This window comes from Clostridioides mangenotii TR (assembly GCF_000498755.1).
Classification (GTDB): Bacteria; Bacillota; Clostridia; order Peptostreptococcales; family Peptostreptococcaceae; genus Metaclostridioides; species Metaclostridioides mangenotii_A.
Window position 1 is genome coordinate 1 of record NZ_AXUS01000013.1, and the last position, 57,671, is coordinate 57,671.

Sequence of the window (57,671 nt, forward strand, 5' to 3'; positions counted from 1 at the left end):
TTTAAAATATTTAAATACATCTTATAAATTTAATAATCTTTTAAATTCTATATTAAATATAGTTGACTACAGCACCGTTTAAATCACAGCTTAAATCCTTTACATCCCATTTGGAATCGGACTTAGATAAATAAGAATTCATATTGTTTTTGAAGTTTTTATCTTCGAGGATAAGAGACATAATTGTTGACCCTGACCCGCTTATAAATACCCCTAAAGCGCCTATATCATTTGCATAATCTATAATGCTATCGTATCCCTTTATTAGAGTACCTCTGTATTTTTGATGAAGCTTATCTTGGCAGGCAATTTTTAACAGTTCAAAATTTTTGTTTAACAAAGCTGATATAAGCATCGAAACCCTGCCCACATTGAATACTGCATCCACATGAGAAACCTCTGTTGGAAGTACATTTCTTGCTTGTTCAGTAGAGAGTTTAAACTCTGGTATAAATGCACAAAATTTTAACTCTTGTGGAACTATTACTACATCGTAATGAAGTTCATCACCATCTGATATACATACCATCATATTTCCAAATATAGCAGGAGCTACATTGTCTGGGTGACCTTCAATTTCACATGCTATTTTTAAAAGTTCATCTTTGCTCAAATTTGAGCCAGATAGTGCGTCTGCTGCCATTACTCCTGCAACTATACAAGTAGCACTGCTACCAAGACCTCTGCAAATAGGGATGTTATCTTCTATTATAATTTTTACACCGTTTGGAACTTTAGCAGGTTTTACGTTATCAAAGAAGTATTTCATCGATGAATAGACTAGATTGTTTTCATTTTTATATTTATAATCACAGCCTTCTATAATAAGACCTTTATCTATTTCTTCAAAATAAAATTTATTGTATAAATTAAGTGCGATACCTAGGCAGTCAAATCCTGGGCCTACATTTGCAGTTGTTGCTGGAACGATTATTTCTATCATAATTTTCACCTATGCCTTTAAGAATTTTTTGATTTCCGATTTTAATTTATCTTTATCAGAAATACTATTGTGAAGTATTTCTGCATCTTTTAGCTTTAATATTGAGTCTGGAATCTCTAAATTAGATACATCTCTTAACTTGTCTACTATTTCAAAATCGTCTAAGTTAGATTCTTTGTATCCTAGAGAATTTAAAACGTCTTCAGAGAACTTATATGGGTTTGCTGTACTTACAATTACAGTCTTTGTATCGTCTGAAGTTTTTTGTATATATTTTTCATAGCAGTTGTAAGCAACGGCAGTGTGAGTATCTATAAGGTAATCGAAATTATCAAATACCTTTTTTATAGTTATTCTAACGGATTCTTCATCTGAGTATTCTGCTGAGAATGAATCTAAATTATTTTTCATATTTTCATCGATATCGTAAACTCCTTTTGAGTTTAGCTTATCCATTAAATTTATTACGGTAGATTGATCTCTATCGCAAAGTTCAAATAATAGTCTTTCAAGATTGCTAGATATTAAAATATCCATTGAAGGGGAAGAGGTCAGTTTTAAACTCCTATTTTTGTTGTAATTTCCTGTTGCAAAAAAGTCGTACAATACATTGTTTTCATTAGAGGCGCAAATAAGTTTATTTATTGGTAACCCCATTCGCTTAGCGTAGTATCCTGCAAGTATATTACCGAAATTTCCTGTTGGTACTACAAAATTGATTTTATCATTAAGGCTTATTTGGTCAGTAGAGACCAAGTTCATATATGAATAAAAATAGTAAACTACTTGAGGTAATAATCTACCTATATTTATTGAATTAGCAGAAGAGAGTAAATATCCACTATTTAAAAGCTCTTCCTCAAATTCTTTATCTGAAAATATATTTTTAACTCCAGACTGTGCATCATCAAAGTTGCCTTTTATACCGACTACACGTGTATTTTTACCTTTTTGAGTTTTCATTTGAAGTTTTTGTACTGCGCTGACACCATCTTCTGGAAAAAATACAACGATTTTTGTATTTTCTACATCCATAAAACCTTCAAGTGCAGCTTTTCCAGTATCTCCCGAAGTTGCAGTTAGAATTACAACCTCTTTATTTAATCCACTTTTTTGTATAGCAGTCTTTAGAAGATGTGGCATTAAAGTCAACGCCATATCTTTAAAAGCAAGTGTAGGTCCATGGTAAAGTTCTAAAAAGTAAGAACCATTAACTTTGTTTAGATTCACGGCATTTTCATATTTAAATTTATTACTATAAGCATTGTTTATAGATTCTTTAATTTCATCATCTTTAAAATCTGTTAAAAATACTTTTAAGATTTCAAATGCAATTTGAGAGTAGGTTTTGCCTACATAATTTTTAAGTTTATCGGTTATATTTGGAAAATGGGTTGGAACATAAAGCCCGCCATCATTTGAAATTCCTTTTATTATTGCTTGTGAAGATGTTAAAATATCTGTATTTCCTCGAGTACTTATAAAGTCCATATTTTCTCCTCCATATTTTCCATTTTTACTTAAATCAATATAAATTTATATTTTTTATTAATTTTAAATATTTAAATATCTGTTTTTTATTAGCTAAAAGTTCTTATTACTTGAAAATTTTCAATAAAAAAAGATTCCCGTCCCTAAAAAGGGACGAGAATCATATTCCCGCGGTTCCACCCAAATTGATTTATATAAAATCCACTTGTACTATAACGTAAGTTAGACGTCTATTCTTACTAAGATCTATTGATAACTTCAGATAGAAGCTCATAGGTAGTTTTCAATCCCTCGAGTTAAGGAAACTTTTCAGTCGGTGGGTTTCCATCTCTGTTAACTGATTTAGATTTACTCTTCCTAATCATTGCCTTTTATTATTTATAATATTATTAATTATTCTATGAAAAAAACCAACGATGTCAAGCTAAATTTTGAAAAAAATAAATAATTTTATTTTTAAAAATATTTAAATAATATTGTTTAGATACTGTTTTATATAAAAAGTCAACTATTAAGATAGTAAAAAAAAGTAAAACCACTTAAATATGTTAAACAAACACAAAATAAATACAATTATATTAAAGTATATTATTCATTAAATAGAAACCACTAGTCTATATATCACTTCAAATTTTTGAAGTTTAGTTCAAATAAAAATTAAATTTAAAAAAATTCATAAAGAAAATTTAATTGTTAAATTACTGATAATTAAAGCTTATTAATTTGTTAAATTATAATTGTTTTGGGTATAATAAATAGTACAATAAATTAGTTACAATATATTAACCTATTTTTTATTAAAAAATTAACTATAATATAAATGGGGCATAAAACAGATCATATTTAGAAATTATACAATATATAAAATTTAATAAATGAGAATCTTTTCAAGTAGAGTTCATATTCAATTCATATGACAAGCTTACAATACTATAAAAGGAGGCGATGTAATGGCAATACTACTAATATCAGCTGGATTGATATTATTCATGTATGGACTATCAGTATTATCATATATATCAGATTCAAACGCTTTGGATAACTTATCAAACGAAAACTAATAAAATATATCGACATTGATAATAAATTGAAATTAAGTATTAGTATATAAGCTGTAAATATAGAAGTTTTGTATTTACAGTTTTATTATGTATAAAATAATATTTTACTTAGCATGTGAGTTTCTATATACTTAAATTATAAAAAGTAAAAATTTAAAAATAAAATATGAAGGAAAGAGGGAAGTATATGAAAGATTTAATTGTAATAGGTGCCGGCCCAGCAGGATTAACTTCAGCGCTTTATGCGGTTAGAGCAGGATTAACTGTAGCTGTTTTTGAAAAGAGTGTTTATGGAGGACAAGTTACTGGTACTGCTGAAGTCGAAAACTATCCATCAATTCAAAAAATCTCTGGATTTGAATTTGCTAACAATATATATAATCAATCTATAGCTCAAGGAGTTGAAATCAACTTTGAAGAAGTAGAAAAAATAGAAGACAAAGGAAACTATAAAGTAGTTAAGACTGCTTCAGGAGAGCATGAAGCAAAAACTGTGATAATAGCAAATGGAGTTGAAAGACGTAAATTAGGATGTAAAGGTGAAAAAGAATTCACTGGAAGAGGTGTAACATACTGTGCAACTTGTGATGGAGCTTTCTTTAAAAATCAAGATGTAGCAATTGTAGGCGGAGGAAATACCGCACTTGAAGATGCACTTTTCCTATCTAATAACTGTTCAAAAGTCTTCTTAATACATAGAAGAGACTCATTTAGAGGTGATAAGATACTTATAGATGCAGTGCTAAAAAGAGAAAATATAGAGATAATCTACGAAAGTGGAGTAGAGGAAATAACAGGAGATACAAATGTTAAAGAAGTAAAAATCAAAAACCTTATAGACGAATCAATAAGTACTATTACTGTAAGCGGGATATTTGTTGCAATAGGGCTTGAGCCAAAGAACCAAATGTTTAGCAACATTTTAGAATTAGACAAAGCTGGTTATATAGTAGCCGATGAGACTTGTACTACTAAAGTAGATGGTGTATATGTAGCAGGAGACAACAGAACAAAGTTTTTACGTCAAATAATAACAGCAGCAGCAGACGGGGCAATAGCAGCTGTACAAGCAGCAAACTACGTAAATACAGGAAAATAAATTCAAAACATAATAAATGACATACTCGTTAGAATATCTATAGAATAAAATAAAAATGAGGCATTGTCTGGAAATGAATTGACGTCCAGTATGCCTCATTTTTATTTTGTTGTATAATCGTTTATAGTTATTTAACACTTTTTTCACTACCAGCTACCTCTACCGCCACCACCAAATCCTCCACCAGAGAAGCCTCCTCCAGAAGATCCGCCATTGCCAAATCCACCGTGCGAACTACCCTGTTTAACGATTGGTACTGTTGTAGTGCGTAGAGAACTCATAGAACGATTGAAAGAACTTATCCATAAAACACTAGAGAAAGTGTCGTAATTAGATCCATGATACCATGTTGGTTTAGGGATTGATAATTGTTCAAATTTCTTTGCCCATACATTAGATACTCCCAACACGTATGCGTATGGTAGTACATGATAGAAGTAGGTTGGATCTTCCTTAACTAGTAACTCTAGACGATCCTTCTCAGAATATTTGATAAAATCTTTAAATCCTAGAATTTCCTCTAACCATGCGTGACCCTTCGAACTGCGTTTTGTTGGTGAAACAAATATGACAATACATAAAAAAATTACAAACAAAGAAATCGCAGTACTGGTATAGGATAATTCAACAAATCCTAAGAAATAATATATCAAAATAAAGAGATTCATTAATCCAAGTGAAATATATAATAATGCTTTTTTGCCTGTTTTCATTTTATATCTGTATTTCCCGACAAATAGCCAAGGAACAAATATAATGATAAAAAATATTGAAATTAAAGCAGCCATAAATAAAGCGGATGATACTATTAGATAGGTATGATAGTTATTTAAAAAAGAAGTAATAGCTATTACACTCAGAGACAGTATAAATGCTAGAAACTTTAATAATCCTGAAGTTCCGGCAAATATGCGATTTGCTTGTAGATTGAATTTACCTTCAATCTTAGCAGCAGTTGCCTGAAATTCTTCTCCAATATTTTTTTTCTTTAGATCTTCAAAGCTTACACTATCTTTATAAAAAATTTTATTAAATAACATCTGCTCGTATTGTTCTAATTGGTTATCTGCATCCTTTATTTTTTCTAATTCAAATGAATTTTTTCCTTTTTCGTGAATATTTAGATATCCTTTTGTAGCCCATTCTATTACAAGAGATGTAGTATCCTCATTATTTACAGTACCGTCTATTACATAACCGATTTCGGCACTGTTTAAACCTTTCGGAGGCTCAAATGATACAATCGGTATTACTTTATTGTTTTTCTCCTTTGTAATATAGAAGAATAGAAGAAGAGCTCCTAAAGCACCTAATATTATCATAGCAACGGTAGTGCTGTCACTAGATTCTGGATAATTAAAGTATCCATCTTCTAGATTCACTTTTGTTGTAATTCCTTCATTAGGACTTAAGGATTTATTATAAGCACCGTAGATTGTATTGCCTTCTACGCGGTAAGTTACATTATTATTACCTGTATTTTCATTCCCATATTTGCCACTGGTAAAATTGATCTTACTAGTATCAAATTTCTTTGGCATCTGAATTGTAAATGAAACATTGTATATATGAGCATCTATATTTGTTGGGATTATATTCATATACAACATTTGTAATCCGTCTAAATCTAAATCCCTTGTGTAGATGTCATAAGTTAATACATAAGATTCCTTACCAGTAAATTCGTGGTCTGGATTTCCAGCTTTTATTACAACGCTATCCTGACCATAATCAACACTATATTCATGGCCTTCTACATTAATATTCTTGACAGGGAACACATAGTTCTTTTCACCATCACCAAAATCCATTTTATATTGGATAGGTATTTCGCTATATAAGCCATGGCTAGGCACGAAGAAATTCATATTGATACTCTCTTTTACATGAATGACCCCATCCCCTTCTACATCCATTACAACATCATACGAATCCATTTGAAAGCTCTCATATGCAAATACATTACTAGTTGTAGTGATAAATATTAAAAATAGACATAATAAACTTATTAATATATGATTTTTAAACCTTTTCATATACCCTCCTTAAAAAAGATATAGGTAATCCTATATCTTTTAAAATGATATCTTAATATTGTCGCGATGTGACTCTTCAATTTCAAATAACGGTTGCTTCTTAAATTTAAATATTGAAGCTATTGTATTTGAAGGGAATGATTCACATTTTGTATTAAATTCTCTTACAATTGCATTGTAGTATTTACGAGCATTTGCGATCTCGCCTTCCATAGTTTTTAAATCATTCTGCATAGTTATAAAATTTGTATTTGCTTTCAAATCAGGATATGATTCGCTTAATGCAAATAGATGAGATAGTGTAGACTGCAATGATTTTTCATTTGAAATCTTATCATCGATTGATGTAGCATTCATTGCAAAATTTCTCGCTTGTATTACTTTTTCTAATGTTTCAGATTCGTGTTTGGCATATCCTTTTACCGTTTCTACCAAATTAGGAATTAAATCATAACGTTTCTTTAAATACACATCCATAGTCGAAAAGGCTTCATCTAATCGATTTTTAAGTTTTATAAATCCATTGTAAGACGCAATAAGCCAAAGAACGATAACAGCAATTAAAACAATAATTATTATTAGCATAACATCCTCCTTTCTTTCTCTTATTATAGTATATCTTAATTATATATAACTTATATCGTTTTTATACTGTTAGAGTCCTAAATAATAAAAAAACCAACTAAAAAATAGATTAGTTGGCTTTTTATACGATAACTGTATTTATTTGTTAGACTAACTATTTAGACTGTCTTGATCTATTGTATCTAAGTCTATCGTGTTCATTTAAAAGTTTTTTTCTAAGTCTTATAGAGTCTGGAGTTATTTCGACAAGTTCATCAGATTCTATAAATTCAAGTGCTTCCTCTAAAGTAAATATCTTAGGAGGAGATAATTTTATCGCATCATCCGAACCAGAAGCACGGACGTTACTCATCTTCTTATTTTTACATGGGTTTACTACCATGTCGTCTTTTCTTGAGTTCATAGCTATTATCATACCTTCGTATACTTCAACACCTGGATCAATAAACATTGTACCTCTGTCGCTTAAAGCACTTAGAGAATATCCCATTGTTACGCCAGGTCCTTGTGCTATTAGAACACCATTGTTTCTTGATGGTATTTCACCTTTAAACTCTTCATATTGTTCAAATGATCTAACTAAAGTACCTTCACCATGAGTAGAGTTTATAAATTGACTTCTATACCCTAAAAGTCCACGAGTAGGAGCTAAGAATTCTACTTTTACATAGTCTCCTTCAGATGCCATAGACACCATCATTCCTTTTCTAAGACTTATCTCATTTATTACAGTTCCAGAGTATGAGTCTGGGCAGTTAACTATAACTCTTTCAATTGGTTCTAATAGTTTTCCGTTTTCATCTTTGTGCATTAAAACCTCTGGTTTAGATACTCCAACTTCATATCCTTCACGTCTCATATTTTCTAGAAGTATTGATAAGTGAAGCTCTCCACGTCCAGAAACCTTAAATCCGTCGGTAGTATCTAGAGGATCTACTCTAAGTCCTACGTTTACTTCTAATTCTTTCTCAAGTCTATCTCTTAATTGTCTAGTAGTGACTAGTTTACCGCTTTTACCAACAAAAGGAGAGTCGTTTACTAAGAAGTTCATAGAAAGAGTAGGCTCTTCAATTTTAATCATTTCCATTGGAAGTGGAATGTTTAGATCGCAAATAGTTTCTCCGATTGATATATCAGGTATACCAGCTATAACAGCAATTTCACCACTGCAAGCTTCATCTACTTCTACTTGATTTAATCCTTCATAAACTGATAATTTAGAGATTTTTCCTTTTGATACGACATCATTGTCTTTACATATAGAAACAGTTGAACCATTTTTAAGAGTTCCTTTTGTAATTCTACCTATACCAAGTCTTCCGATGTAGTCATCATAAGCTAGTGCCGATACTTGGAATTGTAGAGGTTCTTCATTGTAGTCTGGGTAAGCATCAACATGTTTAGTAATTGTTTTAAATAGAGGAGAAAGGTCAGTACTATCTTCATCCATTTCTTTTTTTGCGATACCTTGTTTAGCTATTCCGTATATTATAGGGAATTCGCATTGTTCGTCAGTTGCGTTTAATTCAACAAATAAGTCGAAAACTTCATCTACAACTTCTTCTGCTCTCTGATCTTTTTTATCTATTTTATTTATAAATAGAATTGGCTTTAATCCGCATTCTAATGATTTTTGAAGTACGAATCTAGTTTGAGGCATAGGCCCTTCGCTAGCATCTACTAGAAGTATAACTGTATCAACAGTTTTCATAACACGTTCAACTTCAGAAGAGAAGTCACTGTGACCAGGAGTATCTACTATGTTTATTTTATAATCGTTGTAATTTATTGCGCAGTTCTTTGAATAAATAGTAATTCCTCTTTCTTGTTCAATATCATTACTATCCATTACACGCTCTCTAACAGTTTCGTTATCTCTAAAAACTCCACCTTGAGATAAAAACGCATCAACTAAGGTAGATTTACCTGCGTCAACGTGGGCAATTACCGCGATATTTATGATTTTATGCTTTAATAACATTTATGTTGCTCCCTTCAAATTAAATAACTTATTAATTATAGCACAGTAAGTTCCCGTGTACAAGAAAACATATTGTATATAGTATAAAAATGTTTTTAAATGTCGAAAAATATTGTATATATTGGAATTACTGCTATTTAATATTACATTTTGTTAAAATTGATAAAACTATATTATAATACCTAAAAAAGTAGGGAATAATATGAAACAATCAGTTACTTATAAAGAAATAGAATGCAAGAGTGCAGTAAACAATTAAAAAGACAGATTCCATATGGTTGGGATTTAAATATATACAGAGGATGTATACATGGCTGTAAGTACTGCTTTGCACGGCAAATTATAATTTAGCGAATAACTCTCTTTGTGACTCTTCCGTAGTATGCGTATAAGTATTTAATGTTATGCTTATATTTGTATGTCCTGATCTTTTCTGAACATCTTTAGGTGAACTCCATTTAGTATTAACATACTAGTGTGAGTGTGACGGGGCATGTGAAAATAGTGCTCATAACCGAGCTTGTTTTTAACTGCATTACCTAACTTACCATTCGCTTATTTATTGGTAAATGATAAAGGAGAGACTATACATCCATCAAGGTGTACTATTTTTGGAGAAGAAGAAAAAGAATTAAAAAAAATATAATGAAATTATAGAAGAGTCTTATACTAAGGCTCTTATTAATATTTAATACCGGAGGTATTTTTGGAAGATTTCGTTGCACAATGTAAACATTGGGGCAGTATTATTGTAGTGTATGTTTTATTTAAAAATACGTAAGATGAAAAAAAGAAAGTTAGGGCAATATATAAACAGAGTGTTAGACATTTACGAAAACAACAAAACAATTCGCCGAATGTATACATGCTCTTAGTTTGGGAGTTGAAAATTTAGACGAAGAAAATAACCGTATCGAAAGAAGTTTGATACTTTTATTGGTATTAAGGAGGAAGAAATTAATGAAAATAGCAATTACAGTAGGGCATAGTATATTAAAAAAAGGTTTGTGTACAAGTGCTGATGGACTAATCAACGAATACCAATACTGTAAAACAATAGCGCCTATCTTAGCAGATATATTAATAAAAGAAGGACATGCATTAGATGTAATAATCTGTCCTGAAAGACAATTTATTAGTAAAAATCAAGAGAGAACATATAAATTACCTCGTATAAATGGCAAGAAGTACGACCTAGTAATAGAGTTACACCTTAATAGCTATAATAGTAGTGCTAAAGGTACAGAGGTACTATACTGTTCAAATATAGGCAAGATGTATGCACAAAGAGTAGTAAATAAGTTAGGTACAGTATTTACTAGTAGAGGTGTAAAAGATAGTCCGGATCTATATATGTTAAATAGTACAGATTGCCCTGCAATCATTATTGAAACATTCTTCTGTGATAATAAAGAAGACTATGCGATAGCTACAAAATTGGGTTATGGGGAAGTTGCTAAACTAATAGCAGAAGGTATTTTAAATAAATCGATAGAGAGTGAAAAAAGTAATAACGAAGCTAAGCCACGAACATATGAAAATGCAATAATATATAGTGGAGATAAAGACAAGGCTTTAGCAATAATAATGAAGGAATTTTTACCAAACTCTACAATAGTAGATATAGCAGACTACAAAAGTTATATGTATAGAAATATCTACGTTATAGGTGATGGTGCTAGCAAAGGATTAGAGAAGTTCCCAGACAATGTGACTAAGTTTGTTGGTAATGACTTTAAAGATACGTATGGATTGGTTGTTGAGTGGTTAGAAGATAAGAAATTAAAGTAAATAGGTATAAGGGTAGCTTCGCTTCTACCCTTATACTATATGCATTAATTAATCATTATCATAGTTTTATTAATCTCTGCGACATCTACAACATCTTGAACAACAACCACATCTGTTACATATGCGCCTTCTTGAAAACCTTCTTCTACAACGTGAACATCTTATACAAGAAATGAAAAATCTATCCATATAAACACCCTCCTTTAATATAAAAGTATAATAGAGTAAAACACCCTTGTATAAAAATACATATCTTTGACCATTACTACTCATAGTTGATTTGTAGGGATGTATTCGATAAGGAATTTATCAAATATAAATGGTAAAATTAACTTAAATAGTTGTGACAAAAGGGTAATTCACTCATTCACTTAAAAACATAATTCATATAATACAGTGGATTATATTCTTGTCCACTGATATATAATATGAAATTTTTATCGAAAAAGTGAAAAATATATATAAGTTTGTTGAAGTTATTGAATCGTATAAGCATTTTTCTTACATTACTAGCTCTTTTATTATGCAAAATAACCTACCATGTCCATACTAAATAGGTATTAAAGCTATTTTTATTAATGATTTTTTATTTTAAATTTAAAAATGCATCAAAAATGTATATAAACAAACAATAAATATAACTTAATTAAAAATATCATGTAATGAGAGGTAAAATAATGTTTAATCCTGAAAGAGTTATATTTGAAAAAGGAGCAATAGATACATATGTTGGAAAAAATATATATAACAAAATAAAAGATAATCCAGATATTGAAATTATAAATGCAAGCTCAAATAAAATTAAAAGTCACATTCCAGGAGAAAATTTATATGAACAATACAGATTTGGGAAAGAAACTTTAGTAGTTGGTGAACGTAAAAGTTTAAAATTTCAAACATGTAAACCCTCAGCAAACTATCAATTGCCGCTAGTTAGCGGATGTATGGGAAGATGTGAGTATTGTTACTTAAATACACAATTAGGGGACAAGCCTTTTGTAAAAGTCTTTGTAAATATCGATGATGTTTTAAAGAAAGCAAAACAATATATAGATGAAAGATCACCGGCTATAACTATATTTGAAGGTGCTGCAACATCAGATCCCGTACCGCTTGAGCCTTATACTAATTCACTAAAGCAAACTATAGAATTTTTTGGGAAAGAAGAAAAAGGAAGATTTAGATTTGTTACTAAATATAACGATATAAATACTCTATTAGATGCAAAACATAATAATCATACTGAAATTAGATTTAGTATAAACACACCTAGGATAATAGATACTTATGAACATCATACTGCATCTGCTAATAAAAGAATTGAAGCAGCTGTGAAGGTTGCTAAAGCTGGATATAAAGTAGGTTTTATAATAGCACCTGTGTTTCTTTATGAAAATTGGCAAAGTGACTATATTAATTTGATTAAAAGTATAAAAGAAAAACTACCTAAAGATTTTGATCAAGAAATTATATTTGAGGTTATATCACACAGATATACAACCAAAGCTAAAAATAGAATACTTCAAATATTCCCAGATACCACAATACCTATGGAAGATGGAGATAGAAAGTTTAAATATGGTCAATTCGGATATGGAAAATATGTTTATACAAAAGATGAATTGGCTGAAATGAAAGCGTTTTTCCTTTTAGAAATTAAAAATATATTTCCTAATGGAATTATAAAATATGTAATCTAATAATTACTAGTTTAATATAAATTTTCAAGTAAAACTATATATGAATCTAACAAAGAGAGACTATAGTTATGAACACAGAATTTAGAATACACATTATAGTATTCTATAGTTTGATTTGTCAATTTTAAATATACGTTTTTATAATATGTAATTAAAATTTAAAAATCAGATAAATAAAGTCATTAGAACATCTAAACAAGCTATTTATAAAAGTTGTTGATAGAAATTTCATAAATAGCTTGATTAAAGATACCCATAGGGGGTATAATTAGATAAAGGTTATCATTTAGAAAGGAGTGGATGTTATGAGTTCAAATAATATAACAGAAACATATAAAATAACAGGGATGACATGTGCAGCATGTGCAAAGGCTGTAGAAAGAACTGTACGCAAGCTCGAGGGAGTATCCGATCAAAGTGTAAATATAGCTACAGAGAAATTAAAGATCGAATACAATAAAGAAAAAGTTGGGTTTGATGATATAAAAAAAGCTATAGAAAAAGCTGGTTATGGAGTTATAGAAGAAGAAACTAACAAGAAAATCGATATGAAAATAGGAGGAATGACTTGTGCAGCTTGTTCTAAGGCTGTTGAAAGAGTAGTCAAAAAGCTAGATGGTGTAGACAGCGTAAATGTAAACATAGCTACTGAAAAAGCAAGTATAAACTACGATCCATCAAAAGTTAGACTTTCTCAAATTAAAGCTGCTATAACTAAAGCTGGATACGATCCAATTGATGAAGTTAAAAATAATATAGCTCAAGACGAGGATAAGATAAGAAAAGAAAAAGAAATGAAATCATTATTCAATAAGTTTATAGTAGCAATTGTATTTGCTATTCCTCTGTTTTATATAGCTATGGGACCTATGGTTATGAAGCCTATAGGGCCTTGGCCAGTTCCAGAGATAATAAATCCAATGACAAATACATTAAATTACGCGTTAGTTCAATTAGTACTAGTAATCCCTATAATGATTGCAGGATATAAATTTTATATAAATGGATTTAAATCGCTTATAAATTTAAGCCCAAATATGGATACGCTAGTTGCAATAGGGACATCAGCAGCATTTTTATACAGTCTTTTTACTACTTATCAAATAGCTAATAATCGTGTATTAGAAATGCACCATCATCAACTTTATTTCGAAAGTGCAGGTATAATTATCGCACTTATACTTCTTGGTAAGTACTTAGAATCTAGATCTAAAGGCAGAACATCAGAAGCAATTAAAAAACTTATGGGACTTCAGCCAAAGACTGCAATAGTATTAATAGATGGTAAAGAAGTTGAGACTTTGATTGAAGAAGTTGAAGTTGGAGATATAATACTTGTAAAACCAGGCAGTAAGATACCCGTTGATGGTATAGTTTTAGATGGATATACATCTGTAGATGAGTCAATGCTTACAGGAGAGAGTTTACCTGTAGAGAAAAAAGTTGGAGATGCAGTAACTGGTGCAAGTATAAATAAAAATGGTACTATCCAATTTGAAGCTAAAAAGGTTGGAAGCGATACGGCTCTTGCTCAAATAATTCAATTAGTTGAGGATGCTCAAGGAGAAAAAGCGCCAATAGCTAAATTAGCAGATGTAGTATCTGGATATTTTGTACCTACAGTAATAGCTATAGCTTTAGTATCTTCAATTCTTTGGTATTTTGTTGGAGGAAAAGATATAGTATTCGCCTTAACAATTTTTATATCGATTTTAGTAATAGCTTGCCCATGTGCACTTGGCCTTGCAACACCTACTGCAATAATGGTCGGTACAGGAAAAGGTGCAGAAAATGGAATTCTTATAAAAGGTGGGGAAGCTCTAGAGTCTACTCACAAAATACAAACTGTAGTGTTTGATAAGACAGGAACTATAACAGAGGGAAAACCAAAAGTTACCGATGTTGTAGTAAACAATGTAGATGAAGATTATTTAATACAATTAGCATCAAGTGCAGAAAAAGGTTCTGAACATCCCCTTGGAGAAGCCATAGTTAAATACGGTGAAGATAAGGGATTAGACGTTCTTAAAGTAGATGATTTCAAAGCTTTACCTGGATTTGGTATACAAGTAAAAATAGATAATAAAGTAGTTGTTCTTGGAAATAAAAAGCTTATGTTGAATGAAAATGTAGACTTTGAAGGTCTATCAGAAAGATCTGATGAACTTGCATCCCAAGGTAAGACACCTATGTATATCGCTGTAGATGGGAAGCTTGCAGGAATTATAGCAGTTGCTGATGTTGTAAAAGAGAGTAGTAAAAAAGCTATCGAAAAACTGCACAGTATGGGAATACAAGTAGCAATGCTTACAGGAGATAATGTTAAAACAGCAAATGCTATAGCAAAACAAGTAGGTATAGATGTGGTTTTAGCAGAGGTATTGCCAGAAGATAAATCTAAAGAGGTTGAAAATCTACAATTACAAGGAAAATTTGTTGCAATGGTTGGAGATGGAATAAATGATGCACCAGCTCTTGCAAAAGCTGATATAGGTATTGCAATAGGAAGTGGTACTGATGTAGCTATTGAATCAGCAGATATAGTTCTTATGAAGAGCGACTTAATGGATGTACCAGCAGCTATCAGACTAAGTGATGAGACTATAAAAAATATTAAACAAAACTTATTCTGGGCATTTGGTTACAATACTATTGGTATACCAGTAGCAGCGGGACTTCTTTATATGTTTGGAGGACCTCTTCTTAATCCAATGATTGCAGCAGCAGCTATGAGTTTGAGTTCAGTATCAGTTGTTACAAATGCACTTAGACTTAAAAATAGAGAAATATACTAAAAATAGTGAATAAAATTTAAAAAATTACAAATAAAAGTGGGGCTGTCGCAAAAGTATAGAATAAGTACTTTTGTGACAGCCCTTGTATTTTGCAGATTTCTTTATTAAAAGATTGTTTTATTTTCATATAAAGTTCATAAAAATAGTGTACAATGGAACTGATTTATATTTTTTATAGAAAGGAATGATACTATGAATTCATCCATACTTGTAATAGAAGATGATTCCAGTATCCAAGAGCTGATAGTAGAGTTTCTGACAGCTGAAGGGTATGAAGTAGACTTTGCGAATGATGGTCTTGAAGGAATTCAAAAATTTAAAAAGGGAAATTACAATTTAATAATTTTAGATATAATGATGCCAAATTTAGATGGATATAGTGTTTGTAAAATGATAAGGCAGACATCAAGTGTCCCTATAATATTCTTAACAGCTTTAACTCAGGAGACAGATCAATTAAAAGGGTTTGAATTAGAGTGTGACGATTACATTACCAAACCGTTTTCATTTAACCTCTTGGTTAAGAGAGTTGAAGCCGTTTTAAGAAGAAGCAATAAAATAATGAACGAGAAATTTTTAGTATTTGAAAAATTAAAGTTAGATTTAAATACCTATGAGGCGGAAGTAGATGGAAATGCTGTGGAACTTACTTTAAAGGAGTTTAATATTTTAAAAGATTTAATAGAAAAATACCCTCAAGTTATAACTAGAGAAGGTCTGCTCGACAGCATATGGGGTTACGACTATTATGGTGATACGAGAATAGTTGATGCTCACATTAAAAATATAAGAAAAAAAATATTATTACCGTACATCAAAACAGTAAAAGGAATAGGATACACACTTGAGAAGGATATTTGATAAATGGGAAAAGATGAGCATTAAATACAAGTTATTTTCTATAACTACAAGTTTGCTATTGGGACTAGCACTTGCAATATATTTAATACTTTATTTTATGTTACCATCTTATTATCATGAATATAAAATAGACTCATTAGAAGGTCAGTTACAGTATTTGACTAAGACATCATCTAGTGACGACATAGGTGTTTTAGAAGAAAAATTATACTATATGGCAAAAGATCAGAACTTGGCGATATTATTAAAAGACCATAATGGTAGAGTTGTCTACGGAAAAAATGAAGTGGTACTACTTAAATACAGTAGATATATGTCTAGTAATATAAATGATGAATACAGGGTAACAATGCCGATTAGTACTTCAGATTCAGTAGACGCTTATACACTAGAAATAATAATGCCTCTACAGCCTATAGATGAAGCAAGTGAAGTAATTAGAAAGCTTATGCCGTATATAATTGCAGTAGCTATAATAATCGCTGTTATAGGAGCCTTTATTTACTCAAATGTAATTACAAAGCCTCTGATAGATATTATTGAGATTGAAAGAAAGCAGGAAAATAAACGTAAAGATTTTGTAGCTACAATATCACATGAATTAAAAACTCCAATAACCATAATAAGTGGTCAGATAGAAGGTATGATTTATAATGTTGGAAAATATAGCGATAGGGATACGTATCTTAAAAAATCCTACGACTGTACACAAGAGCTTAAAGATCTAGTAGATGAAATGATAGAAATTTCAAAGATGGAAATTCTAGACCAAGATCTGAGCCTTGGAAATGAAAATAGGCAGATGATAAATATGAGCAAACTACTTCAAGATTTAGTAAAAAGACAATTGTTCCTTATTGAAGAGAAAAATATAGAGACAGTTTTAGCTATACAAGATGAAGTAACAGTTCTTGTCAATACTGAAAGAATTTCAAGAGCAATAAACAATATAATAAACAATGCTATAAAATATACTCCGGACAGTGAAAAGATATTTGTTAAATTGTATAAGAAAAATAACGCAAGAGCAATATTAGAAGTAGAAAACACAGGTGTCACTATAGAGAAAAAATACCTAGAAGAAATATTTACACCGTTTTATAGAATTGAAAAATCTAGATCTAGAAAGACTGGTGGAAGTGGATTAGGACTTTATATTGTAAGTCAAATTCTTAAGGGTCACGGTTTTGACTACTGTATGAAAAACAAAGAAAATTCGGTTGTTTTTAGGATTGAATTTAAAATTTAATATGTTTCAATACATTTTCATATTAAAATCACAATAAATTCACATACTAGATGTATTATATACTCAAGTAAGAGAAATATTGCTAACTTAAAACCATAATAATAATACCCTAAGTATAGTGATAGTTATCCCTCACATCCTCAATAAATAACTATCACTATGCAAAAGAATTAGCTGTATCACAATGATTTATAAATTATAAGTCGTCGTGATACAGCTAATTCTTTTTTGAAATTAATAAATTTTTGTAAATAAAGATAATAATCTTGGACACCATATTATTAAGAAATAAATTTCTTTATAGGAGGTGTTATAAATGGACAAAATGAAAAAGAGTATGAAAAACATGCAAAAAGATCTAAAAAAAGGTATGAAAAAGACAACAAATGCAGTTAAGGATACAGCAGAAGACTTAATGGACACAGCAGAAGATGCAATGAGAACTATGGAAATGAAAAAAGATAATATGATGTCTAACAAGAGAAAGTAAAAAATATAGTTTACTATAGATTAGGAGATGTCAAAAATGGCAAAAATGAATAAAAATAAAAATAAAATGAAAAGTTCTGATAAAAGAGATCTAGAAGAAAAACTAGTACTAGAATCAAGGGATCCCGCAGAATTATTAATGACTAATGTTGAAGATGCAAAGAAAATGATGAATGCAAAACAAGACGCTAAACTTACAAATTTAGACAAAAAACGTATAGTCAACGATACTATGGGAGAAATGAAGTAGTTTTAAAGGTAAATTAATTCTTCAGTAGCAAAAAGTTGATAAAGAGTTAAATTAAAGAATAGGAAATAAGAAAACTGTTATCTGGAATACGAGATAACAGTTTTCTCGTTTTATGAAAATAGATGTTTTATCCATGGATGTATGTTAGAAATAATAATTTTTGTATATTAAAGTTTTAAAATATTATAGAATGAATACATAATTTACTTGAATTAAGATGTTATATGTTATATATTAAGTATAACAATGACGATATTGGAGGAGTGATAGTGTGTTAATAATAAATGGCGTATCTAAATCATTTGAAAACAATAAAAAAGTTTTAAATGACATAACTTTTGATATAAATTCTGGAGAAATATTTGGATTTATTGGTCATAATGGAGCTGGAAAGACCACACTAATAAAATCTATAGTTGGTATTCATGATTTTGATGAAGGTGAAATACTTATAGATAAAAAATCTATAAAAAGTGATCCAGTTTCTTGTAAGAAGAAATTTGCATATATTCCAGATAATCCTGATCTGTATGAATACCTTACAGGAATACAGTATTTAAATTTCATAGGAGATATATTTAAAGTCCCTCAAGACGAACGACAGGAGCTTATTAAATACTATGCAGAGAGATTCGATTTAGAAAAAGATATTGGAAGCACAATCGCTTCTTATTCACATGGTATGAAACAAAAGCTCGCTATCATTTCAGCTTTAATACACAAACCGAAACTCCTAATTTTAGATGAACCATTTGTTGGACTTGATCCAAAGGCTGCATTTACATTAAAAGATATTATGAAAGAATTTTGTGAATTAGGGGGAAGCATATTTTTTCAACACATGTATTAGAAGTAGCTGAAAAAATTTGCGATAGAATAGCCATAATTAAAGGTGGAAGGATAATTGCGTATGGTACTACTGAAAAAGTCAAAGGCAATAGTTCTCTTGAAAATGTATTTATGGAATTAATTGATAAAGATTAATTTGAATACTATATTTTGATTGATATGTATGCTCTAGAAGTTAAAAACTTTTAGAGCATTTATTTTAAATTAAAACATTTTCTTATCTAAAAGCCTATCTAACATTCCTATCTAGAACAATATTTTTATACAATATAAAATTAAAAAGTTAAATAATAATACAAAATTCACTTAAAAATATTCTGAAATTTCGGAACAATGGAAATGATAAGTAAGTTTTATATAGAATTTTATAAAATCATGTATGTCATACAATGTATAAAGAAAAATATTGCATAAAAATATATTTCTAGCTTAATATATAATTAACAAAATTAATTTAGATTTAACAAACTTAACTAAATCATAACAAACAACAAAGCTAAAATTGTAATACAAGTTTAGACTAAACTATTTAAACATATCATAGATAGGTCTTCTAAGAATTCTCAAGACTTTCATGGGATTCTTTCTTCACCTACAAATCACAATTAGAAGCATAGTAATTGAATACTATGGATTCATGACTTAAGACATTTAATATTATAAAAATGTGCGCACATTCAATATTCTAATACCTATCAATTTATTAAAAGCAAAATATTTTCATTTTTAATTTCTAAGTCTTAAGTTAATTATTTAGTGCTTAGATTCAAAAATTACAGACTAGTCTTATTTAAAGCTGAAAGATTTACTCGAGTTAAAAATTATAAGTTTTAAAGATATTTATTTGATTTTTAAACTGAGAGGTTGTTTGTGTTAGCTAGAGTGCTAAATAGTTCTCTGTCATACATTTGCAACTATACGAGGGGGCAAATAACATGAGTTTTAGCTTTACAGAAGTATTTTTAAGCCAGTTTATATTGATGTTCATTGCAATTGTTACTGGTTTGATGTTTGGAAAGATTAAGTTTGGTAAGTTTAGCTTTGGTATATCTGGTGCATTATTTACAGGGCTTGTTATCGGTTGGGGAGCATTTAAATATGCGTCTTCAATTGAAGCAGGTAAATCTGGATATGATGCAGCTCAAAATTTGATATCTTCAGGAGTAATTTCCAGTAATTTTTTCGATATATTTTTGATTGTATTCGTTTGTGCAGTTGGTTTATTAGCTGCAAAAGACATTGGGATAGTTTTAAGAAAATACGGTTTAAAGTTTGTTGCGCTCGGTTTACTTATAACCTTTATGAGTGCAGCGGCTACTTACACATTAACTCTATTTAGTAAAGATTCCAACCCATACGAGATTTCTGGTGTATACACAGGAGCTTTGACAAGTTCACCTGGGCTTGCAGCGGCAATCGAAACTGCTAGAGGGCATGCAACAGAAAAATCTGAAAGTTATGATACTATGGGTGATTCAGAAAAAATTAAATTTTTAGAAATGGCAGGAGTTAAAGATATCCCAAAAGACGTACAAAGTTTTAAAATAACTGATGATGTAAAGAATCAATTCATAACTAATGCTGAAGGAAGTATAGGTGCTGGTCATGCAATAGGGTATCCATTTGGAGTTCTTATAGTAATACTAGCGGTAAATTTCTTCCCAAATATATTTAAGATTGATGTAGAAAAAGAGAAATTACAGTACCGTGAAGAGCTAAGTGACGCAAGAAAACAAAGTAGTCACGTTAAAGTGATAAAAGAGACGAAGTTTGATATAGCTGGATTTATATTAGCTTGTATGTTTGGATATATCATTGGAAATATAAATATTTACTTGCCGTTTATAGGGTATTTTAGTTTGGGATCAACAGGCGGTGTACTAATAGGGGCATTGATTTTAGGATATATAGGCAAAATCGGAAGTATTAGCTTTAGAATGGATTCTAATACACTAGGAATACTTAGGGATATTGCACTTGCATTTTTCTTAGCGATTGTCGGGCTTAAATACGGTTATCAAGCAGTAGATGCTTTAGTTGGAACTGGGGCTTACCTTGGTGTTGCATCAGTAATTATAGGAGTTATAGGTATGCTTATTGGATTTGGAGTTGGAAAGTATGTTTTGAAAATAAATTGGCCTATGTTGTCAGGAGCTATATGTGGTGGAATGACATCTACTCCGGGACTTGGAGCTGCTGTTGAAGCTCTAGGTAGTGATGAACCAGCAGCAGGGTATGGGGCTACTTACCCATTTGCGCTTTTAGGTATGGTTATATTTACAATAATACTTCATAAGTTGCCAATGTAGTATTTGTACTAATCACACAGACATTATTTAAACTAAAAAGTTAAAATTTGTATTTGGTGGGTGAAAATTTATGGATAGTAGATTAAGATGTAAATATTTAGAGAATAAAGTGATGACTGCAGAAAAAGCAGCAGAGTTTTTTGAAGACAACATGGTTGTTGGTACTAGCGGATTTACCCCTGCAGGATATCCAAAAGCAGTACCGTTAGCAATCGAAAAACGCGCACAAAATGGAGATAAAATAGGGCTCACTATAATAACTGGAGCCTCAGTAGGACCAGAACTGGACGCAGCTCTTTCTGAGTCTGGGGTTATGAAGAGAAGGTACCCTTATCAGACAAACTCGACTTGTAGAAATTTAATAAACGATGATAAGGTAGCGTATTCAGATTTACATTTAAGCAATGCACCTCAGTGGGTCAAAGCTGGATTCTTAGGGAATGTAGATATAGCTCTTATTGAGGCAGTTGCAATAACCGAAGAAGGAAATATAATTCCATCTACTTCAATAGGTAACAGCAATGTGTTTGTAGAGTGTGCAGATAAAGTTATCGTAGAGATTAACACCTCACAGCCAGTTGATCTCGAAGGAATACACGATGTTTATAACGTAGTACTTCCTCCAAATAGAGAAGCTATTCCACTGACTAAAGTTGATGATAGAATCGGCACAACGTATATACCATGTAATAAGGAAAAGATAGTGGGTATTGTATTTACCGATATAAAAGATAAAACCAGACCAATTGATAGTATAGATGAGACCTCTAAAAAAATGGCTGATAACTTAATTAAATTTCTAGAAAATGAAGTTAAGGAAAATAGATTACCAAAAAATCTATTGCCTCTTCAGTCTGGCGTAGGAAGTGTCGCAAATGCAGTTTTAGGAGGATTAGTAGATTCTGATTTTGAAGATTTGGTTATTTATTCAGAGGTTATACAGGATAGCGCAATAGATCTAATAGAGAAGGGCAAGGTAAAGTTTGCATCAGGAACATCTCTAACAATATCTCCAGAAAGATTAGATGATTTTTATAGAAAGTTTTGCACTTACAAAGATAAGCTTATTCTGAGACCGCAAGAAATAAGCAATAATCCTGAAATAGCTAGAAGAATCGGAGTTATAGCTATAAATACTGCAATAGAAGTAGATATTTACGGAAATGTAAACTCTACAAATATTATGGGAAGTAGAATGATGAATGGGATAGGTGGTTCAGGAGATTTTGCTAGAAATGGATATTTATCAATATTCACTACAGAGTCTATAGCTAAAAAGGGGGATATTTCAAGTATAGTGCCCATGGTATCCCATCAAGACCACAGTGAACACGATGTAATGGTCGTAGTTACAGAGCGTGGTGTTGCAGATTTAAGAGGATTGTCGCCTAAGGAAAGGGCAGTTAAGATAATTGAAAACTGTGCACATCCTGATTATAAAGAGGAACTCTGTGATTACTTCTACAAAGCTTGCGAGGGAAAATATAAACATACACCTCATGTATTATCCAAGGCTCTTTCATGGCATGAAAGGTTTATGCAAACTGGAAGTATGAAGGAAAATAAATTAATAAATGAATCTACGGAAATGAATTCACAGAATGAAATGAAATCCAAGGATGAAAGAGAGATAGAGGGAGCAGAAGCACATTAGTTCCAAAGGTTAAAAAAATAACAAAGAAGTGATATACAATAGCCTGCCATATGATTTTAGAAATTGTATGGCGGGCATATAATAGGAGGATTCCACATGAATAAAAGTAAAGATACAATCCAAAATTGTTTTACACAGTGGGAAGAAAACAAAGTAAAAACAAGCTTAGAAAAATTCCCAGAAAGAAAAAAGGAATTTGAATTCGATACAGGAGTAGAAGTCAAAAGGCTGTATACACCTTTAGATACGTGTAATGATTACGAAAGCGATCTAGGATTTCCCGGACAATACCCGTTTACAAGAGGGGTACAACCGACCATGTACAGGGGTAAGTTTTGGACAATGAGAATGTACGCTGGTTTCGCTACAGCAGAAGAATCTAACAAAAGATATAAATATTTAATTGAAGAGGGATCAATGGGATTATCTGTTGCATTTGACTTACCTACTCAGATGGGATATGACTCAGACAATCCTATAGCAGAAGGCGAAGTCGGAAAGGTAGGGGTTTGTATAGACTCTCTAGCCGATATGGAAATACTATTTGAAGGTATCCCATTAGACAAAGTATCCACATCAATGACGATAAATGCACCTGCATCTGTACTGCTTGCGATGTATATCGCAGTAGCCAAAAAACAAGGTGTATTTCCTGAAAAATTGAGAGGGACAATTCAAAATGATATCTTAAAGGAATATGTAGCTAGAGGTACTTATATATTTCCGGTTAAACCATCTATGAGACTTATTACAGATATATTTGAGTACTGTTCGAAACATGTACCAAAGTGGAACACGATAAGTATATCTGGATACCATATCAGAGAAGCTGGGGCAGATGCAATTCAAGAAGTGGCGTTTACATTAGCCGATGGTATTGCTTATGTAAATGCAGCTATTGAAGCTGGTCTTCACGTAGACGATTTTGCACCTAGATTATCATTCTTTTTTAATGCTCACAACAATTTATTTGAAGAAGTTTCTAAATTTAGAGCAGCTAGGAGAATCTGGGCGAAAATTATGAAAGAAAGATTTGGAGCGAAAAATCCTAAGTCATGGGCTCTGAAATTTCATACTCAGACAGCTGGTTGTACATTAACAGCTCAACAACCAGAAAATAATATAGTAAGAGTAGCAATTCAAACTCTGGCTGCAGTACTTGGAGGAACTCAGTCTCTACACACAAACTCTAAAGATGAAGCTCTTGCTTTGCCGACAGAGGATTCAGTAAGAATTGCACTTAGAACTCAGCAGATAGTTGCAAATGAAAGTGGAGCAGCAGATACTATTGACCCACTTGCAGGTTCTTATTATGTTGAAAGCCTTACTAATAAGATAGAAAAAGATGCTATGACTTTAATCGAAAAAATTGATGAAATAGGTGGAGCGCCACAGGCTATAGAGCAAGGCTACATACAGCAAGAAATCATGGACAGCGCCTACAAATATCAAAAGGATATTGAAAATAATGAAAAAATAATCGTAGGAGTTAATAAATACCAAATAGAAGAGGATGCACCTAAAGGTTTATTAAGAGTAGATCCTATGGTTGGAGAGAGACAAAAAGAAAAGATAAAGGCTCTTAAAGAAAAGAGAAACAATGAAAAGGTAGAAGAAACTCTTGAAACTTTAAGAGATATATGTAGATCTGATGAAAATATAATGCCAGCAATTTTAGATGCTGTTATGGAATACGCAACACTAGGAGAAGTATGTGGTGTTATGAGGGAAGAATTTGGTGAATACAAACAAATAGTAATGATATAGAGGGGGAGTAAATATGAGACCTATAAGAGTATTGGTTGCAAAACCAGGGCTAGATGGACATGATAGAGGTGCTAAAGTAGTAGCAAGGGCATTAAGAGATGCAGGTATGGAAGTAATTTATACAGGGTTATTTCAAACTCCTGAACAAATAGTTGCTTCAGCGATTCAAGAAGATGTAGATGTAATCGCTATGAGTATACTATCAGGAGCACATAATCATTTACTTCCTAAAGTGGTAGATTTACTAAAAGAAGAAAATATAGATGATGTGCTTATAATAGGAGGAGGAGTCATACCTGAAGAAGATATACCAGCACTTAAAGAAAAGGGAATTGCCGAAATATTTACACCGGGTACTCCAACAACAACAACAATTAAATTTATAAGAGAACATACATGCAAGAGTTTGGCGTAAAGGTGATGATGTTATGGAAATAAAAATGAATAGTGAATTAAAAAATACAGTTGATGGAGTTATAAAAGGCAACAAGAGAGACTGCGCAAGGCTAATTACTATTGTAGAAAACGAAACTTCTGGATATGAAGAAGCGTTAAAAGAGATATACAACCACACGGGCAAAGCTTATATTGTAGGGATTACTGGTCCACCTGGAGCAGGTAAATCGACATTTACAGATAAAATTGTAAAGCTTCTTAGGAAACAAGGTAAAAAGGTTGGAATAATAGCGATTGATCCTACTAGTCCATTTACCAAAGGAGCAATTTTAGGGGACCGTATCAGAATGAACGATTTGAGTACTGATCCAGGTGTATTTATAAGATCCATGGGAACCAGAGGAAGTCTAGGAGGTTTATCTAATGCAACTCAGGCGTCAATTAAGGTGCTCGATGCTTATGGATGTGATTATATTTTTATTGAAACAGTAGGAGTGGGTCAATCTGAGATCGATATAGTAAGGACAGCAGATACAACACTTATTGTAATGGTCCCAGGTCTTGGAGACGATATACAGGCTATTAAGGCTGGAGTTATGGAGATAGCTGATGTATTTATTGTAAATAAGGCAGATAAAGATGGGGCAAAAAAGACTTCTATAGAGATAGAAATGATGCTCGATTTTAATAAAGACTGGGAATTTAGACCTCCAGTTAGTTTAGTAGTATCTGATACCGGTGAGGGGGTAGAAGAGGCCTATGAAAACATACAAAAACACAGAAAATTTCTTGAAGAAAATGGCAGACTAAGTCTCAAAAGACTTGCACGCAATAAACTTGAGGTTAAAGAGTTAGTGCAGAGAAAAGTGGACGCTCTTGTAAAGGATTTACAGCACAGTGAAGAAATAGAGAAGCTACTTTCTAAGACTGTGACCAAGGAGATAGATCCTTACTCAATAAGCAATATAGTATTTGAAAAGATAACAAACAAACAAAGATTATAGTTGGAGGGATAATAAATGAAAATACTAAATTTAGATCATGTAGGTATTGCAGTAAATAGTTTGGAAGAGACACTGAAGTTTTACGAAGAAGTACTTGGGTTGAAGTGTGTAGGAGAAGAAGTAGTAGAAGATCAACAAGTTAAAGTTGCATTTTTACCTGTTGGAGATACTGAACTTGAATTTTTAGAATCTACCACTGAAGATGGGCCTATAGCAAAGTTTATAGCTAAAAATTCAAATCGAGGTGGAATTCAGCATGTTGCACTTAGAGTCGAAAATATAGAAGAAGCAATAGCAGAAGTAAAAGCAAATGGTTATAGAATGATAGATGAAACACCTAGATATGGAGCTGGAAATGCAAAGATAGCATTTTGTCATCCAAAAGGAACTGATGGAGTACTTTTAGAGCTAAGTGAAAGAGAATAAAAAATTAATATCCTGGAGGTGGTTTTATGTTGTCTAAAGAAAAGTTAGATTTGCTTCAAAAAAATAGAAGTAATATTGAGCTAGGTGGAGGACAAAAAAGAATAGATAAACAGCATTCATCAGGTAAACTTACTGCAAGAGAAAGAATAAATAAACTATTTGATGAAAATACTTTTGTCGAGTTAGAGGCATTCGTAAAACATAGATGTTCTAACTTTGGGATGGAAAAACAAGATATACCTGGAGAAGGTGTTGTATGTGGATACGGAAAGATTGATGGAAGACTTGTTTGCGCTTTTGCACAGGATTTTACAGTTCTCGGAGGATCTTTAGGTGAAATGCACGCCAAAAAAATTGCTAAAGTAATGGACCTTTCACTAAAATTAGGAGCTCCGGTTGTAGGTTTAAATGATTCAGGTGGAGCGAGAATTCAAGAAGGTGTAGATGCACTTGCCGGATACGGAGAGATTTTTTATAAAAATACCCTAGCATCTGGAGTTGTTCCACAAATATCTGCAATCATGGGACCTTGTGCTGGTGGAGCAGTTTATTCACCTGCACTTACAGATTTTGTATATGTAGTTGATCAGACTAGTCAGATGTTTATAACAGGACCACAAGTTATAAAAACAGTAACGGGTGAAGAAGTAACAGCGGAAGAATTGGGAGGAGCATATACTCATAACACAACATCAGGCGTTGCACACTTCTTGGCTTCAGACGATGAAGATTGCATTGAGCAGATTAGAAGATTACTTAGTTTTTTACCATCAAATAACTCAGAAAAAGCTCCAATAGTTGAATGTCAAGACGACCCAAATAGAATAAATGAAATACTCGATAGTATTGTTCCGGATGATTCAAACAAACCTTACGATATGAAAAACATAATTTACGAAATAGTAGATGATGGGGATTTCTATGAAGTACAGTCTTTATTTGCTCAAAATATTGTAACGGGTCTTGCTAGAGTCAATGGAGAAAGTATTGGAATAATAGCTAATCAACCTAATTTTATGGCTGGATCTCTTGATATAAACGCCTCAGATAAGAGTTCTAGATTTATAAGGATGTGTGATTCATTTAATATTCCAATAATTAACTTAGTAGATGTCCCAGGATTTTTACCGGGAACTACACAGGAATACGGTGGAATAATACGACATGGGGCAAAGATGCTCTATGCTTATAGTGAAGCAACAGTTCCTAAAATCACGATAATAATCAGAAAAGCTTATGGAGGATCTTATTTAGCCATGTGTTCAAAAGATTTAGGCGCAGATATGGTTTTAGCTTGGCCTACAGCAGAGGTTGCAGTCATGGGACCGAGTGGGGCAGCCAATATAGTATTTAAAAACGATATAAAAAATGCAGAAGATAAAAATGCAATGATAGAAGAGAAAGTTAAAAAGTATACAGATGAATTTGCAACTCCATATAAAGCAGCAGAAAGAGGATATATTGATGATGTAATAAGACCTGCATTTACGAGACTTAGACTAGCGGATGCACTAGATGTATTATCTTCGAAACGTGAAGATAGACCGCCTAAAAAACACGGAAATATACCTTTATAGGAGGTGGTAAACTATGGATTTACGTCAATTACTTGAAGCGTTAAAAGATCCCTCAGCTTCTGTAAGTGTTGGAGAAAAGCTGCTTGCTGGTATTAGTGTAGCGATAATTTCCATGATTGTAGTATTTATTGTATTGGTTTTAATTTCTGGAATAATAAGCTTACTGCAAAGGGAGACCAAAAAAACTAAAAATTTAAATAAAGAAGTAGAAAGAATCTCAGGTGAAAACTCTGAAAATAATGAGCTTGATGATATAGGTGAGTTAGTTGCAGTAATAACTGCCGCTATATCAGCTCAAACAGGTAAAAATGCCGACAATATAGTAGTTAAAAAAGTAATTAGAAGTAATAACTACAAATCTAGTTGGGAAAACATGAAAAACAGTATTAATCGATAGAGAATAGGGGGAGATAAATAATGATAAAAAAATACAATATAACAGTTAATGGAAATATCTATGAAGTTGAAGTAGAAGAAATTGGATCAGAAGGGGTGCAAGTATCTAGAGCTCAAGTATCTCAAACAAATATGTCAAAACCAACATCAAAACCGACAAATAATACAGCTTCAAAGCCAAACACGGCACCAGTTGGTGGATCAGGAACTATAAGCGCACCAATGCCTGGTACCATAAATGATGTTAAAGTAAAAGTTGGAGATAGTGTAAAAAAAGGTCAGGTATTATTGGTACTTGAAGCTATGAAGATGGAAAATGAAATAATGGCAAATACAGATGGAAATATCACAACGGTAAACGTATCAAAAGGAGCTTCAGTGAGTGTTGGAGACACTTTAATAACTATAGGATAGAAATTTAAAAAAGGAGGACTTACCCATGGTAGAGGTTATAACGAATTTTATTCAATCAATGGGTATTGTTAATATGGACTGGAGACAGTTAGCGATGATATTAGTTGCATGTCTTCTGTTATATCTAGCAATAAGTAAAGGTTTTGAACCATTGTTACTAGTACCTATAGCTTTTGGTATGTTGCTTTCAAACCTTCCCCTTTCAGGAGTAATGAACGGGGCAGTTTCAATAATCGAGCCTATAGGATCGACCGTAAATAATACACTAGAGGCTAATGTTACAACAAAAACAGCAGGAGGATTATTACATTATCTATTTTTAGGTGATGAATTAGGAATTTTCCCACCGTTAATATTTTTAGGGGTTGGCGCCATGACTGATTTTGGTCCATTGATATCTAACCCCAAAAACATACTTCTTGGAGCTGCTGCTCAGTTTGGAATATTCTTTACTTTTATAGGGGCATTACTTCTTGGATTTACTGGTCCGGAGGCAGCTTCAACAGGTATAATAGGAGGGGCTGATGGCCCAACAGCAATTTATTTAACTACAAAATTAGCACCACATTTACTTGCTCCAATTGCAGTTGCTGCGTACTCATACATGGCTCTTGTACCTATAATTCAACCGCCAATAATGAGGGCACTTACTAGTAAAGAAGAAAGAAGTATAGTAATGACTCAAAGCAAACCTGTATCTAAAAAAGTAAAAATACTTTTTCCTATAACTGTTACCATAGTAGTGTCATTGCTGTTGCCAGCAGCGGCTACATTAATAGGTATGCTTATGTTTGGGAACCTGCTTAAAGAGTGTACAGTCACTGATAGACTTTCAGATACAGCTACGAATGCACTTATGAATATAGTTACTATATTTTTAGGGTTATCAGTTGGAGCTTCTGCAAAAGCTGAGATATTTCTAAGTGCTCAGACTTTAAAAATATTTGTGCTAGGAGTTATAGCTTTTGGTATAGGAACGGCAGCAGGTGTTATCTGTGCAAAGATTATGAACAAATTTACTAAAGAAAAAATTAATCCACTAATAGGGGCAGCTGGAGTTTCTGCAGTTCCTATGGCGGCAAGAGTTGCACATAAGGAAGCTCAAAAAGAAGATCCTAGTAATTTTATTCTTATGCATGCTATGGGACCTAATGTAGCGGGAGTTATAGGTTCTGCTGTAGCAGCGGGGATATTGCTTAGTTTATTTTCGTAAATGAGAATTTAAGGTATGTGTAATAAATGAAAATAAAATTGCTATAAAATAAGATATCCGACTACCACAGCTTGATCTAAAGGCTGTAATTGTAGTCGGGTATCTTATTTTATGCCAACTTCCGTTTTCTTTATTATAATTATTTTAAATTTTCAGTTGGAAGTATGGGAAAAAAGTCATATGCTTGTTTACTGCCATGCATTGGAGTTAAGATATATTTTATTCTTGTATGTTCGATATAACTCATATTTAATTTATAATTTATTTTTGGTGTAATTAGAATGATATAATATCTTTATATACATATAATAATGTACAAGTTGTAAATATAAATACTTGTTCTTAAATAGTAATTAGATTTTAAATACTTACTTCATGGAGGTTAATATGATTGAAAATATGCCAAAGATAGATCTACATTGCCATTTGGATGGAAGTTTAAGAGCGGAAACTGTTTTAGAGATTGTTTCTGGTGAAAATCTTTTTAGTAAATTGAGCTTGACGAATATTGAAAAGGTTAAAAATGCAATTGTCGCTCCAAAGGATAGTGAGTCGCTTCTTGATTATTTGAAAAGCTTTGATTTGCCTGTTGGTATAATGCAGACACGGGAAAGTTTGGAGAGAGTGTCTTTTGAACTTATGGAGGATGCTTTTAAAGAAAATATTAAATACATTGAGGTTAGATTCGCTCCTCTATTACATATAAAAGAGGGATTGAGTGTACGGGATGTAATTGAGAGTGTGCTACTGGGTATTCATAAGGCTGAGGAATTATATGATATAAAAGGAAATTTAATTCTTGGCTGCATGAGGAATATGAGCGAGGAAGATGCTGTACTAGTTATAGAAGAAGGTAAGCGTTTTTTAGGATCTGGTGTTGTTGCTGTTGATCTGTGCGGTCCAGAAGAAGAAGGATTTTGTTTGAAGTATAAAAAAGCTTTTGCGATAGCCAAAGAATATGGTTATAGAATTACTGTCCATGCTGGAGAGGCAGCTTCTGGTGGTAATGTATTTGATGCTGTGACGGAATTGGGTGCGGAGAGAATAGGGCATGGCGTGAGAACTAATGATAGTAAAGAGATTTATGAACTTGTAAAAAGCAATAATATAACTTTAGAAATGTGCCCTACAAGTAATATTCAGACTAAGGCTGTGAAATCATTTGAAGAACATCCTTTTTACGATTTTTATAAGGATGATTTGAGGGTTACGATTAATACTGATAATAGAACTGTTTCAGATGTGACTTTGTCATCAGAAATAGATTTTGTGTTAAGTTACTATAATATGACTGTGGAAGATTACTACTGTATGTATAAATATGCAGTAGAGGCAAGTTTTACTGAAGAAGATACCAAAAGATGGCTTTTGAGTTTTATATAAATTCAGTGTCGAGCACTATATATATTGACTATAAATGAGGTGCCATATATAGATAAAAACAATCATAGCACTTGCAAAAAACGTGGTAAAATCTAGAATAGAGGAAAAAATATTATCTATTTGTAATATTTTAGAAAATAATATAAAAATTAGTCAAAATAAATAGGGGGAATTTTCGATGTCAAATTTACCAGAGCAATTTGATAGTTTTAATGATGCTAGACAAAAAGGTTTTTTAAGTGCTAAAGAGTTAAAAGATAGTGGGAAAAAATTAGTGGGTACTTTCTGTACTTTTACTCCTGTTGAGATACCTATGGCAGCTGGAGCTGTTACAGTAGGTGTATGTGGTGTAAGTGAAGAATCTATACCAGCGGCAGAAAAAGTACTTCCAAGAAATCTATGTCCACTTATTAAATCAAGTTATGGACATGCAATAACTGATACTTGCCCATATTTCTATTTCGCAGACCTGCTAATAGGAGAAACTACTTGCGATGGTAAGAAAAAAATGTACGAAGAACTTGCCAAAGAAAAAAATATGCACGTAATGCACCTTCCAAATACAGTAAAAGGTGAACTTAGCTACAAACTTTGGAAAGATGAAATAATAAAATTGAAAGAAGAAACAGAGAAATCATTAGGAGTTACAATAACTGAAGATGATATTAGAGCTGCTATAAAAGATAAAAACGAAGAGAGACGACTTTTAAAAGAGTTCTATGAATTAGGAAAATCTGAGCCTTCTATGCTAACAGGGATGGAGCTACACAATGTTCTTTATCAATCTGGATTTAAATTTGATAGAGATGAACTAAAAAAATCTGTTAGGAAAGTAATCGATGATACTAAGGAAAGATATGAAAAAGGCGAAGGTCCTGTTAAAAAGGATAGTCCAAGGATATTAATAACTGGATCTCCTATAGGAGGAATAAGCCATAAGATAATACAGACTCTTGAAGATGCAGGTGCATCAGTTGTAGCTTTAGAGCTTTGTCAAGCTATAAGATCTACTGACAGACTGGTAGATGAAGATATGGACGATGTTTACGATGCCTTAACTCAAAAATATATTAAAATAGGATGTTCATGTATGATGGACAACGATAACAGATTTAAACTACTTGATAGACTTATAGACGAGTACAAAATTGATGGAGTAATAGATGTTGTACTTCAAGCATGTCATACTTTTAACATAGAGTCTTATAGAGTAAAAGAGTTTGTTACTAAAGAAAAACATAAAGCTTTTATGGGTATAGAAACAGACTACTCAAAATCTGATACTGAACAATTAAAAACAAGATTTGAAGCATTTGTAGAGATGTTATAAGAAAATGCTATTAGGAGGATGTATGTATAGTATAGGTGTTGACTCAGGATCTGTCGCAACAAAGGGTGTTTTATTCGATGGTGAAAAAATAGTTAAAAAAGTAATACTTCCAACAGGATGGAGCCCTAAAACTACATCTGAACAAGTTTATAATTTATTATCAGAGGGAATTCCAAAAGATCAAATCTTAAAGACAGTCGGTACAGGATACGGAAGAGGCGTAATGGATTTCGCTGATAAAAAGGTTACGGAAATAACTTGTCATACAAGGGGAATATTTTTTCTAAATGAAAACATTAGAACAATTCTCGATGTAGGCGGTCAAGATAGCAAGGTTATAAATTTAGATAATGCAGGAAATGTATTCAATTTTATAATGAACGATAAATGTGCTGCTGGAACTGGTAGATTTTTAGAAATAACTTCTAATTTATTAGGAAGTGATATAGCAAATATAGATAAACTGGCAAGTGGAAATGAGCCAGTTAATATATCAAGTATGTGTACTGTATTTGCAGAATCAGAAATAGTAAGTTTGCTCGCTCAAGATGTCGGTAAAGAAAATATAGCCGCTGGAATACTTAAATCAATAGCAAATAAATCTGTTTCAATGTTGTCTAGAACTGAAATAGTAGATGAAATTGCTTTTACAGGAGGCCTAGCTAAAAGCAATGTTTTAGTAGGTATGATTGAAGAATTACTCGGCAAGAAGATATTTGTTGCAGAGGATACGCAGATAATAGGCGCACTAGGTGCTGCTGTAATCGGATATAAGTAAGGATACATAAAAGTTAGTGATACATATAGTAAATATATAAATATAGAATTAGGTATATGTAAAAAATAACAAAAAGTAGCGGAGAAATATTCCGCTACTTTTTGCTGTTTTATTACATATATGTTAGAATAGTTGTTTATATAAATGAAGGCATTTACTTTTACAACTTATAGGTTATTTAAAGGAATATACTAAATTAAATTATATAAGTTTTTAGGAGGGAGATTTAAGTACAAAGTTGGTTAAGGAAGATTGCATAAACTGTAATTTATGTGTGAATGAGTGTTATCGAGGATGCTTGAAATTTGTAGACAACGAGCATATATTTAACTGTGAAAAATGTGAAATCTGTTTTAGATTATACATAGCTAACATGAAAATGCAATAATTTATCAAAAAGTACTAAGAAAAAGAAAAAGTTTAATTACAAATTCTATATAATTTTAAAGGAAAATATAATAAAAAATTACAATTTTGATATTATATAATAAATAGTTGGTATTTTTATTAAAATCTTACAATATCTGCTATAATTATATTAGCGATTAGAGAAATATTGAGGTGAAAAGTATGAGAAAACGAAGAAATTTAATAAAAAGATTATTAGCAGTTGGCATGTCGATATCGTTTTTTATTGTATCAACAGCGCCAACCTTAGCATATACAAAGGATTCAATAACATCAATTAAAAAACCTGAATACACTGAACAATATAAACAGTATCTTGAGGAAGTTGAAAATGGACAAGTAGACAAATACAATGGCCGTATTCCAACGCCATACAGAAATGAAGCGACAGAAGTAAAAGATAATGGTCTTGGAATATCTATTCCAAATTATTTAAAGCGTAAGTCTAGTGCTAATTTGCCGATTAATTACGATCCTAGAAAACTTGGTCTTGTTACACCAGTTAAAGATCAAGGTGAACTAGGAACATGTTGGACTTTTACAGCGATGTCTTCACTGGAGAGCTTTTTAAAGTATAAAAATATGGGAGAATACGACTTCTCGGAAGAACATTTAAAGTGGTGGTCTACTAATGGTGATTACGGTTGGAACATGACAGATATGACAGGAGCAACAAATTATACAGCTATTGGATATCTAACATCTTGGATGGGTCCAAAATTAGAGGAAGATATTCCGTATAACGGCAAAGTTCCTATGGCACTTGGTGCTACTAAACCGAGCAATATGGATACAGAAGATACTCAAGTAAATGTAACAGAAGTAGTACATATAAATGACAATAGAGAGTCAATGAAAAATTCAATACTTAAGTACGGATCTATTATTTCGGGTTATGGTCATTATAATAGATATTTAAGTCAAGACAAGTCTGCTTATAACTGCAATGTATATCAATATACAAATCATACTATATCAATTATAGGATGGGATGACAATTATTCGAAAGATAATTTCAACCCTAAATACAAGCCGCAAAATAACGGTGCTTGGTTGGCTAAAAACAGCTGGGGACCTTATAATTCAGAGGGAGGGTATCTTTGGATTTCTTATGAAGACAGAACTTTAATGTCTGATGACGATAACTTTGCTATTAGAAAAGTAGAGATGCCTGATGAAAGCAAAAAAATATATCAACATGAATATGCAGGGATAGCTCCACTTGTAAGCAAGAAAATTACTGCAGCAAATGTATTTGATTTTAGCAGTGAAAGTGAAGTGTTAGATTCTGTAACATTTATGAGTGATAGTATAGGTTCTAAGTACAATATCTATTACGCACCCGTTGTGGGAAATGTTCCGCAAAAAGATAGAATGGTAAGAATAGGTGGAGGAAATATTGAATTTTCAGGTTATACTAACGCAAAAGTAGATACTTACAAAATCCCTAAAGGGAAAGGTGCAATAGTAGTTGAGATAGATGGAGAAGGTACAGGTAATGTATCGTTATTCAGTGAAACGGAAGTAAAAGGATATAGTGGAAATATACCTAAGGCTAATTTGGGCGAAAGTTATATTTTAGAAGGCGATAAGTTTAAAGATGTAAACTCAGATGAAGAATTTTACCCAACAAACTTTACAATTAAGGCAGTAACTAAAAACACATCTTATCGAGATGTAAATAAGGAAAGTTTAGTTGGAGCGGATAGATATGATACATCTGTTAAGGTTAGTAAAAAGGGATGGACTAATTCTGAAAATGTAGTTCTAGTAAATGGTGAAGCTATACCGGATGCGTTATCAGCAACTCCTTATGCAGCATCGCTTAATTCGCCAGTTCTATTAACTGAAAAAAATAATTTAACTCAAAAGACAGCAGAGGAAATAAAGAGACTTGGAGCAAAAAATATATACATAGTCGGTGGAGAAAATTCTGTAAGCAAATCTATTGAAGATAAACTTAATTCATCTGGTTTTAGAGTCGAGAGAATCTCTGGTGAAGATAGATACAAAACTAGTATGGATTTGGCTTACAAGTTAAATGATAAAAAGAGAGTATCAAATATAGCAGTAGTAAATGGAGTAGGTGGATTGGCAGATGCTATAAGTATAGGAGCTCCTGCTGGAGAAAATAATATACCTATAATACTTGCAGATCCGAGTAATCAAGTAAAAGGCCTAGATGAGTTTGAAAAGATTACTAATATAGAAAAATCTTATGTAGTTGGGGGTACTTCCTCATTATCTACGAATTTAGAAGGAAAACTTAAAAATCCTACTAGATTGTCGGGTGAAAATAGAAATGCCACAAATGCAGAGATAATAGAACATTTTTATAAGGACAGTAGCAGTGGTTATAAGTACAATAATTTATATGTAGTTAAAGATGGTACAAAGAGCAGTGGTGATCTAATTGATGGATTGTCAGTTGGAGCTTTGGCAAGCAAAAGTAAATCTCCAATAGTGTTAGTAGGGAATAAGCTCGTAGAAGAGCAAAAGAGTGCCCTTAAACAAAAGACATTCACTTCGGCGACACAAGTTGGTGGAGGAGCAAATAGAAAGGCATTTGCAGAAGTGTTTAAATTGATAAGATTACCTTAGTTACATTAGAATAGTTTAATAAATGAATACTACGAAATTAATTTGGTATGATAAAGAGTGAGCAGGAGGCAGTAAGCTTCCTGTTTATTTTATATAGATAACTATCTACTTTAACTGTATTTATAAAAAAATATGAGGTTTTATTATGAATTTATAGATTAGTATGATTTTTTGAATTAATTAGTTGACTAGAGGTTTCATTAGAAATAAAATGGAGTATAATAAGTAATATTTTGAATATTTTGGAGGTAGTTGTATGAAGTTCAAAGTTGATAAAGAGGTATTTGATAAGTTAGAAAATGTTTGTTTTGGAGTTGTTGTAGCAAAGGGAATCGATAATACAAAAACTGTAGATAGAATAAGCAATTTACTGGATATTAGTATTGAGAATACGGAAAATTACTTTGAGGGGAAGAAGGTAAAAGAATCAGATGAAATTCTTCCTTATAGAGATGCTTTTAGAGAGCTTGGTATGAATCCCAATAAATTTATGAGCTCTATTGAAGCGATGACTACAAGAGTTTCAAAAAACAAAAAACTTCCTTACATAAACCCGGTTGTGGATTTAGGAAATTCGATTTCATTAAAATACTTACTTCCACTAGGAGCGCACGATATGGATCTTAGCAGGGATGATGTGAGTGTAAGATTTTCTAATGAAGGCGATAAATTTATCCCGTTTGGAGAGAATGAGCCTGAACTTGTAGAAGGTGGAGAGCTTATTTACTCTGTTGGAGATAAGGTTAAGACTAGAAGATGGATATGGAGACAGGGCGAAGAAGGTAAGATAACTGAAAACAGTAAGAATATATTCTTCCCTATAGATGGATTTAATGATAGCAATGTAGATAAGGTTATTAAGGCTAGAGATGAGCTTGCTAAATTGATTCAGGAGATCTTTGAGTGCGAAGTTGAAGTTGGATTTGTAGATAAAGATAATATGGAAATGGAATTAAAATAACAAGTTGATATGCAACATGAACAGAGGTTGTTCAGTATATGTCAGACAAAATACGTCTGAAAATGCACTGGACAACCTCTGTTCACATTGTATATAAATCTTAACAAGTATAAGTATACTTGCAGGAGTAGATACAATTATAAAATCTATAGTGTGATTAGATGTGTTTTTGTGAGAAAATATAAAAACTATAGATATAGTGTGTGCTATATATAAAAAATGATCGAATAGTATGGCATAAATGGTTATTAATATTAAGGTTGTTGATGAAATTATATTTAATATATAAAAATATTGAATAAATGGGCTATATAGTGTACAATAATTATGTAAAAAGTACACGAAGGGAGAAATATATTGATGAAGATAAAAGTGGGTATGAATGGGTTTGGTAGAATCGGAAGACAGGTTTTAAGATTGGCTCAAGAGGAGTTCGGTAGTGATTTGGAGATAGTTGCTATTAATGCTAGAGCAAATTGTGAGACTTTGGCACACCTATTCACTTATGATTCTAGTTATGGAACATTTAGAGGAGATGTTGATGTTAAAGATGAAGATACTTTAGTTGTTAATTCTAAAGAAATTAAAATACTTAGACATAATGATCCTGAAGAAATTCCTTGGAAAGATCTAGGGGTTGATATAGTAATAGAGTCTACTGGTATATTTACTGATAAAGCTAAGGCGGAAAAACATATAAAAGCAGGAGCTAAGAAGGTTATAATTACTGCTCCTGGTAAAAACGAAGATGTTACTATTGTTATGGGAGTTAATGAAAAAGAGTACGATAATGATAAGCATAATGTAATCTCTAATGCTTCTTGTACTACAAACTGCCTAGCTCCATTTGCTAAAGTTCTTAATGAGAAATTTGGTATTAAGAGAGGTCTTATGACAACTGTTCACTCTTATACTAACGATCAAAGAATTCTTGATAAGAGTCATAAAGATTTAAGAAGAGCTAGATCGGCTGCAGAATCTATAATACCGACTACTACAGGTGCGGCTAAAGCTGTTTCTAAGGTTCTTCCGGAGTTAGAAGGTAAGTTAAATGGTTTCTCTCTTAGAGTTCCAACTCCTACAGTTTCACTTGTAGATTTGGTTTGTGAGCTTGGGAAGAATGTAACTATAGATGAAGTTAATAATGCATTTAGAGAAGCTGCAGAAGGTGAATTAAAAGGAATTCTTGGATACTCTGATAAACCATTAGTATCTATTGACTACAAACAAGACAGCAGATCTTCTATAGTAGATGGATTATCAACTATGGTTATGGAAGATAATATGGTCAAAGTAGTTTCTTGGTACGATAATGAGTGGGGTTATTCAGCAAGAACTGTTGATTTAGTAAAATATGTAGCAGAGAGATTAAAATAGATAGTAAAAATAAAAAAATAAAAATTTTTTTATATTTTTTAATATAAGATTATGGAGAAAATTTATTTTAAGTTTCTGCATAATCTTTTTGTTTTACAATCTAATCAATATACAACTTGATACCTGACATCAAGTCGTCAGTTGGCATTGACAATAATGTTAATAAATTTACAATTAATTCTTAAAAGAAAGTTTTGCAAAATCAACTTGCATAAGTCTGATAAAACTTTGTCGAAAAATATCGGTAATCAGTGTTTGCAAGGTGTTGTATAGGTAATTTACTATTGCAAAGTTTTAACATTACCTTTATAATCTAATTAAGAAAAACTTCAAACTAAAATTTTATAATCAAAAATGGAAGGAATGAAAAAAATGGAAGAAAAGGTAACGGAGAAATTAGATGACAGGAGGAAGGTAAAACCTGTCAGTACAGAAACCTTTGTATTTCTTGCCGTATTGCTAGTTGGTTTTGGGTACATAGGAAGCATAATGGGTGTGGGGACTATGTTTAAAGTCATAATGGCTACTGCACATGCATTACTTCTAGAAACTGTTTTCTTAATTATGGCATTAGCTGTTTTGGCAGGTGCACTGAGTGCTTTACTTTCTGAATTTGGGGTAATTTCACTTATCAACAAATTATTTAGAGGATTAATGAAACCTCTATATGGTTTACCTGGAGCGAGTATAGCTGGGGCTATAACTACATACTTATCTGATAACCCAGCCATAATATCGTTTGCGAAAGATAAATCATTCACACAGTTTTTTAAAAAATATCAAATTCCTGCTCTTTGTAATTTAGGAACAGCATTTGGTATGGGGCTTATAGTTACTACATTTATGATGTCTCAAGGAAAAGAGTTTATAGTGCCAGCTCTAATTGGTAACTTAGGAGCTATTATAGGAAGTATAATAAGTGTTAGACTTATGTTACGTCAAACTAAAAAGTATTACAACTACAATCCAGAAGAAGATAAAAAAAGTACAGACGGTGTTACTAAAGGTGAAGAAATGAGAGAGATTAGGGATGGAAACGTATTCCAAAGATGTCTTGATTCAATTCTTGAAGGTGGTAAGCTTGGAGTTGAGATGGGACTTGCGATAATTCCGGGTGTTCTAGTTGTATGTACACTAGTTATGATCCTTACATTTGGACCATCAACTGATCCTACAACTGGTCAAGCTGTATATAATGGTGTTGCTTATGAAGGAATTAAATTACTTCCTGTTATAGGTGATAAACTTGGGTTTATACTTGAGCCTCTATTTGGATTTACTTCTGCAGAAGCTATAGCATTCCCTGTTACATCACTTGGAGCTGTTGGAGCTGCAATATCATTAGTACCTAAATTTATAGCAGATGGCGTTGTAACTCCAAATGATATAGCTGTATTTACAGCAATGGGTATGTGTTGGAGTGGTTACTTAAGTACACACATAGGTATGATGGATGCACTTAATGCCAGAGATCTTGCTGGAAAAGCAATACTTTCACATACAATAGGTGGATTATTTGCAGGTATGTCTGCACACTTTATATTTATGTTTGTTCAGATGATATTCTAATTTAAATAAAATATTATGCTTAGATAGATTCTTAGTATATAATAAAAAGCACTAAAATGTTGAATGAGATTTTTCATACAATATTTTAGTGCTTTTTGCTGTTAAATGATCCTTTAAAATGTTTAAAAAATGTAAAATTAGTGTAAAAACATATATATATGTAGAAATATGTTACAATATTTAGTAAACTAACAGTTAAGTTACTTATATAATAATTTGATTATTTTACTTACGGACTACCTAGTAGAATAATTGATTAGCGACTAATCATAAATTTTATAAACTAATCATAATACTTATAGAGCAACTTACTAAATATTAAATTTAGAACTTACAATAAGATGGTTTATGTGATGGAGGTTATATTATGGAAGAATTATTTCATATAGGTGTTGATGTAGGTTCTACAACAGTAAAAGTTGTGGTGCTAAACAATAACAACATAGTTTATAAAGAATACAAAAGACATTATTCTGATGTAATAAAATCTGTAAAAGAAGTACTTAATTCGGTGTATGAAAAGTTTGGAAATAAAAAAATAACTATTGTAATAACTGGTTCTGGAGGCATAGGTATCTCTAAAGTACTAGAGGTTAAGTTTGCTCAAGAGGTTATATCTAGTACAAAAGCTATAGAACATTTTAATCCAGAGACAGATGTAGTTATTGAACTAGGTGGAGAAGATGCGAAGGTTACATTTTTAAGTGACGGTGTGGATCAGAGAATGAATGGTATATGTGCAGGTGGAACAGGTGCATTTATAGATCAGATGGCATCATTATTAAAAACTGATGCAAAGGGATTAAATGAATTAGCTAAAGATTATGAGGTAATTTATCCTATCGCTTCAAGATGTGGTGTTTTTGCCAAGACGGATATACAGCCTCTTATAAACGATGGAGCTAAACAAACAGATATAGCTATGAGTATTTTCAACGCTGTAGTGGTACAAACTGTCAGTGTATTATCATGTGGGAGAAAGATTGAAGGTAAAGTGGCATTTTTAGGGGGCCCACTCTATTTCCTATCTGAACTTAGGGAGGCTTTTAAGAGAGTATTAAATTTAAGTGATGAAGATATAATATTTCCAGAAAATGCACAGCTTTACGTTGCTCTAGGAGCAAGTATCCTGTCTACCGATGAAGATAGTGTAAATTTATCTTCATTAATTGATAAATTAAACTCTGTTGATTGTATCGATTCAGTAGATACTGATTACATAGATATACTATTTAACAATGAGAAAGAGTACGAAGAATTTACGGATAGACACAGTAATAATAAGGTAAAAACTAAAGATTTAAAAGAATTAAAAGGCAAATGTTATCTCGGTATAGATGCTGGCTCTACAACAACTAAATTAGCCCTTGTAGACGAAGAGGGCAACTTGCTATATTCTCATTATGGAAGTAACCATGGTGCGCCTTTAAAAACTACAATAAAGGCTATTAATGACATATATAATTTACTTCCAACGGATAGTAGGATTGCGTATACTACTGTTACTGGATACGGAGAAGCTCTTATAAAAAAAGCCCTTAAAATAGATAATGGCGAAATAGAAACAATTGCTCACTATAAGGCGGCGAAATTTTTTAATGAAGATGTAGATTTTATATTAGATATAGGTGGACAGGATATGAAGTGCCTAAAAATAAAGAATGGTGTTATAGATAGTATTATTCTTAATGAGGCGTGTTCATCAGGATGTGGTTCGTTTTTAGAGACTTTTGCAGATTCGTTATCAATGGGAATTGAAGACTTTGCAAAGGCGGGGATTTACTCTAAAAACCCGGTAGATCTTGGTTCAAGATGTACAGTTTTTATGAATTCAAAAGTTAAACAATCGCAAAAAGAAGGCGCATCAGTAGGAGATATCTCTGCAGGCCTATCTTATTCAGTTATAAAAAATGCGTTATTTAAAGTTATTAAAATTAGAAACACTGATGAAATCGGAAAAAATATAGTCGTTCAAGGAGGTACTTTCTACAATGACTTGGTACTTAGAAGTTTTGAAAAACTTATAAATCAAGAAGTTGTCAGACCAAATATTTCTGGAATAATGGGAGCCTTTGGCGCTGCCCTTATATCAAGAGAGAAGTACACAGTTGGCTATAAAACTAAGTTGATTGAGCAAGATCAACTTACAAGTGTAAATCTAGATGTAGATGTAACTAGATGTAAAGGTTGCTCAAATAACTGTTTACTTACTATAAATAAGTTTTCAGATGAAGAGATATTTGTATCGGGAAACAGATGTGAAAAGGGTGAGATTTTACATGGAGGTAAAAAGCCTAACAAAGATGAAAAACCAATAAATCTTTACCAGTACAAATACGACAGAGTATTCAAATACAAACCTCTAAAGAAAGAAGAAGCTCCATTAGGTGAGATAGGTATACCTAGAGCTTTAAATATGTATGAGAACTATCCATTCTGGTTTACATTTTTTACGAATCTTGGCTTTAGAGTAATTATATCTGATAGATCTTCAAAAGGATTGTACGAGAAAGGAATAACTAGTATAGCATCTGAAACAGTTTGTTATCCAGCAAAACTAGTTCATGGGCATATAGAGAACCTTATAAACAAAGGTATAAAAAATATATTCTATCCTAGTGTTACAAATGAGAATAAAGAAGATCAAAACTCAGACAACTACTACAACTGTCCAGTTGTAATTTCTTATTCTGAAGTTATAAAAAACAACGTAGAGGAATTGAGAACAGAAAATATAAATTATATGAATCCTTTTATCAGTTTAAATGATAAAGAAAAATTGAAAAAAAGATTATACAATGAACTCGGAAGATTTTTTAATAATTTATCTAAAAGGGACATATACAGTGCAGTTGATGCTGCAACTAAGGAACAGGATTCATTTAAACTTGAAATGCAAACAGTCGGTGAAAAAGCTATAAAAGATATGGAAGAAAAGAAACTCAAAGGGATTGTATTATCTGGTAGACCTTACCACATAGATCCTGAGATAAACCACGGTATGCCAGAACTAATAAACTCACTTGGTTTGGCTGTTTTAACAGAAGATTCTATAGGACATCTTGCAGAACTGGAGAGACCGCTTAGAGTTGTAGACCAGTGGGTATACCACTCTAGACTTTACAGAGCCGCAGCATTTACGAGAGAAAAAGATTATTTAGAACTTGTGCAATTAAACTCATTTGGGTGTGGGCTAGATGCTGTAACAACAGATCAAGTTGAGGAAATTCTTCATGAAAAGTCTAAGATATATACAGTTATTAAGATAGATGAAGGTAACAATTTAGGTGCTGCTAAAATAAGACTTAGATCTCTGCAGGCAGCTATGTCAGAGAGAGAAGTAAACAATGTACATGTAAAAGATACAGAAAATAAGAAGAAATACGATAAAAACACTAAACTTGCTAAAGGTCATACAATACTAGCGCCACAAATGTCACCTATTCACTTCGACTTAATTGAAAAAGCGGTTAATTTAAGTGGATTTAATATAGTGGTATTAAACGATACAGACAATAGTGTTATTGAAGAAGGGCTTAGATATGTAAACAACGATGCTTGTTATCCAGCCATTATAGTAGTTGGGCAGCTTATTAAAGCTCTTAAATCTGGAAAATACGATTTAAACAATACATCTGTTACCATAACTCAAACTGGTGGTGGATGTAGAGCCACAAACTATATTGGATTTTTAAGAAAGGCAATGTACGATGCAGGATTTAAAGATGTACCTGTTGTAGCACTTAGCGTAAATGGAATAGAAGAAAATGGTTTGATGGAGAATGTGTCTTTAAAACTTATAAATAGACTGTTTATGGCTGCTATTTACGGAGATTTACTGATGAGAGTTCTCTATAGGGTAAGACCTTATGAAAAAGTTGAAGGTAGTACAAATGCACTGTTTAAAAAATGGAATGATGTATGTAAAGAATCTCTAGTAAAAGGAAAGTTATCTGAATTTAAGAAAAATGTAAATTCTATAGTTAATGATTTTGACAACTTAGAAATATTAGACGTTCAAAAACCTAAAGTTGGATTAGTTGGAGAGATACTAGTTAAATTCCATCCAGTGGCAAACAACAATTTAGTTGATATACTTGAAGTTGAAGGAGCAGAGGCAGTTGTACCGGACCTTACTAATTTCTTCTTGAGTTGTGCTTACAACACAGTGTTTAAACACGATTACTTAGAAGGAACAGGAAAATCTAAGATGGCTGGTAAGGCGTTTATTGCGATTGTTGAAGCTTATCAAAAATCGTATAAAAAAGCTCTGAATAACAGCAAGAGATTTTCAGCACCAGAGAGAATTCAAAATGTAGCTGAAAGCACTAAACCTGTAGTTTCATTAGGTAACCAAACTGGAGAAGGTTGGCTACTAACAGGTGAGATGGTAGAACTTTTAAATGAAGGGGTAGATAATATTATTTGTATGCAGCCTTTTGGTTGTCTGCCAAACCATATTATTGGCAAGGGATCAATAAAAGAGCTTAAGAGATTGTACAAAAATTCGAATATTATACCTATTGATTACGATCCATCAGCAAGTGAGGTAAATCAACTTAATAGAATAAAATTAATGCTTTCAACAGCATTTAGAAATCTGGAAAAAGAGAATATATAAAAAATGTTGTACAGTTAGATAATCTAAAGTATAAATGAGATTTAATAAAAATATCTAAACCAAAGGATGTAAGCTATGGTTTAGATATTTTTATGTGTATTTTCATATGTGAAATTATTTATACTATATCTGTGTATATTGCCTATGGATTTGATATAATAAGTTTAGTATGAATTAAACGCACGAGGAGGAATCAATATGTGTGAAGAAACTAAAGCATCGGAATACAATAAAAGAGGTTTAAACTGTGCTGAGTCTGTAATAAAGGCGTACAACGAAGAATTTGGTGCTAATATACCTGTAGCACTTGGAAGTGGCTTAGGCGGTGGAAATGCCGTTGGAAGTTTGTGCGGTGCAATAAATGCAGTAAACATTATAATAAGTTATGAAAAGGGAAGAGAAAACGATACAGAGACTAGTAATGCAAAACTTTACGTAAAAGATGCTATGAACTCAGTATCTGAAAAATATGGATCACATATATGTAAGGATCTAAAGAGGGACAAAGTTAGCTGTAAGGAGATAATAGATTTTTCTTACATAAACTTAAAGGAGACATTAAAGAAAGATCTTTAAATATTTTAATAAAAAGTTTTAAAGAAAAGGTGGTAGGCGATGAAGTTATATGAAAACTTTATTTCATCAGAACTATTCAAATACGATGTAAGTGAAGACATCGTTATTTACAAGGGACGTTTTTGTGTTTACCTAGATAAAAAATATAAATGTAGTGGAAAAGTGTATTTGAAGACGATTCCACCTGTGTCTATTAATTTCCATGCAGATATACTTTTTGTTGAGGATATAGATGATGTAGATATAGGAAATATGGAGTTGAATTATGACAATGCTGTTTTAGAAGTACATGGATACAAAATAACTTCTGTAAGTATAAATTCTCTAAGTAAGTCCTCAATTGACGGATACTTAAATGGGAGTTATATGAGATCGAAAAATTCATTTGTAGATTATGTAGACTTTGGCATATTAAATTCAAATAAATACTCAGGAAAACTTATAAAAAATGGCGAAATACTATATGCAGGTAGGATGGAGTTTGAATATAATGATTTTGTTGTGGTATTAGACAAGAGAGAAGATTATAGAAAAGAGCTTTATGAAGAGTTAAAGTCTAAATCTGGAGCTATAATAACTCATGTCGGCAGAATCTACAGGAAAGACAATAAGAGCTTTAAAACAAGCAATATAATCGATATTTTAGATGATATATCAATAGCACTTAGTTTCGCTTGTGGCAGATATGTTGGATTTTGCACTGCACTTGGTTATAAAGATGATTCTGTAGTGTATAAACTGTGGGGAGAAAGTAGAGTTTCTCCGTTTAAATTTGTGCCAAATTGGACAGACACTATATCAAATCACCACAATATCGAAAAATATTTAGGTTTAATATGTAAAAAATTAGAGGACTTTTACTATGGTAAAGCTATAAGAAATGTAGTTAACTGGTACATTGAATCGTTAAGTAGCATAACTTTAGAGAATAATATAATCTCGGTGCAAGTTGCCCTTGAGACTCTTTCATATATAGTTTTAGTTGAGCAGGAAAAAACTATTACTGATGAAGATTTTGATAAAAATGTTACATCAAAAAATCTAAGATTACTTCTGGATTCTTGCAAGATTCCGTATGGAAAAGAAGAGCTTTTATTTTTTGATGATTGGATTAACGAGAAATTCGATGATGGTGTAGATCTTTTAATTTACTACAGAAATACTATAGTGCATCCGAGTAGGAAGACTAAAAGAGCTAGACTTGAGCTTGAAGATATGTGGAATATAATTACTATTGGAACAAGATATATAGAACTTGTGCTTTTATATATTATCGGATATAAAGGCGAGTATTCCAATAGGCTAAAAGATAGATCTTATGGAGAAGTAGAAGTAGTTCCTTGGGGCCAATAATAATTTAATTTTTAGAAAATTAAAAAATAAGAATAAAAAAATTAAAAATATCTATTGACAGATTTTGGTTTATGATTTAAAATCAATAACAAGAACAGTTTAGAAAATTTTATAAACACTTTTAAATGCTATGATAAGAAATAGTAGGAGTAGGTATCTTAATCAGAGAGTTTCCGGTTGGTGAGAGGAGCATTAGATTATACTTTGAACACATCTTTGAGCAGGACTTTGAAAGGACTTTTGTCCCAGTAGAAGATTTCGGTATCCTTGCACCCGTTACAGTGCTAGAGTATAGATAACACTATTGTACTTGATGAGGTTAGTGTCGTGAGGCATTAATAAAAAGAGGTGGAACCACGAGAGTCAACTCCCGTCCTCTAGCTATAGCTAGAGACGGGAGTTTTTAATACAATTTTTTATGCGCGCTAAAAATTTATGTTAAAAAATAAAATAAGATTGATACAAAAATTAGAAGTTAAAAAATTTATTAAAAAATTGATAATGGAGGAATAATTATGAAAAATATATTTAAAAAATTATGTATTTTAACTGCAATAGTAGTGCTAGTAGGAAGTATGGTAGGTTGTTCTGGTAAAAGCGATAAAGCTGCAGATAAAAATGATAAAAAAGAAATAGTGGTTGGATTTGATAATACATTTGTACCGATGGGATTTTTAGATGAAAAAGGTGAAACAGTTGGTTTTGATATAGATCTTGCAAAAGAAACTTTTGAAAGAATGGAAAAGGATGTTAAGTTCCAGCCTATAGATTGGTCGATGAAGGAAACTGAAGTTAATTCAGGAAATGTAGATGTGCTGTGGAATGGTTACTCTATAACTGATGAGAGAAAGAAGAAGATTTCTTATACAGACGCATACCTTCAAAATAAACAAATAATAGTTACGATGAGCGATTCTGATGTAAAGACTAAAGCTGATTTAAAAGATAAAGAAGTTGGCACTCAACAAGGGTCTACAGCATATGACGCAATCGAAAAAGATAAAGCATTTATGGAAACTTTAAAAGGTGGCACTCCAGTGCTTTACGACACATACGACAAAGCTCTTAGAGACTTAGAGATAGGCAGAACAAGTGCAGTTGTCGGCGATGAAGTTTTAGTTAGATATTATATGAGCCAAAAGGGTGAAGAAAAGTACAAAGTGCTAGAAGAAGACTTTGGACTTGAAGACTATGTAGTTGCAACAGCAAAGGACAATAAAGAGCTTAGTGATAAGATAAATGAGAAAATCAAAGTAATGAAAGACGATGGGACTTTCGAAAAGATATACAAAAAATGGTTTAAATAAGATTGGTAAATTTAGACAGATAATTTATGAGGGGGCCATATTATGTTACAAGGTTTGGGAATAGTTTTAGCGATATTTTTAATAACACTTATTGTATCGATACCGCTTGGCATTTTAGTTACATTTTTAAGATTGTCTAAAAATAAGCTGGTAAGTGGGATTACACAGTGTTATATACTTATAATGAGGGGCACACCACTGCTTTTACAAATGATAGTAATATTCTACGGCTTGCCGCTTATAGGTATAACTTTTGATAGGTTTACAGCAGGTATTATAGCCTTTATATTAAATTATGCAGCCTATTTCGCTGAAATATTTAGAGGTGGAGTCCAGTCTATAGATAGAGGGCAGTACGAAGCCTCAAAAGTACTTGGATTTGATAAAGTTACCATGTACAAAAGAATAATATTTCCCCAAGTTTTAAAGAGAATACTTCCTCCTGTTTCAAATGAAGTTATTACTTTAGTTAAGGATACATCTCTAGTGTATATACTTGGGCTAAATGATATTTTAAGAATAGCTCAAATTGCCATGAACAGGGATGTAAGTTTGATTCCGCTTTTTCAAGCAGGTGCTATATACCTAATATTTGTGGCAATACTTACAAAAGGATTTGAACTTTTAGAAAAAAAGTTTATGTACTATAAATAGGGGGTAAAATATGTTAAAGGTAGTGAATTTAAATAAGTCTTTTAAACAAAATAGGGTTCTTAAAGATATAACCTTCGAACTTGAAAAAGGTGAAGTAGGAGTATTATTAGGTAAATCAGGTGCAGGTAAAACTACTATTTTAAGATGTATCAACGATCTTGAAAAATTTGATAGTGGCGAGATAATTATTGATAATAAAACGATAAAGTCCAGTAAAGATATGGCGGAGATAAGGGGACAAATAGGAATGGTATTTCAAAATTTCAACCTATTTCCACACATGACTGTACTAGAGAATATAATAGAATCGCCTGTTAATATTTTTAAAGCGGATAGATATGAAGCAGAGAAAACTGCAAAAGAATTACTGAAATTAGTGGATTTAGAGGATAAATTAGACGCATATCCTTTTGAGCTATCTGGAGGGCAACAGCAGAGAGTTGCAATAGCCAGATCGTGTGCACTTATGCCTAAAGTACTGTGCTTTGATGAACCTACATCAGCTTTAGATTCAGATACGATTCAGAGAGTTGTAGCTATTATAAAAAAACTAAAAGACAAAGGTATGACTGTTCTTATAATAACTCATGATGTCGCTTTTGCAGACAGTGTAGCTGATAAAATTATCAGTATTAAAGATGGAGTAGTTGGGGACATAAAGCTTAAGGAGGAAATTTAAATGATTAAATTATACGGATATTCAAAATGTTCAACAGTTAGAAAAGCTAAAAATTGGCTTGATGAAAACAATATAGCTTACGAAGATATAGATATGGTTAAAGTTCCACTTTCAAGAGAAGAGATGGAAAATATTTATATAACTAGTGCTTTAGAAATAAAAAAATTCTTTAATACAAGTGGAATGAAGTATAGAGAATTAGGTCTAAAAGATGTAGTAAAGACAGAGCAAGCAGATAAGCTTTTAGATATTCTTGTAAGTGATGGAATGCTAATTAAAAGACCAATGCTATTTGATGGTAAGAAAGTACTTCTTGGTTTTAAAGAAGAGGCATGGAAAGAAGCGTTGTTGTCTCAAGACTAATTGATTGAATGCATTGGAGCATGAAGTGAATAAACAATAAATAGGTAAAAAAAGAAGATAGAAAAGTGATTATATTCAAAATTAGATTGGATATAATCACTTTTTTTATTGACTTTTTATATTTGCGCTGTTATTATGTGTATATAAAGTATATATACAGTATACACAGTTGAATTAGGAGAGGTGAAAATTTGAATATTAATATAAGTAATTCATCATCAGTTCCGTTGTATGAGCAGATTCAAAGTCAGATAAAGTCTGAAATAATCTCTCTGAATATAAAGCCTGGTGACGTATTACCATCTATAAGATCGCTAGCAAAAGAATTGAAAGTAAGCATAATAACTACAAAAAGGGCTTATGAAGAACTTGAGAAAGAGGGGTTTATCCAAATCGTTGCCGGCAAGGGAACTTTTGTTGCTAACCAAAATTCAGAAAGACTAAAAGAAATAGCTAAATACGAGATAGAATGCAAACTTGAAGAAATTATTAGGCAGGCAAAAGCAGTAGATGTGAGCTTTGAAGAATGGATAGAAATTTCAAAGAATTTATTTGAGGAGGTATAACATGGATGCAATAAAAATAAATAATTTGAGCAGAAAATTAGGAAAGTTTGAATTAGAAATCAATGATTTAAATATAATGAGTGGATTTATAACTGGTTTTATAGGTCCTAATGGATCTGGGAAAACAACTACAATAAAATTAATAATGAATATGATTAAAAAGGACAGCGGATCAGTTAAGATTTTCGGAAAAGAGTTTTTAGAGGACGATATATCAATTAAATCGCAAATTGGATATATATCGGATAAACCAGGTTTTCTAGAGGAATCAAAACTATCCGACCTTAAAAGAAACATATCGAGATTTTATAAAAATTGGGATGAGGGCTTATATAATTCTTATATAGAAGAATTCGGTATAGATGAAAGCAATAAATATCAATCTTTATCAAAGGGACAACAAAAGAAGTTTGAACTAGCTTTAGTTCTTTCACATCATCCAAAGCTTATAATTCTTGATGAACCAACAGCAAATCTAGACCCACTATTTAGGAACAGATTTTTAGAGATACTTCAAGAGAGAATTGATGTTGACGATTCAACTGTATTTTTGTCTACACATATCACTTCTGATTTAGACAAAGTGGGAGATTACGTAGTATTTATATATGATGGCAAAATAATTTTATCAGGAGTAAAAGATGAAATACTAGAAAAACACTGTAAAATTAAAGGCAAAAAAGAACTATTAGTTTCAGAAACTGAAGATTTATTTATATACATTGATGAAAATGAATTTGGATTTGAGGGTATTGTAGACGACAAAAATAGATCATACGACTTTTTTGGAAATGAAGTAGTTTACGATACTGTAAATTTAGAAGATATATTAAGATTCTATGTGGAGGCGAGAAGACATGAATAATGTTATGAATATTACAAAGCTAAGCTATACTAATCTATGGTCTATGAGAAAAATGTTAGTATCAATTTTAATATTTATTCCTATCAGTGCATTAAATCTATTTATACTTAACATGATAATTCCTATAACAGTATATAATTTTACTTACCAGGTTATGGCTTATGAAGATAAAGACAGTATAGACACATTAATTTCTTATTTACCAGTCACAAAAAAAGAATACATTTTGTCAAGATATGTATTAGCATTTATAAATTTACTAATTGGTATAACATTTTTTACATTAGGATACATATTTATATTAATGGTAAAAAATACTCTTTTGTCTTTGGCATACAAATTGATATTATGGACTTTGGATTTCAAACAACATATCTTCAACAAGGCGTATTAGGGGTTATAACAGCAATTCTTTCAATTAGTGCTTTGATACCATTTATAATTAAATTTGGGTCAATAAAGGGTAGATATATATCGATGTTTGTAGTAATGATATTTTTATTTGGAGCTATAGCTTTACAGGAAAATATCGACAATGTGATTACACAAACACTAATATCTCTTAACAATATTAACCTAATATTATTGACTGCACTCATCACTATTGTAGTTCTAACAATATCATATATATTATCAAAAATGATGTATAAAACTAAAGAAGTTTCAAGTGACAATAAATAAAAAACGATTTGAGATAAAATAATATATCCGACTACATTACAGCCTTTAGTTCAAGCTGTGGTAGTCGGATATATTATTTTATCTCAAATAGCTTTTTATTTATTGACACTATATTAAATTATCCACTTTATATATTTTTAGCAACTTCATAAGCATCCCACACAGCATACATTATATTACTTACCATATTAGCATCGCCAATTAAATGAATATCGTCTACATCGTATTTTATTTCGTTGTATAATTTATTTTGAGGAGAATATCCAATTGCAAGCACTATACTATCGGCATCTATTTCTTCTTCAATACCATTAGAATTTAGAATAAACCCTATATCAGTTTTTTTGCTTATATAGGAGTTGGATCTTACTTCGATTTTCTTGTATTCAATAAGTTCCAATAGCATGTCTAAATTGGCATGACATAGAGGGGCGTTGAGTTTAAGTATATCGCTCATTTTTTCAACTATAGTTACTTTCTTACCTTGCTCATGTAGCCAAAGGGCTGTTTCGCATCCAACAAGTCCTCCACCTACGATTACAACAGAATCTCCTACATTTTTTTTAGAAAGAAGAGCTTCTTCGGCTGTATATATATTTTCGGCTTGATCGATATCGATAAGTTTTGGGTCTGAGCCTGTAGCTAAAACTACAGTATCTGCATTATAAGATTTTATATTGTCTTTATTTACTTCTGTGTTTAATTTAACATCAACTCCTAATTCGTCGAGTTGAAGTTTATACCAACTTACTAGGTTTCTATCGTCTTCTTTAAAATCAGGAACACCGCCAGGAATAATATTTCCTCCTAGTATATTAGATTTTTCGAGTAGTGTAACTTTGTGACCTCTAATAGCAGAAACCCTTGCAGCTTCCATACCAGCGATTCCTCCGCCTACGACAAGAACATTCTTTTTATCGAAGGCTTTTGCGATAGAGTATTCATTTTCTCTACCACATGCAGGGTTGACAGCACATGAGAGTCCAGAGTAAGCGGCAACTCTTCCCATACAACCTTCTTGGCAAGATAGGCATGGACGGACGTGATCGAATTTTCCAGCACTTATTTTGTTCGGTACCTGAGGATCGGCAAGAAGAGGTCTACCAAGACCGATCATATCAGTTTTACCTGATAATATAGAGGCGCTTGATAGATCTGGATTTTCCATTCTACCGGCAGTAATTATAGGCACATCTACTACTTTTTTAAGTTTTTCATTAAACTCTAAGTACATTCCTTTTTTATGGTACATAGGTGGATGTGACCAATACCATGAGTCGTAGCTTCCAACATCACCGTTTAAAGCATCGTATCCAGCGTTGACTAAGATTTTAGCAGCTTCTATACCTTCTTCTATATCGCGCCCTTTTTCAACGAACTTTTCACCTGGAAGCCCGCCTTTTCTCCAGTCTTTAATAAAACTTTTTATACTGTAGCGAAGTGATACCGGGAAGTCTTCGCCGCATTCTGATTTAATTGCTTTAACTATTTCACATGCAAAGCGAAGTCTATTTTCTAAAGAACCGCCGTACTGATCTGTTCTGTTGTTAAAAAAGGATATTGCGAATTGGTCTAGTAAATATCCTTCGTGAACAGCATGTATTTCTACACCATCATAACCAGCGTTTTGAGCAACCTTAGCTGCTTCTGCAAATTTATTTATGTAAATATGAATTTCATCAATTGTCAGTTCTCTACAAGTCACATTATCTAGCCATCTGTGAGGTATTGGGGATGGTGCAACAGCTATATCTCCAACTAAGCTAGGTATAGAAACTCGTCCAAATCCAGCTGTAAGTTGTAGGAAAACCTTGGCACCGTAGGCATGAATTCTCTCTGTCATAATCTTGCTTGTCTTAACAAAATTTAATGGATTTAGAGTAGCACAAGGCATAGACGGCATAACACATTTTTCGATGTCGTTTTCAACATATGTAACACCAGTCATTATAAGCCCTGTTCCACCTTTAGCTCTTTCTACATAGTACTCCACACCTTTTTCGTTATAAGTTCCATCTTCATTGCAAAGTCCAGCAGGTCCCATTGGAGCCATAACAAAGCGGTTTTTAATTTCTAACGATCCAATCTTTATCGGTTCAAAAAGAATTTTGTGTGTTTCCTTCATAAACAATTCCTCCTAGAATATTATAGTAGTAAAGTTGAGTAAAATTAAAATTTTAACAGACTCACTTAAATTGTATAGAAAATGCAGCATAACTTCAATTAAATATAAAATCAAATAGTAGTTTATAATAAATAAATATAGTACGAAAAAATTATTATATTGACAATAATTATCTGAACTAGTATATTTATAGTATCAAACACAATGATGTGTTTACGAGAGCAGCGAAGCTCCATAGTATAACTATGGGGCTTTTTTGCATTTTTAAGGGAGGTCGCTAATGAAAAATTTTGAATTAAAAACAGAGATAAAATTTGGCCTTGGCTCATTAGAAGCACTGCAAGAGATTCAAGATAAAAGCGTATTGATAATAACAGATCCATTTATGGTGGAATCGGGGAATATAAATAAGATAGTTGAAAACTTAAAAGAAGCTACATATGAAATATTTAGCGAAATAGTTCCAGATCCACCTATAGAGACTATAGTTAAGGGAGTTGAAGCTTTTAATAAAGTTGACCCGAATGTGATAGTTGCAGTGGGTGGTGGATCTGCTATAGATGCAGCTAAAGCTATAATGGATTTTTCTAAAAAAATATTAAATAAAACATATGTAGAATTTATAGCTATACCAACTACAAGTGGTACAGGGTCAGAGGTAACATCATTTGCAGTTATAACAGATAAGCAAAAAGGGGTGAAATATCCTCTAGTTTCTGATGATTTACTTCCAGATATAGCAATTTTAGATCCAGAACTTGTAAAGACAGTGCCTAATTTTATAACTGCAGATACTGGAATGGATGTACTGACACATGCGATAGAGGCTTATGTCTCAATAAATGCAGATGATTTCTCAGATGCTTTTGCTGAAAAAGCTATAAAACTTGTATTTAAATATTTGAGAAGAGCTTATAATGACGGTGAAGATATAGAAGCAAGAGAAAAAATGCACACAGCTTCTTGTTTGGCAGGACTTGCATTTAACCACGCTTCACTTGGAATAAACCATTCCATAGCACATGCTCTAGGCGGCAAGTTTAAAATACCACACGGAAGAACAAATGCGTTATTGCTTCCACATGTTGTAGAGTACAATTCGGATATTAAAAATAATGCTGGCGGAGAGTATTCTATTGCTGCACAGAAATATTACGAAATAGCAAAGCTTTTAGATTTTAATTCTACTAATATAAGAGTAGGTGTAAAACGTCTAATAAATGAGATTAAATACTTACAAAATGATATGAATATGGTTACAACTTTGAGAGAATGTGGTATAAAAGAGAAGGATCTATCAGCATTTGAAGATGAAATTGCGGTAGCAGCATTAAATGATACTTGCACTAAGACAAATCCTAAGAATCCTACACACAAAGAGATAGTAAGTATTATAAAGAATCTTATCTAGCAAATAGTGCTAAGTATTGAAAATAATACAAAGGGAAAACCTTTTAATTTTATTCTAAAAATATTGACAATTATAAACATAATATTTATAATGATAGTAAGTTAAATAATATATCACAATGGAGTGATATTAGAGTAGAAAAGCAATGGGGCTTCTTGAAGACAATGATATTTTGTCTTTGTGGAGCCCCTATTTAATTTTAGAAAGCAGGGAAAATTTTGAGTGAAGATAATGTACAAAGGGTAATACAAGAATATGTTCCTGGTAAACAAGTTACACTTGCTCATATAATAGCAAATCCGAGTGAAGACATATATAAGAAGTTAGGCCTTGTCCTAGATAAAAAAGATGCTTTAGGGATTTTAACGATAACTCCTAGTGAGGCTTCTATAATAGCTGCAGATGTAGCAACTAAGGCTTCGGGTGTCGCTCTAGGTTTTATAGATAGATTTAGTGGATCATTAGTTATAAGCGGTGACGTAAGTTCTGTTGAATCGGCTCTAGACGAAGTTTTAATGGTTCTTGGAAATATGTTGAGTTTCTCATCTACTAAGGTTACAAGGACATAAATATGAAAAATGTAATCTTTATGGGAAAAACAGGAAGTGGGAAGACTACACTATGCCAAAAGCTAGATGAACTAGAACTTGAATACAAAAAGACACAATCAATAGAACTATACAATGATGCAATAGATACACCAGGTGAATATATGGAGAATAGGACACTGTATAACGCACTTATGACTACCTCGGTAGATGCAAAAATAATAGCTTTAGTGTATGATTGTACTCAGGAAGAGAATTATATAGCACCAGGATTTGCAACAATGTTTAATAAAGAAGTAATAGGCATTATTACAAAAATCGCCATAGCTACAAAAGCAGAGATAGATTTAGCATTTGAGCAATTAACTATGGCAGGAGCTAGTAAAATCTTTAAAGTAGACACAATAGAAGATATAGGAATTAAAGAACTTCGTTCTTATTTAAAAATAAAGAATAAAAAATAGTTTTTTAAATAAGCTAATGCTATGGAATCTAATGTATCTATGTACATTCTTAATTGAGGTGGATAATATGAAAAGAAAAATATTATTAGTCGACGATGACCCGCTTATAAGGGCGGATATTAAAGATATGCTACTTGACAGAGGATATAATATAATTGGTGAAGCTTGCGACGGTTTTGAGGCAGTTGAAGAGTGCAAGAAACATAGTCCTGACCTAGTTATACTCGATATAGACATGCCAATATTAGATGGAATAAAAGCAGGTAAGATAATCAATAAGGAAAATCTTGCTGGAGGAATACTTTTGTTAACATCTTTTGATGGCGATGAGTATATAGAGAAAGCTAAAAGCATAGGAGCTTTTGGATATATAGTAAAGCCACCCAATGAGAAGATAATTATACCTACGATAGAGATGTGTTTATCTAAAGTTGAAGAGTTTGAAAAAATGAAAAAAAATTTAGACGATATAAATTCTAAATTAACAGAAAGAAAGATAATAGAAAAGGCAAAGGGCATACTTATCAAAGAATATAGCATAACAGAAGAGGATGCGTATTCACGAATTAGAAAGCTTAGTATGGATAAGAGAACTACTATGGTGGAAATCTCAAAAACGATTATAATAGGTTATGATGCTTAATATAGATAAGTCAATCAGAGAAATCTGCAAAAGAGAAACATCTTTAAATGAGATAGAGATTGATAAGATAAT

Annotated in this window: 47 protein-coding genes, 1 pseudogene and 2 other annotated features (1 of these 50 running past the window's edge); of the genes and pseudogenes, 42 read left to right on the plus strand and 6 right to left on the minus strand. The window is 31.9% G+C overall.

The window, feature by feature from the left end; all coding sequences use genetic code 11:
• Positions 1–52: 52 nt before the first annotated feature.
• Positions 53–943, minus strand: coding sequence for a homoserine kinase (gene thrB / locus T473_RS0107850; protein ID WP_024621416.1), 891 nt, complete (start codon positions 941–943; stop codon positions 53–55).
• 9 nt (positions 944–952) lie between these two features.
• A complete protein-coding gene (gene thrC, locus T473_RS0107855) occupies positions 953–2,434 on the minus strand; it encodes a threonine synthase (RefSeq protein WP_024621417.1) in 1,482 nt (493 codons plus the stop codon).
• A 146-nt stretch (positions 2,435–2,580) separates the two neighbouring features.
• Positions 2,581–2,808: a binding site (T-box leader), on the minus strand.
• Positions 2,809–3,682: 874 nt separating this feature from the next.
• On the opposite strand from thrC, the gene trxB reads away from it, so the two are divergent.
• Entirely contained in the window at positions 3,683–4,594 is a 912-nt protein-coding gene (gene trxB / locus T473_RS0107865) for a thioredoxin-disulfide reductase (protein WP_024621418.1), read from the plus strand.
• A 146-nt stretch (positions 4,595–4,740) separates the two neighbouring features.
• Here trxB and T473_RS0107870 read toward each other — a convergent pair whose 3' ends face one another.
• The 3 genes from T473_RS0107870 to typA form a co-directional block, all read right to left on the minus strand.
• Positions 4,741–6,630, minus strand: a complete 1,890-nt coding sequence (locus T473_RS0107870; protein ID WP_024621419.1) for a DUF2207 domain-containing protein — start codon at positions 6,628–6,630, stop codon at positions 4,741–4,743.
• 39 nt (positions 6,631–6,669) lie between these two features.
• Positions 6,670–7,215 (minus strand): LemA family protein, encoded by a 546-nt coding sequence (locus T473_RS0107875; RefSeq protein ID WP_024621420.1) that lies wholly within the window; start codon positions 7,213–7,215, stop codon positions 6,670–6,672.
• 154 nt (positions 7,216–7,369) lie between these two features.
• Entirely contained in the window at positions 7,370–9,196 is a 1,827-nt protein-coding gene (typA, locus tag T473_RS0107880; protein WP_024621421.1) for a translational GTPase TypA, read from the minus strand.
• 960 nt (positions 9,197–10,156) lie between these two features.
• On the opposite strand from typA, the gene T473_RS0107890 reads away from it, so the two are divergent.
• From T473_RS0107890 to T473_RS19420, 36 genes and pseudogenes are all read left to right on the plus strand, one after another.
• Positions 10,157–10,987: an N-acetylmuramoyl-L-alanine amidase gene (locus T473_RS0107890; RefSeq protein WP_024621422.1), complete on the plus strand. Its 831-nt coding sequence runs from the start codon at positions 10,157–10,159 to the stop codon at positions 10,985–10,987.
• Positions 10,988–11,664: 677 nt separating this feature from the next.
• Entirely contained in the window at positions 11,665–12,687 is a 1,023-nt protein-coding gene (gene splB, locus T473_RS0107895; protein ID WP_024621423.1) for a spore photoproduct lyase, read from the plus strand.
• A gap of 305 nt (positions 12,688–12,992) precedes the next feature.
• The gene (locus T473_RS0107900) at positions 12,993–15,482 is read left to right on the plus strand and encodes a heavy metal translocating P-type ATPase (protein ID WP_024621424.1); all 2,490 of its coding nucleotides are present in this window, start codon (positions 12,993–12,995) and stop codon (positions 15,480–15,482) included.
• 192 nt (positions 15,483–15,674) lie between these two features.
• A complete protein-coding gene (locus T473_RS0107905; protein ID WP_024621425.1) occupies positions 15,675–16,343 on the plus strand; it encodes a response regulator transcription factor in 669 nt (222 codons plus the stop codon).
• Complete coding sequence (locus T473_RS0107910) at positions 16,327–17,592, plus strand: sensor histidine kinase (RefSeq protein ID WP_024621426.1); 1,266 nt, start codon at positions 16,327–16,329, stop codon at positions 17,590–17,592. The genes T473_RS0107905 and T473_RS0107910 overlap by 17 nt, the downstream gene beginning before the upstream one ends.
• Positions 17,593–17,908: 316 nt before the next feature.
• Positions 17,909–18,082 (plus strand): hypothetical protein, encoded by a 174-nt coding sequence (locus T473_RS18460; protein WP_161627544.1) that lies wholly within the window; start codon positions 17,909–17,911, stop codon positions 18,080–18,082.
• A 36-nt stretch (positions 18,083–18,118) separates the two neighbouring features.
• On the plus strand, positions 18,119–18,331 hold the full coding sequence (locus T473_RS0107920) for a hypothetical protein (RefSeq protein WP_024621427.1): 213 nt from the start codon (positions 18,119–18,121) through the stop codon (positions 18,329–18,331).
• A gap of 271 nt (positions 18,332–18,602) precedes the next feature.
• Positions 18,603–19,315 (plus strand): annotated as a pseudogene (locus T473_RS16475) (ABC transporter ATP-binding protein).
• Positions 19,316–20,115: 800 nt separating this feature from the next.
• Entirely contained in the window at positions 20,116–21,489 is a 1,374-nt protein-coding gene (locus T473_RS0107930) for an aspartate-alanine antiporter-like transporter (RefSeq protein ID WP_024621428.1), read from the plus strand.
• A gap of 70 nt (positions 21,490–21,559) precedes the next feature.
• Positions 21,560–23,143: an acetyl-CoA hydrolase/transferase family protein gene (locus T473_RS0107935; RefSeq protein WP_024621429.1), complete on the plus strand. Its 1,584-nt coding sequence runs from the start codon at positions 21,560–21,562 to the stop codon at positions 23,141–23,143.
• A 96-nt stretch (positions 23,144–23,239) separates the two neighbouring features.
• Positions 23,240–24,910, plus strand: coding sequence for an acyl-CoA mutase large subunit family protein (locus T473_RS0107940; RefSeq protein ID WP_024621430.1), 1,671 nt, complete (start codon positions 23,240–23,242; stop codon positions 24,908–24,910).
• A gap of 13 nt (positions 24,911–24,923) precedes the next feature.
• On the plus strand, positions 24,924–25,325 hold the full coding sequence (locus T473_RS0107945; RefSeq protein ID WP_024621431.1) for a cobalamin B12-binding domain-containing protein: 402 nt from the start codon (positions 24,924–24,926) through the stop codon (positions 25,323–25,325).
• 13 nt (positions 25,326–25,338) lie between these two features.
• The gene (meaB, locus tag T473_RS0107950; protein ID WP_024621432.1) at positions 25,339–26,310 is read left to right on the plus strand and encodes a methylmalonyl Co-A mutase-associated GTPase MeaB; all 972 of its coding nucleotides are present in this window, start codon (positions 25,339–25,341) and stop codon (positions 26,308–26,310) included.
• Positions 26,311–26,325: 15 nt separating this feature from the next.
• Positions 26,326–26,736, plus strand: coding sequence for a methylmalonyl-CoA epimerase (gene mce, locus T473_RS0107955; RefSeq protein WP_024621433.1), 411 nt, complete (start codon positions 26,326–26,328; stop codon positions 26,734–26,736).
• A 26-nt stretch (positions 26,737–26,762) separates the two neighbouring features.
• Positions 26,763–28,313, plus strand: a complete 1,551-nt coding sequence (gene mmdA / locus T473_RS0107960; protein ID WP_024621434.1) for a methylmalonyl-CoA decarboxylase subunit alpha — start codon at positions 26,763–26,765, stop codon at positions 28,311–28,313.
• Between the two features lie 13 nt (positions 28,314–28,326).
• Positions 28,327–28,710 carry an OadG family protein gene (locus tag T473_RS16480; RefSeq protein ID WP_024621435.1) on the plus strand — a complete coding sequence of 128 codons (384 nt, stop codon included), beginning with the start codon at positions 28,327–28,329 and terminating at the stop codon, positions 28,708–28,710.
• Between the two features lie 20 nt (positions 28,711–28,730).
• A complete protein-coding gene (locus tag T473_RS0107970) occupies positions 28,731–29,123 on the plus strand; it encodes a biotin/lipoyl-containing protein (protein ID WP_330369425.1) in 393 nt (130 codons plus the stop codon).
• Positions 29,124–29,148: 25 nt separating this feature from the next.
• Positions 29,149–30,336, plus strand: a complete 1,188-nt coding sequence (locus tag T473_RS0107975) for a sodium ion-translocating decarboxylase subunit beta (RefSeq protein WP_024621437.1) — start codon at positions 29,149–29,151, stop codon at positions 30,334–30,336.
• A gap of 387 nt (positions 30,337–30,723) precedes the next feature.
• Positions 30,724–31,719, plus strand: coding sequence for an adenosine deaminase (gene add / locus T473_RS0107980; RefSeq protein ID WP_024621438.1), 996 nt, complete (start codon positions 30,724–30,726; stop codon positions 31,717–31,719).
• A gap of 178 nt (positions 31,720–31,897) precedes the next feature.
• Positions 31,898–33,049 carry a double-cubane-cluster-containing anaerobic reductase gene (locus T473_RS0107985; protein ID WP_024621439.1) on the plus strand — a complete coding sequence of 384 codons (1,152 nt, stop codon included), beginning with the start codon at positions 31,898–31,900 and terminating at the stop codon, positions 33,047–33,049.
• A 22-nt stretch (positions 33,050–33,071) separates the two neighbouring features.
• Complete coding sequence (locus T473_RS0107990; RefSeq protein WP_024621440.1) at positions 33,072–33,827, plus strand: acyl-CoA dehydratase activase; 756 nt, start codon at positions 33,072–33,074, stop codon at positions 33,825–33,827.
• Positions 33,828–34,397: 570 nt separating this feature from the next.
• Positions 34,398–36,836 carry a cell wall-binding repeat-containing protein gene (locus T473_RS0107995; protein WP_024621441.1) on the plus strand — a complete coding sequence of 813 codons (2,439 nt, stop codon included), beginning with the start codon at positions 34,398–34,400 and terminating at the stop codon, positions 36,834–36,836.
• Positions 36,837–37,092: 256 nt separating this feature from the next.
• The gene (locus T473_RS0108000) at positions 37,093–37,797 is read left to right on the plus strand and encodes a B3/B4 domain-containing protein (RefSeq protein ID WP_024621442.1); all 705 of its coding nucleotides are present in this window, start codon (positions 37,093–37,095) and stop codon (positions 37,795–37,797) included.
• A gap of 360 nt (positions 37,798–38,157) precedes the next feature.
• Positions 38,158–39,174 (plus strand): type I glyceraldehyde-3-phosphate dehydrogenase, encoded by a 1,017-nt coding sequence (gene gap, locus T473_RS0108005; protein ID WP_024621443.1) that lies wholly within the window; start codon positions 38,158–38,160, stop codon positions 39,172–39,174.
• Between the two features lie 363 nt (positions 39,175–39,537).
• On the plus strand, positions 39,538–40,743 hold the full coding sequence (locus T473_RS0108010; RefSeq protein ID WP_330369427.1) for a CD0519/CD1768 family membrane protein: 1,206 nt from the start codon (positions 39,538–39,540) through the stop codon (positions 40,741–40,743).
• A gap of 367 nt (positions 40,744–41,110) precedes the next feature.
• The gene (locus T473_RS0108015; protein ID WP_024621445.1) at positions 41,111–45,364 is read left to right on the plus strand and encodes a 2-hydroxyacyl-CoA dehydratase; all 4,254 of its coding nucleotides are present in this window, start codon (positions 41,111–41,113) and stop codon (positions 45,362–45,364) included.
• 198 nt (positions 45,365–45,562) lie between these two features.
• Entirely contained in the window at positions 45,563–45,940 is a 378-nt protein-coding gene (locus T473_RS0108020) for a C-GCAxxG-C-C family (seleno)protein (protein ID WP_024621446.1), read from the plus strand.
• Positions 45,941–45,979: 39 nt separating this feature from the next.
• Positions 45,980–47,293 carry a hypothetical protein gene (locus T473_RS0108025; protein WP_024621447.1) on the plus strand — a complete coding sequence of 438 codons (1,314 nt, stop codon included), beginning with the start codon at positions 45,980–45,982 and terminating at the stop codon, positions 47,291–47,293.
• A 121-nt stretch (positions 47,294–47,414) separates the two neighbouring features.
• Positions 47,415–47,674: a binding site (T-box leader), on the plus strand.
• A gap of 134 nt (positions 47,675–47,808) precedes the next feature.
• The gene (locus T473_RS0108030) at positions 47,809–48,600 is read left to right on the plus strand and encodes an amino acid ABC transporter substrate-binding protein (protein WP_024621448.1); all 792 of its coding nucleotides are present in this window, start codon (positions 47,809–47,811) and stop codon (positions 48,598–48,600) included.
• Between the two features lie 42 nt (positions 48,601–48,642).
• On the plus strand, positions 48,643–49,254 hold the full coding sequence (locus tag T473_RS0108035) for an amino acid ABC transporter permease (RefSeq protein WP_024621449.1): 612 nt from the start codon (positions 48,643–48,645) through the stop codon (positions 49,252–49,254).
• Between the two features lie 10 nt (positions 49,255–49,264).
• Entirely contained in the window at positions 49,265–49,933 is a 669-nt protein-coding gene (locus T473_RS0108040; RefSeq protein ID WP_024621450.1) for an amino acid ABC transporter ATP-binding protein, read from the plus strand.
• Positions 49,934–50,296 (plus strand): arsenate reductase family protein, encoded by a 363-nt coding sequence (locus T473_RS0108045; protein WP_024621451.1) that lies wholly within the window; start codon positions 49,934–49,936, stop codon positions 50,294–50,296.
• A 191-nt stretch (positions 50,297–50,487) separates the two neighbouring features.
• Positions 50,488–50,862, plus strand: a complete 375-nt coding sequence (locus tag T473_RS0108050) for a GntR family transcriptional regulator (protein ID WP_024621452.1) — start codon at positions 50,488–50,490, stop codon at positions 50,860–50,862.
• A gap of 1 nt (position 50,863) precedes the next feature.
• Positions 50,864–51,727, plus strand: coding sequence for an ABC transporter ATP-binding protein (locus T473_RS0108055; RefSeq protein WP_024621453.1), 864 nt, complete (start codon positions 50,864–50,866; stop codon positions 51,725–51,727).
• A complete protein-coding gene (locus tag T473_RS19415; protein WP_024621454.1) occupies positions 51,720–52,121 on the plus strand; it encodes an ABC-2 transporter permease in 402 nt (133 codons plus the stop codon). The genes T473_RS0108055 and T473_RS19415 overlap by 8 nt, the downstream gene beginning before the upstream one ends.
• Complete coding sequence (locus T473_RS19420) at positions 52,076–52,408, plus strand: ABC-2 transporter permease (protein ID WP_077065780.1); 333 nt, start codon at positions 52,076–52,078, stop codon at positions 52,406–52,408. The genes T473_RS19415 and T473_RS19420 overlap by 46 nt, the downstream gene beginning before the upstream one ends.
• 127 nt (positions 52,409–52,535) lie before the next feature.
• On the opposite strand, the gene T473_RS0108070 is transcribed toward T473_RS19420, so the two are convergent.
• A complete protein-coding gene (locus T473_RS0108070) occupies positions 52,536–54,533 on the minus strand; it encodes an oxidoreductase (RefSeq protein ID WP_024621456.1) in 1,998 nt (665 codons plus the stop codon).
• A 280-nt stretch (positions 54,534–54,813) separates the two neighbouring features.
• Here T473_RS0108070 and T473_RS0108075 point away from each other — a divergent pair, with 280 nt between their 5' ends.
• The 5 genes from T473_RS0108075 to T473_RS0108095 all read left to right on the plus strand — a co-directional run.
• The gene (locus T473_RS0108075; RefSeq protein ID WP_024621457.1) at positions 54,814–55,944 is read left to right on the plus strand and encodes a 1-propanol dehydrogenase PduQ; all 1,131 of its coding nucleotides are present in this window, start codon (positions 54,814–54,816) and stop codon (positions 55,942–55,944) included.
• 218 nt (positions 55,945–56,162) lie between these two features.
• Positions 56,163–56,513: a BMC domain-containing protein gene (locus tag T473_RS0108080; RefSeq protein WP_024621458.1), complete on the plus strand. Its 351-nt coding sequence runs from the start codon at positions 56,163–56,165 to the stop codon at positions 56,511–56,513.
• 2 nt (positions 56,514–56,515) lie between these two features.
• Positions 56,516–56,956, plus strand: a complete 441-nt coding sequence (locus T473_RS0108085; protein ID WP_024621459.1) for a EutP/PduV family microcompartment system protein — start codon at positions 56,516–56,518, stop codon at positions 56,954–56,956.
• Positions 56,957–57,023: 67 nt separating this feature from the next.
• The gene (locus T473_RS0108090; protein WP_024621460.1) at positions 57,024–57,599 is read left to right on the plus strand and encodes an ANTAR domain-containing response regulator; all 576 of its coding nucleotides are present in this window, start codon (positions 57,024–57,026) and stop codon (positions 57,597–57,599) included.
• A protein-coding gene (locus T473_RS0108095) for a sensor histidine kinase (protein ID WP_051365891.1) crosses the window boundary here: on the plus strand, positions 57,592–57,671 show its beginning. 1,354 nt of this gene lie beyond the right edge of the window; the window shows 80 of its 1,434 coding nt (coding positions 1–80); it begins with the start codon at positions 57,592–57,594; the stop codon falls past the right edge of the window. The genes T473_RS0108090 and T473_RS0108095 overlap by 8 nt, the downstream gene beginning before the upstream one ends.

Bases quoted from the DNA above. Each gene is read 5' to 3' on its own strand.
- T473_RS0108040 (WP_024621450.1), top strand. From the start codon at position 49,265: ATGTTAAAGGTAGTGAATTTAAATAAGTCTTTTAAACAAAATAGGGTT.
- T473_RS0108025 (WP_024621447.1), top strand. From the start codon at position 45,980: ATGAAGTTATATGAAAACTTTATTTCATCAGAACTATTCAAATACGAT.
- mce (WP_024621433.1), top strand. From the start codon at position 26,326: ATGAAAATACTAAATTTAGATCATGTAGGTATTGCAGTAAATAGTTTG.
- T473_RS0107905 (WP_024621425.1), top strand. From the start codon at position 15,675: ATGAATTCATCCATACTTGTAATAGAAGATGATTCCAGTATCCAAGAG.
- T473_RS0108070 (WP_024621456.1), bottom strand. From the start codon at position 54,533: ATGAAGGAAACACACAAAATTCTTTTTGAACCGATAAAGATTGGATCG.
- T473_RS0107890 (WP_024621422.1), top strand. From the start codon at position 10,157: ATGAAAATAGCAATTACAGTAGGGCATAGTATATTAAAAAAAGGTTTG.
- T473_RS0107975 (WP_024621437.1), top strand. From the start codon at position 29,149: ATGGTAGAGGTTATAACGAATTTTATTCAATCAATGGGTATTGTTAAT.
- T473_RS0108035 (WP_024621449.1), top strand. From the start codon at position 48,643: ATGTTACAAGGTTTGGGAATAGTTTTAGCGATATTTTTAATAACACTT.
- T473_RS0108085 (WP_024621459.1), top strand. From the start codon at position 56,516: ATGAAAAATGTAATCTTTATGGGAAAAACAGGAAGTGGGAAGACTACA.
- add (WP_024621438.1), top strand. From the start codon at position 30,724: ATGATTGAAAATATGCCAAAGATAGATCTACATTGCCATTTGGATGGA.
- splB (WP_024621423.1), top strand. From the start codon at position 11,665: ATGTTTAATCCTGAAAGAGTTATATTTGAAAAAGGAGCAATAGATACA.
- T473_RS0107920 (WP_024621427.1), top strand. From the start codon at position 18,119: ATGGCAAAAATGAATAAAAATAAAAATAAAATGAAAAGTTCTGATAAA.
- T473_RS0107995 (WP_024621441.1), top strand. From the start codon at position 34,398: ATGAGAAAACGAAGAAATTTAATAAAAAGATTATTAGCAGTTGGCATG.
- T473_RS0108045 (WP_024621451.1), top strand. From the start codon at position 49,934: ATGATTAAATTATACGGATATTCAAAATGTTCAACAGTTAGAAAAGCT.
- T473_RS0107935 (WP_024621429.1), top strand. From the start codon at position 21,560: ATGGATAGTAGATTAAGATGTAAATATTTAGAGAATAAAGTGATGACT.
- T473_RS0107985 (WP_024621439.1), top strand. From the start codon at position 31,898: ATGTCAAATTTACCAGAGCAATTTGATAGTTTTAATGATGCTAGACAA.
- T473_RS0108055 (WP_024621453.1), top strand. From the start codon at position 50,864: ATGGATGCAATAAAAATAAATAATTTGAGCAGAAAATTAGGAAAGTTT.
- T473_RS0107990 (WP_024621440.1), top strand. From the start codon at position 33,072: ATGTATAGTATAGGTGTTGACTCAGGATCTGTCGCAACAAAGGGTGTT.
- T473_RS0108090 (WP_024621460.1), top strand. From the start codon at position 57,024: ATGAAAAGAAAAATATTATTAGTCGACGATGACCCGCTTATAAGGGCG.
- thrB (WP_024621416.1), bottom strand. From the start codon at position 943: ATGATAGAAATAATCGTTCCAGCAACAACTGCAAATGTAGGCCCAGGA.
- T473_RS0108020 (WP_024621446.1), top strand. From the start codon at position 45,563: ATGTGTGAAGAAACTAAAGCATCGGAATACAATAAAAGAGGTTTAAAC.
- T473_RS0107930 (WP_024621428.1), top strand. From the start codon at position 20,116: ATGAGTTTTAGCTTTACAGAAGTATTTTTAAGCCAGTTTATATTGATG.
- T473_RS0107940 (WP_024621430.1), top strand. From the start codon at position 23,240: ATGAATAAAAGTAAAGATACAATCCAAAATTGTTTTACACAGTGGGAA.
- T473_RS0108015 (WP_024621445.1), top strand. From the start codon at position 41,111: ATGGAAGAATTATTTCATATAGGTGTTGATGTAGGTTCTACAACAGTA.
- T473_RS0107870 (WP_024621419.1), bottom strand. From the start codon at position 6,630: ATGAAAAGGTTTAAAAATCATATATTAATAAGTTTATTATGTCTATTT.
- gap (WP_024621443.1), top strand. From the start codon at position 38,158: ATGAAGATAAAAGTGGGTATGAATGGGTTTGGTAGAATCGGAAGACAG.
- T473_RS19420 (WP_077065780.1), top strand. From the start codon at position 52,076: ATGGACTTTGGATTTCAAACAACATATCTTCAACAAGGCGTATTAGGG.
- T473_RS0108075 (WP_024621457.1), top strand. From the start codon at position 54,814: ATGAAAAATTTTGAATTAAAAACAGAGATAAAATTTGGCCTTGGCTCA.
- T473_RS0107945 (WP_024621431.1), top strand. From the start codon at position 24,924: ATGAGACCTATAAGAGTATTGGTTGCAAAACCAGGGCTAGATGGACAT.
- mmdA (WP_024621434.1), top strand. From the start codon at position 26,763: ATGTTGTCTAAAGAAAAGTTAGATTTGCTTCAAAAAAATAGAAGTAAT.
- T473_RS19415 (WP_024621454.1), top strand. From the start codon at position 51,720: ATGAATAATGTTATGAATATTACAAAGCTAAGCTATACTAATCTATGG.
- thrC (WP_024621417.1), bottom strand. From the start codon at position 2,434: ATGGACTTTATAAGTACTCGAGGAAATACAGATATTTTAACATCTTCA.
- T473_RS0107900 (WP_024621424.1), top strand. From the start codon at position 12,993: ATGAGTTCAAATAATATAACAGAAACATATAAAATAACAGGGATGACA.
- trxB (WP_024621418.1), top strand. From the start codon at position 3,683: ATGAAAGATTTAATTGTAATAGGTGCCGGCCCAGCAGGATTAACTTCA.
- typA (WP_024621421.1), bottom strand. From the start codon at position 9,196: ATGTTATTAAAGCATAAAATCATAAATATCGCGGTAATTGCCCACGTT.
- T473_RS0107875 (WP_024621420.1), bottom strand. From the start codon at position 7,215: ATGCTAATAATAATTATTGTTTTAATTGCTGTTATCGTTCTTTGGCTT.
- T473_RS0108010 (WP_330369427.1), top strand. From the start codon at position 39,538: ATGAAAAAAATGGAAGAAAAGGTAACGGAGAAATTAGATGACAGGAGG.
- T473_RS0107970 (WP_330369425.1), top strand. From the start codon at position 28,731: ATGATAAAAAAATACAATATAACAGTTAATGGAAATATCTATGAAGTT.
- T473_RS0108030 (WP_024621448.1), top strand. From the start codon at position 47,809: ATGAAAAATATATTTAAAAAATTATGTATTTTAACTGCAATAGTAGTG.
- T473_RS0108000 (WP_024621442.1), top strand. From the start codon at position 37,093: ATGAAGTTCAAAGTTGATAAAGAGGTATTTGATAAGTTAGAAAATGTT.
- meaB (WP_024621432.1), top strand. From the start codon at position 25,339: ATGGAAATAAAAATGAATAGTGAATTAAAAAATACAGTTGATGGAGTT.
- T473_RS16480 (WP_024621435.1), top strand. From the start codon at position 28,327: ATGGATTTACGTCAATTACTTGAAGCGTTAAAAGATCCCTCAGCTTCT.
- T473_RS18460 (WP_161627544.1), top strand. From the start codon at position 17,909: ATGGACAAAATGAAAAAGAGTATGAAAAACATGCAAAAAGATCTAAAA.